Source organism: Streptomyces sp. NPDC058697 (genome assembly GCF_042715345.1).
Taxonomy (GTDB): domain Bacteria; phylum Actinomycetota; class Actinomycetes; order Streptomycetales; family Streptomycetaceae; genus Streptomyces; species Streptomyces liliifuscus.
This window is the reverse complement of the sequence record NZ_JBHXSU010000007.1, coordinates 108338-163479: the sequence shown is the minus strand read 5'-3', so window position 1 is coordinate 163479 and position 55142 is coordinate 108338. Positions and strand designations below refer to the sequence as shown.

53 protein-coding genes (2 of these 53 running past the window's edge) are annotated in these 55142 nt (G+C 70.5%); 26 read left to right on the top strand and 27 right to left on the bottom strand.

Features of this window, described 5'->3' with window-relative positions:
* Positions 1–512 carry the 3' portion of a hydroxymethylbilane synthase gene (gene hemC, locus ACFWXQ_RS19050; protein ID WP_383956896.1) on the top strand. It extends 424 nt beyond the left edge of the window, so 512 of the gene's 936 nt are visible here — the last part of the coding sequence; the start codon falls outside the window, past its left edge; the stop codon is at positions 510–512.
* A gap of 257 nt (positions 513–769) precedes the next feature.
* Here the strand turns inward: hemC and ACFWXQ_RS19045 are convergent, their stop codons facing one another.
* Complete coding sequence (locus ACFWXQ_RS19045; RefSeq protein ID WP_383956893.1) at positions 770–1072, bottom strand: muconolactone Delta-isomerase family protein; 303 nt, start codon at positions 1070–1072, stop codon at positions 770–772.
* A gap of 169 nt (positions 1073–1241) precedes the next feature.
* On the opposite strand from ACFWXQ_RS19045, the gene ACFWXQ_RS19040 reads away from it, so the two are divergent.
* The 3 genes from ACFWXQ_RS19040 (at position 1242) to ACFWXQ_RS19030 (ending at position 3515) form a co-directional block, all read left to right on the top strand.
* On the top strand, positions 1242–2165 hold the full coding sequence (locus tag ACFWXQ_RS19040; protein ID WP_383956890.1) for a LysR family transcriptional regulator: 924 nt from the start codon (positions 1242–1244) through the stop codon (positions 2163–2165).
* Positions 2166–2369: 204 nt separating this feature from the next.
* Complete coding sequence (locus ACFWXQ_RS19035; protein ID WP_383956887.1) at positions 2370–3083, top strand: SDR family NAD(P)-dependent oxidoreductase; 714 nt, start codon at positions 2370–2372, stop codon at positions 3081–3083.
* A gap of 60 nt (positions 3084–3143) precedes the next feature.
* Complete coding sequence (locus tag ACFWXQ_RS19030; RefSeq protein WP_383956884.1) at positions 3144–3515, top strand: SgcJ/EcaC family oxidoreductase; 372 nt, start codon at positions 3144–3146, stop codon at positions 3513–3515.
* 98 nt (positions 3516–3613) lie between these two features.
* Here ACFWXQ_RS19030 and ACFWXQ_RS19025 read toward each other — a convergent pair whose 3' ends face one another.
* The 4 genes from ACFWXQ_RS19025 to ACFWXQ_RS19010 all read right to left on the bottom strand — a co-directional run bounded on the left by ACFWXQ_RS19025 (position 3614) and on the right by ACFWXQ_RS19010 (position 7141).
* Positions 3614–4480, bottom strand: a complete 867-nt coding sequence (locus tag ACFWXQ_RS19025; protein WP_383953579.1) for an RNA polymerase sigma-70 factor — start codon at positions 4478–4480, stop codon at positions 3614–3616.
* Entirely contained in the window at positions 4477–5058 is a 582-nt protein-coding gene (locus ACFWXQ_RS19020) for a carboxymuconolactone decarboxylase family protein (RefSeq protein ID WP_383953577.1), read from the bottom strand. The genes ACFWXQ_RS19025 and ACFWXQ_RS19020 overlap by 4 nt, the downstream gene beginning before the upstream one ends.
* Before the next feature lie 99 nt (positions 5059–5157).
* Positions 5158–6135 carry an SMP-30/gluconolactonase/LRE family protein gene (locus ACFWXQ_RS19015; protein WP_383953575.1) on the bottom strand — a complete coding sequence of 326 codons (978 nt, stop codon included), beginning with the start codon at positions 6133–6135 and terminating at the stop codon, positions 5158–5160.
* A gap of 109 nt (positions 6136–6244) precedes the next feature.
* The gene (locus ACFWXQ_RS19010; protein WP_383953573.1) at positions 6245–7141 is read right to left on the bottom strand and encodes a helix-turn-helix domain-containing protein; all 897 of its coding nucleotides are present in this window, start codon (positions 7139–7141) and stop codon (positions 6245–6247) included.
* 112 nt (positions 7142–7253) lie between these two features.
* On the opposite strand from ACFWXQ_RS19010, the gene ACFWXQ_RS19005 reads away from it, so the two are divergent.
* Together ACFWXQ_RS19005 and ACFWXQ_RS19000 are read left to right on the top strand one after the other, a co-directional pair.
* Positions 7254–8684, top strand: coding sequence for a hypothetical protein (locus ACFWXQ_RS19005; RefSeq protein ID WP_383953571.1), 1431 nt, complete (start codon positions 7254–7256; stop codon positions 8682–8684).
* 99 nt (positions 8685–8783) lie between these two features.
* A complete protein-coding gene (locus ACFWXQ_RS19000) occupies positions 8784–9344 on the top strand; it encodes a GNAT family N-acetyltransferase (RefSeq protein WP_383953569.1) in 561 nt (186 codons plus the stop codon).
* A 105-nt stretch (positions 9345–9449) separates the two neighbouring features.
* On the opposite strand, the gene ACFWXQ_RS18995 is transcribed toward ACFWXQ_RS19000, so the two are convergent.
* From ACFWXQ_RS18995 to ACFWXQ_RS18985, 3 genes are all read right to left on the bottom strand, one after another.
* Positions 9450–10277 carry an SAM-dependent methyltransferase gene (locus ACFWXQ_RS18995; RefSeq protein WP_383953567.1) on the bottom strand — a complete coding sequence of 276 codons (828 nt, stop codon included), beginning with the start codon at positions 10275–10277 and terminating at the stop codon, positions 9450–9452.
* 84 nt (positions 10278–10361) lie between these two features.
* Complete coding sequence (locus ACFWXQ_RS18990; RefSeq protein WP_143642426.1) at positions 10362–10613, bottom strand: DUF397 domain-containing protein; 252 nt, start codon at positions 10611–10613, stop codon at positions 10362–10364.
* A complete protein-coding gene (locus ACFWXQ_RS18985; RefSeq protein WP_383953565.1) occupies positions 10610–11482 on the bottom strand; it encodes a helix-turn-helix domain-containing protein in 873 nt (290 codons plus the stop codon). Before ACFWXQ_RS18985 ends, ACFWXQ_RS18990 begins: the two co-directional genes overlap by 4 nt.
* Before the next feature lie 135 nt (positions 11483–11617).
* On the opposite strand from ACFWXQ_RS18985, the gene ACFWXQ_RS18980 reads away from it, so the two are divergent.
* From ACFWXQ_RS18980 to ACFWXQ_RS18970, 3 genes are all read left to right on the top strand, one after another.
* Complete coding sequence (locus ACFWXQ_RS18980) at positions 11618–12235, top strand: ATP-binding protein (RefSeq protein WP_383953563.1); 618 nt, start codon at positions 11618–11620, stop codon at positions 12233–12235.
* Between the two features lie 304 nt (positions 12236–12539).
* Complete coding sequence (locus ACFWXQ_RS18975) at positions 12540–14621, top strand: SpoIIE family protein phosphatase (protein ID WP_383953561.1); 2082 nt, start codon at positions 12540–12542, stop codon at positions 14619–14621.
* 13 nt (positions 14622–14634) lie between these two features.
* Positions 14635–15078, top strand: a complete 444-nt coding sequence (locus ACFWXQ_RS18970) for a hypothetical protein (RefSeq protein WP_383953559.1) — start codon at positions 14635–14637, stop codon at positions 15076–15078.
* A gap of 61 nt (positions 15079–15139) precedes the next feature.
* On the opposite strand, the gene ACFWXQ_RS18965 is transcribed toward ACFWXQ_RS18970, so the two are convergent.
* The gene (locus ACFWXQ_RS18965) at positions 15140–15499 is read right to left on the bottom strand and encodes a nuclear transport factor 2 family protein (protein WP_383953557.1); all 360 of its coding nucleotides are present in this window, start codon (positions 15497–15499) and stop codon (positions 15140–15142) included.
* 37 nt (positions 15500–15536) lie between these two features.
* Positions 15537–16322: an SDR family oxidoreductase gene (locus ACFWXQ_RS18960; RefSeq protein WP_383953555.1), complete on the bottom strand. Its 786-nt coding sequence runs from the start codon at positions 16320–16322 to the stop codon at positions 15537–15539.
* A gap of 81 nt (positions 16323–16403) precedes the next feature.
* On the opposite strand from ACFWXQ_RS18960, the gene ACFWXQ_RS18955 reads away from it, so the two are divergent.
* Positions 16404–16913 (top strand): winged helix-turn-helix transcriptional regulator, encoded by a 510-nt coding sequence (locus ACFWXQ_RS18955; protein WP_386268638.1) that lies wholly within the window; start codon positions 16404–16406, stop codon positions 16911–16913.
* A gap of 201 nt (positions 16914–17114) precedes the next feature.
* On the opposite strand, the gene ACFWXQ_RS18950 is transcribed toward ACFWXQ_RS18955, so the two are convergent.
* Both ACFWXQ_RS18950 and ACFWXQ_RS18945 read right to left on the bottom strand, forming a co-directional pair.
* Positions 17115–17897: an SDR family NAD(P)-dependent oxidoreductase gene (locus tag ACFWXQ_RS18950; RefSeq protein WP_383946777.1), complete on the bottom strand. Its 783-nt coding sequence runs from the start codon at positions 17895–17897 to the stop codon at positions 17115–17117.
* Positions 17898–17967: 70 nt separating this feature from the next.
* A complete protein-coding gene (locus tag ACFWXQ_RS18945) occupies positions 17968–19053 on the bottom strand; it encodes a sigma-70 family RNA polymerase sigma factor (protein WP_383946788.1) in 1086 nt (361 codons plus the stop codon).
* Positions 19054–19172: 119 nt separating this feature from the next.
* Here ACFWXQ_RS18945 and ligA point away from each other — a divergent pair, with 119 nt between their 5' ends.
* From ligA to ACFWXQ_RS18930, 3 genes are all read left to right on the top strand, one after another.
* Positions 19173–21290, top strand: a complete 2118-nt coding sequence (gene ligA / locus ACFWXQ_RS18940; RefSeq protein ID WP_383946774.1) for an NAD-dependent DNA ligase LigA — start codon at positions 19173–19175, stop codon at positions 21288–21290.
* Positions 21291–21407: 117 nt separating this feature from the next.
* Positions 21408–21866, top strand: coding sequence for a hypothetical protein (locus ACFWXQ_RS18935; protein WP_383946771.1), 459 nt, complete (start codon positions 21408–21410; stop codon positions 21864–21866).
* Between the two features lies 1 nt (position 21867).
* Positions 21868–22350, top strand: coding sequence for a pyridoxamine 5'-phosphate oxidase family protein (locus ACFWXQ_RS18930; protein WP_383946768.1), 483 nt, complete (start codon positions 21868–21870; stop codon positions 22348–22350).
* Between the two features lie 19 nt (positions 22351–22369).
* On the opposite strand, the gene ACFWXQ_RS18925 is transcribed toward ACFWXQ_RS18930, so the two are convergent.
* Positions 22370–23242: an endonuclease/exonuclease/phosphatase family protein gene (locus ACFWXQ_RS18925; protein ID WP_383946786.1), complete on the bottom strand. Its 873-nt coding sequence runs from the start codon at positions 23240–23242 to the stop codon at positions 22370–22372.
* Positions 23243–23673: 431 nt separating this feature from the next.
* On the opposite strand from ACFWXQ_RS18925, the gene ACFWXQ_RS18920 reads away from it, so the two are divergent.
* Positions 23674–23973 (top strand): zinc-ribbon domain-containing protein, encoded by a 300-nt coding sequence (locus ACFWXQ_RS18920; protein ID WP_383946766.1) that lies wholly within the window; start codon positions 23674–23676, stop codon positions 23971–23973.
* A gap of 77 nt (positions 23974–24050) precedes the next feature.
* On the opposite strand, the gene ACFWXQ_RS18915 is transcribed toward ACFWXQ_RS18920, so the two are convergent.
* Both ACFWXQ_RS18915 and ACFWXQ_RS18910 read right to left on the bottom strand, forming a co-directional pair.
* Positions 24051–24911 carry a DUF3592 domain-containing protein gene (locus ACFWXQ_RS18915; RefSeq protein WP_383946763.1) on the bottom strand — a complete coding sequence of 287 codons (861 nt, stop codon included), beginning with the start codon at positions 24909–24911 and terminating at the stop codon, positions 24051–24053.
* A 76-nt stretch (positions 24912–24987) separates the two neighbouring features.
* Positions 24988–26085: a hypothetical protein gene (locus ACFWXQ_RS18910; RefSeq protein WP_383946760.1), complete on the bottom strand. Its 1098-nt coding sequence runs from the start codon at positions 26083–26085 to the stop codon at positions 24988–24990.
* Positions 26086–26337: 252 nt separating this feature from the next.
* Here ACFWXQ_RS18910 and ACFWXQ_RS18905 point away from each other — a divergent pair, with 252 nt between their 5' ends.
* Together ACFWXQ_RS18905 and ACFWXQ_RS18900 are read left to right on the top strand one after the other, a co-directional pair.
* Complete coding sequence (locus ACFWXQ_RS18905; protein WP_383946757.1) at positions 26338–26892, top strand: RNA polymerase sigma factor; 555 nt, start codon at positions 26338–26340, stop codon at positions 26890–26892.
* A complete protein-coding gene (locus ACFWXQ_RS18900; RefSeq protein WP_383946754.1) occupies positions 26879–27619 on the top strand; it encodes a hypothetical protein in 741 nt (246 codons plus the stop codon). The genes ACFWXQ_RS18905 and ACFWXQ_RS18900 overlap by 14 nt, the downstream gene beginning before the upstream one ends.
* 107 nt (positions 27620–27726) lie before the next feature.
* Here ACFWXQ_RS18900 and ACFWXQ_RS18895 read toward each other — a convergent pair whose 3' ends face one another.
* The 5 genes from ACFWXQ_RS18895 to ACFWXQ_RS18875 all read right to left on the bottom strand — a co-directional run bounded on the left by ACFWXQ_RS18895 (position 27727) and on the right by ACFWXQ_RS18875 (position 35527).
* Positions 27727–29895, bottom strand: a complete 2169-nt coding sequence (locus ACFWXQ_RS18895; protein ID WP_383946751.1) for a beta-L-arabinofuranosidase domain-containing protein — start codon at positions 29893–29895, stop codon at positions 27727–27729.
* Between the two features lie 162 nt (positions 29896–30057).
* On the bottom strand, positions 30058–32052 hold the full coding sequence (locus ACFWXQ_RS18890; RefSeq protein WP_383946783.1) for a glycoside hydrolase family 127 protein: 1995 nt from the start codon (positions 32050–32052) through the stop codon (positions 30058–30060).
* A 162-nt stretch (positions 32053–32214) separates the two neighbouring features.
* Positions 32215–33036 (bottom strand): carbohydrate ABC transporter permease, encoded by an 822-nt coding sequence (locus tag ACFWXQ_RS18885; RefSeq protein ID WP_383946780.1) that lies wholly within the window; start codon positions 33034–33036, stop codon positions 32215–32217.
* A gap of 46 nt (positions 33037–33082) precedes the next feature.
* Positions 33083–34045, bottom strand: coding sequence for a carbohydrate ABC transporter permease (locus tag ACFWXQ_RS18880; protein ID WP_383946749.1), 963 nt, complete (start codon positions 34043–34045; stop codon positions 33083–33085).
* 159 nt (positions 34046–34204) lie between these two features.
* Entirely contained in the window at positions 34205–35527 is a 1323-nt protein-coding gene (locus tag ACFWXQ_RS18875) for an ABC transporter substrate-binding protein (RefSeq protein WP_383946746.1), read from the bottom strand.
* Between the two features lie 299 nt (positions 35528–35826).
* Between ACFWXQ_RS18875 and ACFWXQ_RS18870 the strand changes: the two genes are divergently transcribed.
* Positions 35827–36855, top strand: a complete 1029-nt coding sequence (locus tag ACFWXQ_RS18870; protein ID WP_383946743.1) for a LacI family DNA-binding transcriptional regulator — start codon at positions 35827–35829, stop codon at positions 36853–36855.
* 87 nt (positions 36856–36942) lie between these two features.
* Here the strand turns inward: ACFWXQ_RS18870 and ACFWXQ_RS18865 are convergent, their stop codons facing one another.
* Genes ACFWXQ_RS18865 through ACFWXQ_RS18855 form a run of 3 tightly spaced genes read right to left on the bottom strand, consistent with a single transcriptional unit; the run spans position 36943 to position 38929 of the window.
* Entirely contained in the window at positions 36943–37410 is a 468-nt protein-coding gene (locus ACFWXQ_RS18865) for a GNAT family N-acetyltransferase (protein ID WP_383946739.1), read from the bottom strand.
* On the bottom strand, positions 37407–37925 hold the full coding sequence (locus ACFWXQ_RS18860; protein ID WP_383946736.1) for a hypothetical protein: 519 nt from the start codon (positions 37923–37925) through the stop codon (positions 37407–37409). Before ACFWXQ_RS18860 ends, ACFWXQ_RS18865 begins: the two co-directional genes overlap by 4 nt.
* A 38-nt stretch (positions 37926–37963) precedes the next feature.
* Positions 37964–38929, bottom strand: a complete 966-nt coding sequence (locus ACFWXQ_RS18855; RefSeq protein WP_383946733.1) for an LLM class F420-dependent oxidoreductase — start codon at positions 38927–38929, stop codon at positions 37964–37966.
* Between the two features lie 78 nt (positions 38930–39007).
* Between ACFWXQ_RS18855 and ACFWXQ_RS18850 the strand changes: the two genes are divergently transcribed.
* From ACFWXQ_RS18850 to ACFWXQ_RS18830, 5 genes are all read left to right on the top strand, one after another.
* A complete protein-coding gene (locus ACFWXQ_RS18850; RefSeq protein ID WP_383946730.1) occupies positions 39008–40504 on the top strand; it encodes a metallophosphoesterase family protein in 1497 nt (498 codons plus the stop codon).
* Between the two features lie 133 nt (positions 40505–40637).
* Positions 40638–41003, top strand: a complete 366-nt coding sequence (locus tag ACFWXQ_RS18845) for a cupin domain-containing protein (RefSeq protein WP_383946727.1) — start codon at positions 40638–40640, stop codon at positions 41001–41003.
* A 205-nt stretch (positions 41004–41208) separates the two neighbouring features.
* On the top strand, positions 41209–43545 hold the full coding sequence (locus tag ACFWXQ_RS18840; RefSeq protein WP_383946724.1) for a tetratricopeptide repeat protein: 2337 nt from the start codon (positions 41209–41211) through the stop codon (positions 43543–43545).
* Entirely contained in the window at positions 43542–44777 is a 1236-nt protein-coding gene (locus ACFWXQ_RS18835; RefSeq protein WP_383946721.1) for a hypothetical protein, read from the top strand. The genes ACFWXQ_RS18840 and ACFWXQ_RS18835 overlap by 4 nt, the downstream gene beginning before the upstream one ends.
* A complete protein-coding gene (locus tag ACFWXQ_RS18830; protein WP_386268627.1) occupies positions 44774–46108 on the top strand; it encodes an alpha-glucoside ABC transporter substrate-binding protein in 1335 nt (444 codons plus the stop codon). The genes ACFWXQ_RS18835 and ACFWXQ_RS18830 overlap by 4 nt, the downstream gene beginning before the upstream one ends.
* A gap of 88 nt (positions 46109–46196) precedes the next feature.
* Here ACFWXQ_RS18830 and kstD read toward each other — a convergent pair whose 3' ends face one another.
* Entirely contained in the window at positions 46197–48014 is a 1818-nt protein-coding gene (gene kstD / locus ACFWXQ_RS18825; RefSeq protein WP_383953272.1) for a 3-oxosteroid 1-dehydrogenase, read from the bottom strand.
* Positions 48015–48393: 379 nt separating this feature from the next.
* Between kstD and ACFWXQ_RS18820 the strand changes: the two genes are divergently transcribed.
* The 3 genes from ACFWXQ_RS18820 to ACFWXQ_RS18810 all read left to right on the top strand — a co-directional run bounded on the left by ACFWXQ_RS18820 (position 48394) and on the right by ACFWXQ_RS18810 (position 51425).
* A complete protein-coding gene (locus tag ACFWXQ_RS18820) occupies positions 48394–49620 on the top strand; it encodes an NlpC/P60 family protein (protein WP_383953270.1) in 1227 nt (408 codons plus the stop codon).
* 182 nt (positions 49621–49802) lie between these two features.
* On the top strand, positions 49803–50489 hold the full coding sequence (locus ACFWXQ_RS18815; RefSeq protein WP_383953268.1) for a 2-phosphosulfolactate phosphatase: 687 nt from the start codon (positions 49803–49805) through the stop codon (positions 50487–50489).
* Positions 50490–50903: 414 nt separating this feature from the next.
* Positions 50904–51425, top strand: a complete 522-nt coding sequence (locus ACFWXQ_RS18810; protein ID WP_383953266.1) for a hypothetical protein — start codon at positions 50904–50906, stop codon at positions 51423–51425.
* A gap of 94 nt (positions 51426–51519) precedes the next feature.
* Here the strand turns inward: ACFWXQ_RS18810 and ACFWXQ_RS18805 are convergent, their stop codons facing one another.
* Both ACFWXQ_RS18805 and ACFWXQ_RS18800 read right to left on the bottom strand, forming a co-directional pair.
* Positions 51520–51780, bottom strand: a complete 261-nt coding sequence (locus tag ACFWXQ_RS18805) for a hypothetical protein (RefSeq protein WP_383953264.1) — start codon at positions 51778–51780, stop codon at positions 51520–51522.
* Positions 51781–52007: 227 nt separating this feature from the next.
* The gene (locus tag ACFWXQ_RS18800; RefSeq protein ID WP_200400853.1) at positions 52008–52658 is read right to left on the bottom strand and encodes a DUF4360 domain-containing protein; all 651 of its coding nucleotides are present in this window, start codon (positions 52656–52658) and stop codon (positions 52008–52010) included.
* 533 nt (positions 52659–53191) lie between these two features.
* Here ACFWXQ_RS18800 and ACFWXQ_RS18795 point away from each other — a divergent pair.
* Positions 53192–54841, top strand: coding sequence for an alkaline phosphatase D family protein (locus ACFWXQ_RS18795; RefSeq protein WP_386268621.1), 1650 nt, complete (start codon positions 53192–53194; stop codon positions 54839–54841).
* Positions 54842–54892: 51 nt separating this feature from the next.
* Here ACFWXQ_RS18795 and ACFWXQ_RS18790 read toward each other — a convergent pair whose 3' ends face one another.
* A protein-coding gene (locus ACFWXQ_RS18790; RefSeq protein ID WP_383953274.1) for a hypothetical protein crosses the window boundary here: on the bottom strand, positions 54893–55142 show its 3' portion. It continues 203 nt past the right edge of the window; only the last 250 of its 453 coding nucleotides appear in the window; the start codon falls outside the window, past its right edge — the gene reads right to left on this strand; it ends in the stop codon at positions 54893–54895.

Genomic DNA, 55142 nt, shown 5'->3' with positions numbered 1-55142 from the left:
ACCCGCATCTTCAGTGCGTGCCCTTCCGCGGCAACGCCAACCGGCGCCTGGCCAAGCTCGCGGCGGGTGAGGCGGACGCGCTGCTGCTCGCGGTCTCCGGCCTGGAGCGCATCGACCGCACCGACGTGATCAGCGAGATCCTCTCCCCCGAGACCATGATGCCGCCGATCGGCGCGGGCATCCTCGCCCTGCAGTGCCGCGAGGGCGACACGACGGTCATCGACACCGTCAGCGCACTCGGCGATCCGGACACCCACCGCGAAGCCACCGCGGAGCGCATGTTCCTGCACGTGCTCCAGGGCCACTGCAACTCCCCGATCGCCGGCTACGCCACGGCCGCACGAAACGGCGAACTCTCCCTGCGCGCCTGCGTTTTCACCCCGGACGGCAAGACCCAGCTCAACGCCCACGAGTGGGCCGGGCCTCTCGACCCCGCCACCCTCGGCACCTCCGTCGCGGTGGCCCTGCTGCGCCAGGGCGCCCGGGACCTGATCGACGGCATCGCCCACTGACGGCTCGGGTTCAGGTTCAGACTCAGGCTCAGGCTCAGAGCGATTCGCCGGGCGCCAGATAGCGGTAGCCGCTGTCGGTCGACTCGGCGAGCCAGGCATTGACGCTGTCCAGGCCGCGATCGTTGATCTGGGTGTACTTCGTGATCCGCATGGCGTCCCAACGTACGCCGCACGCCCGCTGGTTGCACGCTCCTGCCTCAGGCGGGTGCACGCTGGCGGTGGCCGCGAACGGGAGTCGTTGCGGGGGGGGTGAGCCGTCACGGCGTGGCGTCGGGGCCGCCCGGGTCGTTGGGGTGGGACTGGAGTGCGGTGACGGTGAAGGTCATCCACGGGCGGAGCGGCAGTGTGCCGAGCACCTTCGCGTGGAGTTCCTCCTCGTCGGAGGCCCGCCAGATGCCGATGCTGCGCAGTTCGCCGACCGGGCGCCAGAGCCGCGCCAGGTGGCCGGTGGCGGCGAGTTCCCGGGCATGGACGGCTTCGGCCGCGCGTCGCCGGTCGACCTCGTCCTGGCTGGTTCCCTCGGGGACGGTGGTCGTGATCTCGACCAGGAACTCTCGCATGACCCTGCTCCGCTCGATGAGGTGTCCGGCACTCGACGGGGTGTCCGACGGGAGCCGAGCGCCGCGACGGTGTCGCGTCCTGTGGTCGTCATCGTCCGCCTGCCACCAGGCCCGACGCCACGATCGGCTTCCTCGCTGCTGGTAGGTACAGCCTCCCACCGGACGTAGGATGGCGGGCGTGGAGTTGCGCCAACTGCGGTACTTCGTGGCGGTGGCCGAGGAGCTGAACTTCGGCCGGGCCGCCGAGCGGCTGCTCATCGCCGGCCCGTCCCTGTCCCAGCAGATCAAGGCACTCGAACGCGATCTCGGGGTGCGCCTCTTCGACCGTGACCGCCGTTCGGTGTCGCTCACCCCGGCCGGTTCCGCCCTGCTCCCCCACACCCGCGCCCTGCTGGAACGGGCCGACGACCTCCAGCACCGCGCCCGCCGCCTGTCCGGATCGGATCCGGTACGGCTCGGATACGTCAACTGGCTGCCGGCCGACCTGACCGCCCGCACCTCCGCCGTGGCCCAGCTGCACATCGACGCGTGGATCGCGCCCTCCCACACCCAGGCCGCCCGGGTCGCCGACGGCAGCCTGGATCTCGCCGTGTGCTGGGTGCGGTCCGAGGATGTGGAGCGGCACGGCCTGGAGGCCCGGCTCATCGGCGCCGACCGGCTCTACGCCGTCGCGGCCGGCGACGACACCGGCGAGGTGGCCGCCCGGGACACCGCTGTCCTCCTCGACGACGACACCACCTCGTGGTCCTCCTGGAACACCTACGCAGAGCAGCTGGCGCATGACACCGGGGCCCACGCGGTGCGCATCCTCGACGGCGGTATCACCGGCCCCGCCTTCTTCGACCACGTACGCCGCAGCGACCGCCCCGTCATCAACTCCCCCAAGGGGCAGACCACCCCGCTGCCGCCCGACCTCGTCCAGCGCCCGGTCGTCGCACCGGAGGTCTACTGGACCTGGTCCCTGGTCCGGCGAACCGGCGAGGTCCGCACCGCCGTTCTCGCCGTCGCCGACGCCCTCTGCGACGGAGTCGAAGACCTCGGCATCCACGGCCCGGCCGCCTGGCTGCCCGACGGCGACCCGCACAAGCTCTAGCCGACGCCGAGCGTCTCCCCGAGCATCATCCCGCCGGCCTGCGCTGGGAGCCCAGCCCTACCAGCTGGGAGGAAGCCGGTCCCGGCCATCCCCCCTCTGACCTTTGACTTCTCCCCCTGAGGCCGCCTACTTTCCAAATAGTCGACCGGTTGGCTAGTGGGAAATCGGTCGAGGAACTCGCACCTCACACCGGAGAAGGTCACCATGAACACGCAGCACCAGAAGGTCGCCGTCATCACCGGTGCATCGCAGGGCATCGGCGCCGGACTGGTCGACGCCTACCGCAAGCTCGGCTACGCCGTCGTCGCCACCTCACGCACCATCGCCCCCACCGACGACGCTGGCATCCTGACCGTCCAGGGCGACATCGCCGACCCCGCGACCGCCGAGCGCGTCATCGCCGCCGGCGTGGAGAGGTTCGGCCGCATCGACACCCTGGTCAACAACGCGGGTGTCTTCGTCGCCAAGCCCTTCACGGACTACACGCAGGACGACTACGCCACCGCGACGGGCGTGAACGTCACCGGCTTCTTCCGCATCACCCAGCTGGCTGTCGAGCAGATGCTCGCCCAGGGCGGCGGCCACATCGTCAACATCACCACCAGCCTGGTCGACAACGCCGACGCCAATGTGCCCTCCGTGCTGGCCTCGCTGACCAAGGGCGGCCTGCAGTCCGCCACCAAGTCCCTCGCCATCGAGTACGCCACCCGCGGCATCCGCACCAACGCCGTCGCCCCGGGCACCATCAAGACGCCCATGCACCCCGAGGAGACCCACGCGGTCCTCGCCGGCCTGCACCCGGTCGGCCGGATGGGCGAGCAGAGCGACATCGTCGACGCCGTGATCTACCTGGAGAACGCGCCGTTCGTCACCGGCGAGATCCTCCACGTCGACGGCGGCATGAGCGCCGGTCACTGACGGTCCCGTCGGTCCCAGCAGACCACCAGCCCCATCAGTTCCATCGGCAAGGAGAACCCGATGAACAGCACCACAGACACCGCATCGGTCCTGCGCGGCGTTCTCGACCGGTGGAAGGCCGCCGTCGACAGCCACGCGCCGCAGAAGGTCGCCGCCCTGTTCACCGAGGACGCGATCTTCCAGGGACTGCACCCCTACAGCGTGGGGCGCCAGGGCATCGCGGACTACTACGACTCCCAGCCCCTCGGTCTGACAGCGGCGTACCGGATCGTCGAGACGAGACGCCTCGCCGACGACCTCGTACTGGGTTATCTGAGCGTGGACTTCTCGTTCGCCGACCGGCCCACCATCACCGTCAGCCTCGGTGTGGTGGTCAAGCGCACGGAGGAGGACTGGTACATCAGCCACTACCAGGTCTCGCACCTCGACTAGTTGCCGTTCCCTCGTCGCCGTTCACCGAGGCGGTCGTGAGTGTTCCGGACGGTTGGGAACCGTCCGGAACACTCACGACCGCCGGGGGCAGCGGCGGCCTACCTGGCGAGTTCGGCCCGCACATCCAGCCGCGTCAGCTTCTGCGGGTTTCTCACCAGGTAGATCCGGGTGACCCGCCCGCCGTCCACCACGAGGCTCACCGCGGCCGGCTCGCCGTCGACCTCGACCCGGCCGGCGGGGGCGCCGTTGAGCCACACGGTCGTCGTCTCGAACGCGGTCACCGCCCGATCCGCTCGGGCGAGCAGCTTCGCCACCAGTTCGACGCCGTGGATCGGAGCCTGAACGGCGGCCACGATCCCGCCACCATCGGCGATCAGCACCACGTCCGGTGACATGACCTCCATCAGCTCCCGCAGTTGACCGGTGCGCAACGCGAGCAGGAAGCGCTCCACCACGGCCTGCTGCTCCGACCGGCTCACCTGTACCCGCGGCCTTCGAGCCGCCACATGTTCGCGGGCCCGCCGCCCGATCTGCCGCACCGTGGCCGCGGACTTCCCGACCACCTCGGCTATCTCGCCGTACGGCATCTCGAAGACCTCACGGAGTACGAACACCGCCCGCTCCGTCGGCCCGAGCGTTTCGAGGACGGTCAGCATCGCGATCGAGACGCTCTCCGCGAGTTCGACGTCCTCGGCGACATCGGGGCTGGTCAGCAGCGGCTCGGGGAGCCACTCGCCCACGTACTCCTCGCGGCTGCGCGCCACCGTCCGCAGCCGGTTGAGCGCCTGGCGTGTGACGACCCGGACGAGATACGCCCGCGCGTCACGCACCTGTGAACGGTCGACCTCGGCCCACCGCAGCCAGGACTCCTGCAGTACGTCCTCCGCGTCGGCCGCCGAGCCGAGCATCTCGTAGGCGACCGTGAACAGCAGGCTGCGATGGGCGAGGAAGGGATCCTCGGTCATATCGCCGTCGGCACCGCGCCGGGATTCTCCGAACGCGCTGCCAGCGGAATCCCGCACGCGTCGGAGAAGCCCTGCGACGTGATTCCGTGCGCGGTGTTGTTCCTGGTCGCCATGTTGGCGAAGCCGATGACCGCGGTGAGTTCGACCATCGCCGCCGGTCCGAGCCGGTCGAGCAGGCTCGCGTACAGCTCGTCGGTGACGGTCGTCGGTGTGCTCGTCATGGCCTCGGCGTACTCCAGTACGTCCCGCTCCAGCGGTGTGAAGACCTCCGACTCCCGCCAGCGCGGCACCTGGCTCGCCTTGGTCAGGTCCAGGTTCTTGTTCAGCGCCTGGAAGTAGTTGATGTCGAGGCACCAACTGCAGCCGACCTGTGCCGCGACCGCCATGTGCGCGAACGTCTTGAGCCCCTCGTCGGCCATGTCCCACTGGCTCAGCTTCGCTCCGATCTCCGTGGAGTCCTGAGCGACCTTGGGGTTGTGTGCCGTCACTTCGAAGGGTTCGGGCACGGCACCGAACTGCTTGATCGTGGTCTCCCTGAGCTCGGTGGGGAGCTCCGCCTTCGGAATGCGCAGTGTCACGATGTTCTCCTTGTCCGTCGGCCTGTTCGGCCTGTTCGGCCTGTTCGGCATGAAGACACCGCCGGGCCCGCGAATGTGACACCTCCATCGCTGCCTCGCTCAGTCGCCGCGACGGTTCAGGCGGGCGTGGAGCAGGTTGGGGTCGGTGGCGGTGAGGTAGGCGGCGCTGGGCACGTAGACGTCCTTGCCGCGGATCGCCACGGAGGTGGGGTTCTGCAGTCCGTCGGAGGAGTCCAGGACGGTGGTGTGCGCGCCGTCGTCGGCGATGCGCACGACCGTGCCGGGTCCGTTGAGCGCGGCCAGGATCTCGTTGCCCCGGCCGGTGAAGGCGAAGTCGTCGATGCCTTCAAGTCCGGTGGCCCTGACGGTCGGTGTGCCCGCACGGTGGCCGCCGCGGAGGGGAAGGCTCAGCACGGTGCCCTGGTCGAGGTTGGTCACCCACAGCGCGCCTTCGTGCACGCGTGCGCCATTGGCTCCGAGGAATCCCTGTGCGGCGAGCTCCGGTGCGGTCGACCAGGCCGTCGCCCGTCCGCCGTTCGCGGGGACTCGCCATACGGTGCCGAGGACCGAGTCCGTGATGTAGAAGGCCCGCGAGCGGGGATCGAAGGCAAGCCCGTTGGGCAGGCCGTCGGCGGGGAGTGCGGCGATGCGTTCCGGCGCCTTGCGCCCCGGCTTCAGCCGCCACAGGCCGGTCAGGTCCGCGGTGCCGGTTGCGTAGAGGACGTACAGGGTTCCGTCGTCGGTACGGACGAGCCCGGTGGTCAGCGGGAAGCCGAGCACCGGGGTGTGGACGCCGCCGTCGGAGGGAGCCGGCAGGGTTGCCAGGATCTGCGTGGCGCCGCCCCGGTGGATGCGCGCCACTTGGCGGGCGGCGGCGAAGGTGACGTCCACGGAGCCGTTCGGCTCGATGACGGCGTTCTCCGGCATCTGCCCCTGGGCCAGGTCGAAGTGGTTGACGATCCGGGCCTGGGACAGCGGCGCTGTGGCGGCCGCCGCCTCCGTCGCCGTGACGACCGTCACGAGGGAGAGGCCGGCGGCAGCGGCGGCGAGAACAGCGCTCTTGAGGTTCTTCTTCATGATTCCTTCAGGTTTTCGGGCATGACAAGGAAACGCAGTGACGAGAATGCTTCTGCGTAGGGCAATTGATGATTGATGCCGGATCAGAAAAGGGATGTCCGGCGGGAGGTCACCGCGGAGGTGGACCCGCTGTGGGGATCGGAATGTGCGGTGCGGGCAGGGAATGCGTGGTGCGGGAGAGAAGGGCGAGTGCGTGGGCGGAGGCCGAGCCGGGCGCCGCGGTGACCATGACGATCCGCTGGTCCGATTCGGCCTGGAGGGTCTGCTGGGTCACCTCGATCGAGCCCACCAACGGATGCCGCATGGTGTAGACCGCGACAGGGCAGGCGCGGACCCGGTGGTCGGCCCAGAGCGAGTCGAATTCATGGCTTTTCAGCAGGAGACGCCCGACGAGCGAGGCCATTTTCGGGTCGTCCGGATGACGGCCGGCCGCGAGGCGCAGCGTTCCGACCACATCGCGGGCCTTCTGCTGCCAGTCGGCGTACAGATCCCGCGTATGGCCGTCGCAGAAAATCAGCTCCGCCATGTTCGGCCGCTCCGCGGGCCGGTCCGGGCTTTCCGGGTCGAGGTGCCCCGCGAACAGCAGGTGCCCCGTCCGGTTCCAGGCCAGGATGTCGCAGCGGCGGCCGAGGACGACCACGGGCACATCGGTCAGGGCCGACACCAGCTGGCGGACCGACGCGGCCAGCTGCTCGGGCGGCACCCTGCGCGGCTTTACCGGGCGGCGCTGCGCCACGGCGAGATCGTGCAGGTGGAGACGGTCGGCGTCGTCCAGATCCAGGGCCCGGGCGATCGCGTCGAGGACCTCGGGTGAGGCGTTGGACGAGTGCCCCTGTTCGAGCCTGGTGTAGTACGAGGAGCTCACTCCGGCCAGGAGCGCCAGCTCCTCGCGGCGCAGGCCGGGCACCCGCCGTCGTTCCCCGTACGTGGGGAGCCCCACGTCGTCCGGCCGCACCTGGGACCGGCGTTTCTGCAGGAACTCCCCGAGGGGCCGCTTTCCGTTCATGACTCATAGTCTGGAGCGCCGCTTCAGGACCAACCATCCCCTGCCGAGGATAGGCAGGGGATGGTGAGGGGGATGTGAGGCAGGGGGCGGTGAGGGAGGAAGAGAACCGGCCATGGCGAGGATCGTCGTACTCGGTGCCGCGCTGGGCGGCCTTCAGACAGCGTTGCTCCTCGCGCAGGACGGCCACGAGGTGGCCGTCCTGGAACGCGATCCGCAGCCCCCGCCGCCCGACGCGGAACCCGCCTGGTCACGGTGGCCACGCCCCGGTATCGCCCAGCTGCGCCAGACACACCTCCCGCTGGCGTGGTGGCTCCAGCTGGCCGAGGCCCATCTTCCGGACCTGGTCCGGGAGATGACGGAGGCGGGGGCCGTACGGATGAACGTGCTGGCGCCCGAGCCGGGCTTCCGTGGTCCGCCGACGGCCGGGGACGAACGGTTCGACACCCTCGCCGCCCGGCGTTCCCTGCTCGAAGCGGCCGCGACGCGCGTCGCCGAGGGCGCGGGCATCCGCATCGATCGGGGCGCCGTCTGCCGGGGCCTGCGCAGTTCACCGGGCCCGCGGACCCCGTACGGTGGCACGTCCGGCGATCGCGTTCCTCTGGTCACCGGAGTGGAGACCGACGCGGGCGGTACGGCGGCCGATCTGGTGGTCGACTGCACCGGTCGCCGCTCCCAACTCCCCTCCTGGCTGCGGGCCATCGGCGTGCCGTGTCCGGTGGACGAGTCCGGCCGGCGCGGCTTCACCTACTACAGTCAGTACTTCCGGTCCGCCGACGGCGCGATGCCGACAGAGCGGTTTCCCCTGGTGGTGGAGCACGGATCGCTCGGCCTCCTGCGCATCCCGGCCGACCACGGCACCTACTCGGTCTGTCTCATCGGCCGCAGCGACGACGAGCAACTGCGGCGGGCGCTGCGGAACGAACGCGTCTGGTCCGCCGCCGTACGTCTGTTCCCCGGCGCGGACCGCTGGCTCGACGGGCGGCCCGTCACCGACGGCATCCAGATCATGGCCGGTCTCACGGACCGCAAACGGCCCCTGTACGACTCCCGACGGCCCCTCGTCGCCGGGCTGGTGGCCGTGGGGGACGCCTGGGCCATCACCACGCCCACCGTGGGACGCGGGCTGGCGATGAGCCTGCAGCACAGCCTGCTCCTGCGGGACGCCCTGCGACAGACGGGCAGCGCCCACCCCGTCGAACTCGTCACCCGGTTCGCCGAGGCGACCAGGGACGGCCTCGGACGGATCTACGAGCAGACCGCCGCCTACACCCGCCACCGCCTCGCCGAGATGGACGCGCACACGGCCGGGACCCGCTACCGGAACCCGGAATGGACTCGCGCCAGAGCACTCGCCCTGCTCGCCCAGCGCGACACGGACGCACTGCGCGCGGAACGAGCCGCGGCCCATCTCCTGCCCGGCGCCCACGAGTTGCTGCGCGCTCCGGCCCTCACCGACGCGGTCACCCGGCTCGTCCCCGAGGTGGAGCGACAGGTCCCACCCGGCCCCTCACGGGCCGATCTCCTCAAGACCATCGAAGGGTGAGGCTCCCTCTGCCCTTGCCCCTGTCCCAGGGCCGCGGGTCAGCCCCACGTTTCCAGAAATCCGGTGGCGGCCCGGTCCGGTGGCGGTGACCATCACGGCATGGGCATCTTCCTGGAGACCGACCGGCTCGTGTTGCGGCCGTTCACCGCCGCCGACGTCGACCGTCTGCTCGCGCTGGACGGCGACCCCGACGTCATGCGCTTCATCAACGGTGGCCGCCCGGTGAGCCGCGAGGAGATCCGGGCGAAGACCCTGCCGCGGCTCCTGCACGATCATCCGGGCCTTGGAACCCGCGGCTACTGGGCCGCCGAGGAGAAGGCCACCGGGCTGTTCCTGGGCTGGTTCGAGTTCCGGCCGCTGGAAGAGGAGAGCCCGGCCGTCGTCGAACTCGGCTATCGGCTCAACAAGGCCGCCTGGGGCCGCGGTTACGCCACCGAGGGATCGCGGGCCCTCATCGACAAGGGCTTCACCGACCTCGGGGTCGAGCGGGTCACCGCCAACACCATGACGGTCAACACGGGATCCCGGCGGGTGATGGAGAAGGCGGGCCTGTCCTTCGTCCGGACCTTCACCCAGGACTGGCCGGACGCGCTCGCGGGCTCCGAGCACGGCGAGGTCGAGTACGAACTCACCCGGACCGAGTGGCAGCGACAGCGGTAGCGTCCGTGGACCGCGGCGGCCCACCGGACTCGTCCGTCACACCACACCGTCACGGGCGAGCGTCACAGCGGCACCGGCTGCCCAGCCGGCGTCCACCCAGCCCGGCTACGGCTTGATACCCACTCCGGTCCACAGGCTGACCTCGGCGTCCGTCGGCCGGTGCTCCGTGGCAGCGTTGTCATCCTGCGCGTCGGGGCGCCAGCGGTGGCCGACGGTGATGCCGGGTTCGAGGAGGTCGAGGCCGTCGAAGAAGCGGGCCACGTCCTTCTGGGAACGGAACTGCACGGGGGTGCCGGCGCCCGTGTAGATCGCGGTGACCTTCTCCCAGGTGGTCGGGTCGAAGTCGGGCGTGCAGTGGCTCAGGGCCAGGGCGCTGCCGGAGGGCAGGGCGTCGAGCAGACGGCCGACGATCCCGTACGGGTCCTGGGCGTCGGTGACGAAGTGCATCAGGGCGTTCAGGGACAGCGCGACGGGTCGGCCAAGGTCCAGCACCTCGGCCAACTCGGGGGCGTTCAGGAGCGATTCGGGGTCGTTGGCGTCCGCCTCGATGTACGTGGTGCGGCCCTGGGGGGTGCTGCGCATCAGGCGTTCCGCGTACTTGAGGACGAGGGGGTCGTTGTCCGCGTAGACCACCCTGGCCTCGGGGACCACGCTCTGGGCGACCTGGTGGAGGTTCGGTTCGGTGGGGATGCCGGTGCCGATGTCGAGCCACTGCCGGATGCCGTGCTCCCGTGCGAGGACCCGGGTGGCGCGGTGCATGAAGGCCCGGTTCTCGCGGGCGCACACGAAGATGCCGGGGTAGGCCGCCGCGACCGTCTCCGCCGCCTGCTTGTCTATGTCGAAGTGGTCCTTGCCGCCCAGGTAGTAGTCGTACATACGGGCGGAGTGCGGCCTGCTGGTGTCGATGTCCCGCGCGGCCTGGGAGTTGCTCATTCTTGCCCCTTCAGTGGTGTACGTCGGCGTGCCGGGCGGGTCGTAGCCAGGGCCGACCCGGGTTCTGCCCGTTCGTGGTGTGGTTCAGCCGGCCGCCAGATGATCGGCGAGGCCCTTCTTGACGCCGGCGACGAACGCGGCGATCTCCTGCGGCGTGTAGATCAGCGCGGGACCTGCGGGATCGGTGGACTGCCGCAACGCCACGCGGCCGTCGGCGAGTTGCTTGGTCTCCACGCACTGCCCCCCGTTGGGGCCGCTCCACGGACGCTCCCAGCCCTGTTCGCCGAGTTCCGACGCGGGCATTCCGTTGTACACACTTCCGTCGGTGGTGGTCATGAGTACTCCTTGCGCATGCGGTTCAACAGGGCCTTGCTGTCCGCGGACGAGGTGAGCAAGGACATCCGGTTGTGCGCCTCCAGATGACCGGCGACGTCGGAGCGCTGGTCCAGGTACACGGAGGCGGAGAGAATCTCGCTGTAGACGATGTCCGGCAGTTCCCGCTCCTCGAACCGGAAGTAGGTGAAGGGGGCGCAGGCTCCTATGTGGGCTCCTGCGGTGAACGGCACGACGTCGACGCTCACATGCTCCAGTTCCGAGACCGCGAGGAGCCGCTCGATCTGCTCCCGCATCACCTCGGCACCGCCCACCATCCGGTGCAGTACGGTCTCCTCCATCACGACCCATAACGTGGGCGCGTCCGGTCTCTCCAGCAGGCCCTGCCGGCGCAGCCGCAGATCGACCCGCCGCCCCAGGTCCTCGTCGCTCTCGTTGGGGAAGCCCCCGCGCAGTACGGCACGCGCGTAGTCGTACGTCTGCAGCAGCCCGGTGACGTAGTGCGGCTCATAGGTGCGCAGCGTCTTGGCACCGGTCTCCAGGCTCACGTACGCGCTGAACCAGTCGGGCACCACATCGCGGTACGCGTGCCACCAGCCGGGCTCGTTGGCCCGCTCGGCCAGGGTGACGAACTCGTCGACCTCCTGCTGCGCGGCCCCGTAGGTCTGCAGCAGTTTCTCCACGTAGAGGGTCTTGAGCGCGACCTCCGCCTTCTCCAGCCTGCGGATGGTCAGCGGCTTCACGTGCAGGGCCTTCGCCGCGTCCTCCAGCGAAACTCCCGCACCCTGCCGCAGCTCCTGCAGCCGCTTGCCCAGGATCATGCGGAGAACGGTGGGTGCACTGGTGCCGACGCCCGAACGAGCTTCGCTCACGCCCTACCTCCTGAGGAACTGTCACCAGTACGAGTCTGACAGCGACTTGCTGATGGCACCAGACGGATACCGTCTTGCTGAAATTATCAGGGAGACGGTTGCAGCGTGAACTGAGCTACCAGCATAGTTAGTTCTGTGAGCGATCCCACCGAACGCGCGCGCATCGCCGTCAACACCCGCCACGCCCCGTGGAGTTGGCGCACCTCAGCGTTCGGACCGCAGGCCGCCGGAACACCCCGCCGGACGGAGCCGAAGGTCGTGATCCCCAACTCTCCCAGCGCTCCTCCCTGTTGGAAGGCAATCACCGTGTCCCCCCACACGACTCCCTCCCTTCGGCTCTTAGGCTCCACGAACACGGACACAGCACACTGGCTCGAACTCCCGGCGCACCGGACCAGCGTCAAGGTCGCCCGCAACACGCTGGGCGAGCGGCTCACCGCGTGGCGCCTGCCCTGCGAGGTGCGCGAGGACGCCGTACTGCTCCTGTCCGAGCTGGCCACGAACGCCGTACTGCACACGGTCAGTACGCGGATTCTGTGCGGCGTCGGGCTCATGGCGGACGGGGGCCTGCAGCTGGAGGTGCACGACGAGGACCGCACGGGCCGCCTCCTGCCCCGGTGCGATCCGGGCCCCGACGACGAGAACGGCCGCGGGCTGCTCCTCGTACAGCACATAGCCGACACCTGGGGAGTCGACCGCTCCACGCTCACCGGGGGTCACGCGGTCTGGGCGACCCTGACCGACGGCGTCTGAACCCACCCGAAGCGCGCGCCGAGGTCCGTACAGCCCGCGACCTCTCGCATGCGGTCAGTAACCGCTGTGACACCTGAGGCCCCTGATCACGCTGTCGGAGTGGTGGCCCGTGCCGAGGCGCGGTGCCCCGCGCCCGGATCTCCCTGCCATTTCCGTGACGTCTTCGCCGGACAACCACTGCTGTGTTGGGAGATGGTGAAGGCAGACGAGAACGGCACCGGAGGAAACGGTGGGCACGGTAGAACAGGGGACAGTCGGCACAGGGAACGGCGTGCCGCGTAAACGGGCGAAAGCGGTGCCTGCAATGAGCGCAGCCGGAATTCCCGTGTCCGACGACGACGAACGGGTCCGCGGGCCGTTACAGCCGAGCGCGCTGCTCGACGTGCTGGGCGTGGCCTCGGTGGTGCTGGACACCGAGGGACGCGTCGTGCTGTGGAGCCCGCAGGCCGAGGAACTGTTCGGTTACACGGCACGCGAGGCGCTGGGCGAGTACGCGGCCCGGCTGATGGTGCACGAGCAGCACGTCGACCTGGCCGTGAAGCTGTTCACCGACGTCATGGACACCGGCCACGGCTGGGCCGGCGGCTTTCCCGTCCGGCACAAGGACGGCAGCACGCGGCTCGTGGAGTTCCGGAACATGCGGCTCCTGGACGACCGCGGTGGGGTCTACGCGCTGGGTCTCGCCGCCGATCAGGCGACCGTGCACCGCCTCGAACGGGATGTCGCGCTCTCCGTCCAGATGGTCTCGCAGTCCCCGATCGGGCTGGCCGTCCTGGACAGGGACCTACGGTACGTGTCGGTCAACCCGGCCCTGGAGCGGATCAACGGCATCTCCGCCGCCGAGCACGTCGGCCGGACGATCCGCGAGGCCCTGCCGTTCCTGGACGCCGAGGCCATAGAGTCCGCGGCGCGCCGGGTCCTCGACACGGGCGTCCCGCTCGTCGAACAGTCCACGATCGGCCGGACCCCGGCCGATCCGGATGAGGATCATGCCTGGTCGGCCTCGTACTACCGGCTGGAGGACTCCCTGCAGACCGTGCTGGGGGTCGCCGTCTCGGTCGTCGACGTGACCGAGCGGCACCGCTCGGCGATCGAGGCGGAGACGGCGCGACGGCGTCTCACGGTCATCGCCGACGCCTCCGCCCGCATCGGCACCACGCTGGAGCTGGACCGCACCGCCTGTGAACTGGCCGACGTGGCCGTGCCGGAGCTCGCCGACATCGCGTCCGTAGACCTGCTGGAGGCGGTGGTGGAAGGCCGCCGCAGCGACCTCGGCCCCACGGAGCCCACCCTGATCCGTACTCTGGCCGTCCGGGCGGATCACGCGGCCACCGAGGCTCCCGACGGGGCCGCATCGCGCGGACAGGTCACCCGGTACGGTTCCGACCGCCTCGTCACCCAGTGCATACGTACGGGCAGCCCGGTCATGGTGTCGCAGGTGAAGGACGAGGACCTGCTCCGTATCGCCCAGGACCCCCGGGCGGCCGTGCTCCTGGGCCGGGCGGGCGTCCACTCGTACCTGGCGGTGCCGTTGGTCGCGCGCGGCGAGGTGCTCGGCGCCCTGGATCTCAAGCGGACGCGCAACCCGCTGCCCTTCAGCAACGACGACCTCGTGCTCGCCCGCGAACTGGCCTCCCGCGCGGCCGTGCAGATCGACAACGCCCGCTGGTACCAGAACGCCCGCAACACCGCCGTCGCCCTGCAGCGCAGTCTGCTGCCCAGCCACCCGCGCATGACCACCGGCCTGGAGGTCGCCTCCCGCTACCAGCCCGCCGGAGCGGCCGGTGAGGTGGGCGGCGACTGGTTCGACGTCCTCCCCCTGGACGGCGACAAGACCGCGCTCGTCGTCGGTGACGTGATGGGCAGCGGCGTCAACGCGGCCGCCACCATGGGCCGACTGCGCACCGCGACGAGCACCCTCGCCTCGCTCGACCTCGATCCCGCCCGCCTCCTCGAACAGCTCGACAAGACCACCGGGGGCCTGGACGAATCCATCGCCACCTGCGTGTACGCCGTCTACGACCCCCACAAGCATCAGTGCAGGATCGCCAACGCCGGGCACCTGCCGCCGGCCCGCATCCGCGCCGGCCACCCTCCCGAACTGCTCGACCTGCCCACCGGGGCACCGCTGGGCGTGGGCGGCGTCGCCTTCACCACGACCACCGTCGACCTCGACCCCGGTGACCAGCTCGTGTTCTACACCGACGGGCTTGTCGAAACGCGTCAGCACGACCTCGACGACCGCCTCAACACGCTCCTGGGCCTCCTCGACGACCCCACGCGGCCCCTGGAGGACGTCTGCGACCTCCTCCTGAGCACCCTGCACCACCCCGACAACCACGACGACGTGGCCCTGCTCATCGCCCGCGCCCGGCCACAGGCGTAGGGATCCCCCACCCATGACCAACCTCGCCCAGCTGCGCAGGACGGCGCTCTCGCTCCCTGAGTCGGCGGAGCGGAGCATCGCCCCCGGCACGAAGTCGTTCACCGTGCGCGACAAACGGTTCGCCGCGCTGAGCAAGGACGACTACGTGCAGCTCCACCTCCCCGCGGCGGACGCGGACGAGGTCCTTGCCGCGCACGCGCCCAAACGACTGGCGGCGCAGGCACAAGCCGCGGAGACGGCGGCTGCCGGTGAGGTCGGCGACCTGCCCAGGGCCATCGGAAATCCCGCCACCCGGGCGCTCTCCAACGCAGGCATCACGACGCTCGCCCAGGTCGCCGAATTGAGCGAGGCCGAGCTGCTGGCCATGCACGGAGTCGGCCCGAAGGCGGTTCGCCTTCTCGGCGAGGCACTCATGGCGACGGGGCACCGCCCGGCGGGACACCGCTCCAAGGGCTGACGCGGACGCGGCGGTTGCAGTCGGCCCGGCAAGGGACGGAGGGCGCGGCGAGTCTGCGGTCTCAGGGTTCGATGACGAGGCGCTCGACGAGGCCGCCGCGGAGCGTGAACCGGTAGTGCAGATCTACGGTGCCGCCGGGGAAGTCGCCTTCGAGGTGCTGAGTCGCGATGTAGTGGTCCGCGTCGGTCTGCCGGGCGGCGGTGAGCTGGACGGTGTAGGTGAATTCGGTGGCGGCTGCGTCCAGCCATCCCTCGATCGCTGCGGCGCCCTCGTACGTCTTGCCGTCGTCGACCACCGTGGCGTCTCCGGTGAACGCCGTGACCGCGGTGGCGGTGTCGTGGGAGCGGTGTGCCGTCAGATAGCGGGTGATCACCTCGGGCAGGGCGTCCAGGGCGATGGTCCGGGGCTGGTTGTCGTGCATGACGCTCCTCGGGGAGAGGGGGAGGGTGGTGGCGGAATCAGACGGTGGGGGTGGTGCCGCCGTCGATGACGTGCTCGGCGCCGACGATGGCCGAGGCGCGGTCGGAGACGAGGAAGGCGACGAGTTCGGCGACTTCCTCGGGCCGGTTGGGGCGGCCGAGCGGTATGCCGCCGAGCGAGTCCATGAGCCGGCCCAGCGCCGCTTCCTCGGTGATGCCTGCCTCGCGGGCGATCCGGACGACGAGGTCGTCGGCGGCGGACGTCTGGACGAAGCCGGGCGAGACGGAGTTGACGCGGACTCCCTGCGGGGCGACCTCGTTGGCCAGGCCCTTGCTGTAGGTGGTCAGGGCGGCCTTGGCTGCGGCGTAGGCCAGGGTTCCGTTCCACAGCGGCATGCGGCGCTGGATCGAGGTGACGTGCACGATCGCACCCTTGCCGCCGGCGATCATGTGCGGCAGAAGAGCACGGTCCAGACGGACGGCGGCCAGCAGGTTCGTGTTCAGCTCCCTGGTCCAGTCGTCCTCGCCGAGCGCCGCGAAGCCGCCGGCCGGTGCCTCGGAGCCGCCGAGGGTGTTGACGAGGATGTCGACGCCTCCCAGACGGGCGTCCACCTCCGCGACGACGTGGGCGGCGCCCTCCGCGGTGGACAGGTCGGCTCCGACGAAGGTCTTCTCCTCGACGTCGTCGGGGCGGCTGCGGGCGGTGACGAGCACGGTCGCACCGGCCTGGGCGAGGCGTCTGGCGATGGCGGCCCCGGTGCCTTTGGTGCCGCCGGTGACCAGGGCGCGCCGGTCTTCGAGGGATTCACTGAGGGGTGTGGGCATGGTGCGCCGCCACTTCCGGTATGACTGCTAAAATAGAAGCTATTAACTTCGACTTTAGCAGTAACTGAAGGGACGGTCGCCGTGGCAAGCCGGATCAGGCTCGAGGACCGGGAGTGCCCGCTGTCCACGACGGTGCAGCACGTCGGCGAGTGGTGGACCTTGCTGATCCTCCACGACGCCTTCGACGGCTACACCCGCTTCGACCAGTTCCAGGAGAGCCTCGGCATCTCCTCCAGCATGCTCACCACCCGGCTCAAAACCCTCGTGGAGGACGGGCTGCTGGAGCGCCGGCCCTACCAGACGAACCCCGTCCGCCACGAGTACGTCCTGACCGAACTCGGGCACTCCCTGCGACCGGTGATCGTCACCCTGGCCGCGTGGGGCAACTCCCGCCTCCCTGCGGCGGAGCGCAGCATGATCCTCGTCGACGCGCACAGCGGCCAGGAGGTCGAGCCTGTCGTGGTCGACGCCAGGACCGGCCGCCGGCTCGACGACAGCGCCGACTACGTCTTCGCGGCGGGTCCCGCGGCCAGCGATGCGATGCGCAGCCGCTACGTGATGCGGCCGGGGAGCGCGGCGGAGGAGACGTGAGGCGAGGGCGCGCGGCCGGGCTCTCGTGTGGGCGCGGCGGGCGGCCGGTGGGGGCCGATCGCGCAGTTCCCCGCGCCCCTGAAGGGCGCCGCCGAAGGGAGCAGCTCCACGCGCCCCAAAGGGGCGCGGGGAACTGCGCGGCCCGCCCCCACCGGCCGCCAAGTCCTCAGATGCCGGCAGCCGCCCCCCGCGCCGAACGCCTCAGCTCGTGAACATCGCGGTCCCGTTCACCCACGTTCCAGTGACCGCGCCGGCCCGCTCCGAGGCGAGGAACGTGGCCAGTTCCGCGACCTCCTGAAGCCGCGGTGACGCGGGCAGCATCCGCAGGCCGTCCAGCGTGTCGAGGATGCCCCGCAGTGCCTCGGGGCTCGCCATCGCCGGGTTCACGGCGCCGAGCTTCTCCGGTGTCAGGGTCTCCGGCACTCCGGCCACCCACAGCCCGAGCGCCCGTACGCCGTTGGGGCCGAGCTCCTGTGCCAGCGCGCGGATCAGTGTGTCGATCGCCGCGTCCGCGGGGCACGTACCGCCCATCATCGGACTGGCGTGCGAGGAGCCGCTGTTGAGGGCGAGGATCACTCCGGAGCCCTGCTCGGCCATGCGGCGGCCCGCGGCCCGGGCGGTGATGAAGTTGGTGGTGATGCCGGTGGTCACCGGGCCGGCGTAGTCGGCCACCGACATGTCCGTCAGGGGCGTGCCCTGCACGTCGTTGCGGGTGATGAGGTTGAAGGAGATGTCGACCGAGCCCGCCTCCGCCAGCACGGTGTCGGCGTGCTCCTCCACCGACCGCTCGTCGAGCGCGTCGACCACGGCCACGTGCGCCCGGCCGCCCGCCGTCTCGATCTCCTCGGCCACCGCCTCCAGCTTGGCGGCCGTCCGTCCGGCGAGGAAGACGCGGGCGCCCTCGCGGGCGAAGGTTCGGGCGACGGCACCGCCGATGCTCCCGCCGGCCCCGTAGATGATCGCGTTCTTGTCCTGCAGCAGCATGATGGCTCCTGGTCCGCAGCTGTCGTGATCCGAAGATGTCGGCCATACAGACGCACGGCGGCCGCGTCACTCATCGCTCCTGTTCGGAAATTTTCAGCGGCAGCCCGAAAGCCGGCAGCAGGTGCGGCTCGAACGTGGTGATCTCCGCGATCCGGCCGTCCTCGATCCGCAGGACGTCCAGGGTCTGGGCGCGGTAGACGGTCGTCCCCGGCCGCTGGACGTAACCGCCCACCGCCGGGAGCCCGTTGGCCCAGGTCGGCAGGTGCCGCCACCGGCCGAAGTACATCGGGGAGGCCGGGTCGAGAGTCTGGCCGACGAAGGCGAGAATCGCCTCGCGTCCGGCGAACCAGAACGGGTTCGGCGGCATGGTGAGCTTGGCGTCGGCGGTCAGCAGCTCCGCCATCGCGGCCAGATCGAGCCGCTCGGCCGCGTCCCGGTAGCGCTCGACCACCTCGAGCTCCTCCCGCGTCGGCGCGGCCGCGGGTGCCCACTCCGTACGCCGGCCCGCGGGGAGGTGCTCGCGCAGTGCCGGCCGGGCACGCTGCAGGGCACTGTTGACGGAGGCGGTGGACAGCTCCAGCAGCCCGGCGGTCTCCGTGGCCGGCAGACCCACCACATCGCGCAGGATCAGCACCGCCCGCTGCCTCGGCGGCAGATGCTGCAGCGCGGCGAGGAAGACCAGCTCGACCGTCTCCCGCGACAGCGCCTGCGACTCGGGGCCCGCCTCCTCGGCCGGAATGTCGGCGAGCAGCTCGTCGGGGTACGGCTGCAGCCACTCGATCCGTGTCGGCGGCTCGCCCTTGCCGTGCTCCATTCCGGGCAGCCGCTCGTACGGGTGCGGGGTGCGCTGGTGGCGGCGCAAGTGGTCCAGGCAGGTGTTGGTGGCGATGCGGTACAGCCAGGTACGTACGCTCGCCCGGCCCTCGTACGCCTCCCGGCTCCGCCAGGCTTTCAGGAACGTCTCCTGGACCAGGTCCTCGGCCTCGTCGTACGAGCCGGTCATGCGGTAGCAGTGCACCTGAAGTTCGCGGCGGTACGGCTCCAGGAGCTCGGCGAAGCCGGCGTCGGCGTCGGTCTGCTGCGGCACGACGGAGCCTTTCGGGCGGCGACTCGGGTCTGGTGCGCCGTCATTGTGCCAGCCGGGAGGCTCCGCAATGCGGGTCCGGCCGTGTGCCGTGCGCGCGCCACACACCGCAGGGCACCGACGCGGCTGAATGCATGGACGGGTACGCCGACACCGGGGCGTTGTCAGTGGTGGCAGGCAAGATGACGGGCATGACGACACCAGTTGCAGTGATCGTGGATGCCGCCGCCTACGCGCAGGCGGTCGAGGACGCGGTGAAGGCTTCGGCCGCCTACTACGCGGGCGGCACCTCGGTGCTGGACGACGACTCCTACGACCGGTTGGTGCGCGGGATCGCTGCGTGGGAGGCCGACCATCCCGACGAGGTGCTGCCCGATTCCCCGAGCGGGAAGGTCGCCGGGGGCGCGGTGGAGGGGGATGTGCCGCACACGGTGGCGATGCTGAGCCTGGACAACGTGTTCTCGTCCGAGGACTTCACCGCCTGGACCGCGTCGCTGGCCCGGCGCATCGGGCACGAGGCGGAGCAATTCAGTGTCGAGCCGAAGCTCGACGGTCTGGCGATCGCGGCCCGCTACACGCGCGGGCGCCTGGACCGGTTGATCACCCGGGGCGACGGCACGGCCGGGGAGGACGTGTCGCATGCGATCGGCACGATCGAGGGCCTGCCCCAGGAGCTGGCCGAGCCGGTGACCGTGGAGGTGCGCGGTGAAGTCCTGATGACGACCGCCCAGTTCGAGCACGCCAACGAGGTGCGCACCGCGCACGGCGGGCAGCCGTTCGCAAACCCGCGCGGCGCCTCGGCGGGCACTCTGCGGGCCAAGGAGCGTGCCTACACGGTGCCGATGACGTTCTTCGGCTACGGCCTGTTGCCTCTCGCCGACACCGAGGCGGAGCTCGCGGAGCGGCTGGGCGAGAGCGCGCACAGCGACCTCATGGTGCGGGCCGCCGAACTCGGCGTGAACACCACCGCGACCACTGCCGTGCCCGGTATCACCGCGGAGACGGCCGAGCAGGTACTGGACCGGGTGCGGGAGATCGCCACGCTGCGGGCCGAGTTGCCGTTCGGGATCGACGGCATCGTCATCAAGGCGGACCTGGCCGCCGACCAGCAGGCCGCCGGCTCCGGCTCGCGCGCCCCGCGCTGGGCGATCGCCTACAAGCTGCCCGCCGTGGAGAAGATCACCCGGCTGCTGGAGGTGGAGTGGAACGTCGGCCGCACCGGGATCATCGCCCCGCGCGCGGTGCTGGAGCCGGTGGAGATCGACGGCGCCACCATCACGTACGCCACCCTGCACAACCCGGCCGACATCACCCGCCGCGACCTGCGCCTGGGCGACCACGTGATGGTCCACCGAGCCGGTGACGTCATCCCCCGTATCGAGGCGCCCGTCGCCCATCTGCGCACCGGTGCCGAACAGCCCATCGTCTTCCCCAAGGTGTGCCCGCGCTGCGGGGCCGGTATCGACACCAGCGAGCAGCGGTGGCGCTGTGAGAACGGCCGCAACTGCCACTTGGTCGCCGCCCTCTCGTACGCCGCCGGCCGCGACCAGCTCGACATCGAGGGCCTGGGCCACACGCGCGTCGTGCAGCTCGTCGAGGCGGGCCTGGTCAAGGATCTCGCCGATCTGTTCTCCCTGACCCGCGACCAGTTGCTGGGTCTGGAGCGGATGGGCGAGACCAGCACCGACAACCTCCTCGCCGCGCTCGACACGGCGAAGGGGAGACCGCTGTCGCGGGTGCTGTGCGCGCTCGGGGTCCGCGGCACCGGCCGGTCCATGTCCCGGCGTATCGCCCGGTACTTCGCCACGATGGGCCTCATCCGCGCCGCCGACGCCGAAACGATGCAGCAGGTCGAGGGCATCGGCACCGAGAAGGCCCCGTCGATCGTCGCCGAACTGGCGGAACTGGCCCCGCTGATCGACAAGCTCGCCGCGGTCGGGGTGAACATGACCGAGCCGGGTGCCACACCGCCCCAGCCGGCCGCGGAGAGCGGCGAGGACGACAGCGAGGGGAGCGTCAGGGAGAAGGCCGAAGAGGGTGGCGCGAGCGAGGCGGCCGGTCCGCTCGCGGGGATGACGGTGGTGGTCACCGGTGCGATGACCGGGCCGCTGGAGAAGCTCAGCCGCAACCAGATGAACGAACTCATCGAACGCGCCGGTGGCCGCTCCTCCTCCAGCGTCTCCAAGAAGACCACTATGGTCGTCGCCGGTGAGGGCGCCGGATCCAAGCGTGCCAAGGCCGAATCCCTGGGCGTCCGGCTGGCCACGCCGGACGAGTTCGCCGTCCTCGTCGCCGACTTCGTCGACTGATCCCACCCCGAGCGATGGGCCCGATGAGTTTCTCCCGCCGAATTCGTCCTTACATCCGATGAGCGACGACGATCGACGAGCGATCGACGGCAGATCGACGAGAAGGAGATGTTCACCATGGACGGATCGGCACGGCAGGAAGCCTTGGAGAGGCTGGACGTTCTGGCCGGCGAGTGGGTGGTGGAAGCCGACTTTCCCGGCCTGGACACGCCTGCCGCGCGCAGCGTGTTCGAGTGGACCCTGGACCGACGGTTCCTGGTCCAGCGCACCGAGATCTCGCTGGCCGAGGCCCCGGACAGCATGGCGGTCATCGCGACCGACCCGGAGACAGGCGCGTACACACAGCACTACTTCGACTCACGGGGCGTCGCCCGGGTGTACGCGATGAGCTTCGACGGCGACGTCTGGCGGCTGCTGCGGGAGGCGCCGGACTTCTCGCCGCTGGACTTCCGGCAGCGGTTCACCGCACAGGTGAGTGACGACGGCACCACCATCCGTGGCAGCTGGGAGACCTCGCACGACGACTCGACCACCTGGGAGCACGACTTCACAGTCACCTACCGCAGGAGTCGTTGAGATGACAGTCAGCGGATCAGCGGCCGAGGTCGCACGCGGCATCGTCGACGCGAACAGGTACATGGTGCTCGCCACCGCCGACAACGCCGGAACGCCATGGAGTTCCCCGGTGTACTTCGCGCACCGGGGATACCGCGAGTTCTTCTGGGTCTCCTCGCCGCGGGCCACCCACTCCCGCAACATCGCGCTACGCCCCCAGGTCGGCATCGTGGTCTTCGACTCGTCGGTGGCGATCGGTACCGGACAGGGCGTGTACATGCCCGCCGTTGCCGGCTCGGTGGGCGCCGCGGACGCGGAGGACGCGCTGGCGGTCTTCTCCCGCAGGTCGGTCACGCATGGCGGCCGGGTGTGGACGGTCGAGGACGTCCAAGAGGCTCAAGGCGTCTCCGGTCTTGCCCTCTACCGCGCGGTTGCCGATGAGCATTCGATGCTCGCCAAGGACGGACAGCCCGATCATCGCGTGCCCGTCCAGCTCACTGGCTGATCGCTTGCGTGGGGCAGTTTCAGGGCTTGAACCTGATGCCGGCGGCGATCGGGAGGTGGTCGCTGCCGGTGGCGGGGAGGGTGCGGATGTCGGTGACCACCATCGAGCGGGTCATGACGTGGTCGATCCGGGAGACGGGGAGGGCCGCGGGCCAGCTGAAGGCGAAGTTTCGCCCTGCCGAGTCCATCCGCTCGGTGACCGGGTCCAGCCCGCGGTCGTCCACCGTGCTGTTGAGGTCGCCCAGCAGGATCACCTTGGCCAGCTTCTCGGCGGCGATGGCCTCACCCAGCAGGCCGGCGCTCTCGTCCCGCCAACCGGAACTGAGGCCGTTCCATCGGATGCGGACCGAGGGCAAGTGGGCGACGTACACCGCGATATCGCCCTGTGGCGTGCGTGCCGTGGTCCGCAGGCCGCGGTTCCAGCCCTCCGGGATCCCCTCCGGTTTGATGTCCACGGGCCGAACGTCCGACAGCGGATACTTCGACCAGAGTCCGACGGTTCCTTCGACCGCGTGGTGGGGGTAGTCCGCCGCCAGGGCCGTCTCGTAGTCCGACAGTGCGGAGGGCGTCAGCTCTTCCAGGGCGACGACATCCGGTGCGGCCTCGATCAGGGCACTCGCGGTGCCCTCGGGGTCGCTGTTCTCGTCACTGACGTTGTGCTGGACCGCCACGATGTCGTGCGCGCCACGGTCTTCCTCCGCCAGCGCCATCCCGCCGAAGAGGTTCCCCCAGACCGCCGCGGGCAACAGCAGGGCCACCAGCGCGACGGCCGAGCGGCGCAGCAGCGCCAGGACGAGCAACAACGGAACGGCCAGGCCGAGCCAGGGCAGAAACGTCTCCAGCAGGCTGCCAAACCGGCCCACCGCATTGGGCACAACGGAGTGGAACGCCATCAGCCCGGCCGTCAGCACGGCGAGCGAAGCGAGAACACGCCCGCGCGCACAGGCCGACCGGCCACCCGTGCCCTTGCCCCACCGCCGCCACTCGACGGCCCTCAGCCACCGCCGAACCGCCTCAGCCTTCGCCCCCGGCGCCACCCGGCTGTTCGCCTGCTCCCCCACGTCCCACCCATCCGCCCCGGCCCCGTCCCCACGCCACATCCATGAGCACGAGGTGCCCTGTACGACGCAGAGTCCGAAGATCAGGTTCCAGATGGCATGCACGGATCCTCAAGGCAGAGGCCCAAGCGCCCATCGGACCGTCAGCGAGAATATGGACGCCCTCCGCCGAACAGATCGACGTGCATGAGACTGTCCTGCGTGAGCGCGCCTCGTTGTTCGTCGGCGGTGTGTCGGCGGGCGTTGACCTGGGAGGAATCGACAGCATGATCATCTTTGGCACCAAGGGATATCTCTACCAGCTCGCCATACTGACGCTGGTGTGTGGGCAGTGCGGGAATCCCTCCGCGCACACGCTCAGGAAGCGCGTCACGAAGTTCACGCTGTTCTTCGTGCCGCTGTTCCCCTTCTCGACGAAGTACCAGACGCAGTGCACCTTCTGCGGTGCTGAGCAGAAGGTGACCAAGGAACAGGCGGAGCAGTTGCAGGCTCAGGCCGCAGGTGGCCAGGGCGGTCAGCCGTACGGTCAGCCGCAGCCGCCGCAGCAGCAGCCGTACCAGTCCTGAATCCGGCCGGGAGCGAGGGCGGGGGCAGGCCGTCGGCCTGGGCGAAAAGCGCCCAGGCCAGCGTCGATCGTCAGGCCTTACAGCAGCACCGCACCCACGACGACCGCCGCCACTCCGATGAGCAGCGCCACGACGCTGAGGGCCATGTCGAGTGAGCGGGAACGGTGTTCTGCCGTGAGGTTCGGGGTGAAGACGGCGGGGTCGTCGGGCGTGTAGTGGATCGTGACGTCCCGGCCGTACGAGTTCGGCGGGTCCGGCAGTTCGTCGGCGCAGTAGGCGATGACGGTTGTGCCCTCGTGGGTGGTGAAGGCGATGACCGGGGTGTGGCTGGTGGAGGTGTGGCCGTCGCTGTCGGTGCCGGTGTCCGTGAGCACGGCGATGACACGGCCCTGAACAGAGGGTTGAGAGGTCAGCGCGTCGATACGGCGGCTCTCCACGCGTGCGTTCTGAGGCATATGGAACACGCCGGACACGGTCCAGGGCACGCCGAAGCCGATCAGGGCCCACGGCCAGCTCCAGTCGATCGCGGCGAAGACCACGAGACCGACGTAGATCAGGAAGACCGCGAAGTTGGGCCACCCGAGCCCGCGCCGACCTGCCCAGAGGTCGCCGGCGAACTGGTAGGCGTGCGGTCTCCCGCGCGGATAGCGGACGCCGATCTCCCGGCCCGTCCAGGCCACCGAGATCCTCTCCCCGTGGTCACCGTCGTTCGTCACGGTGAACTCCTGGCCGGTGGACGGGTCCTGGAAGGAGACGACCACGGGTATCCCGTCGCGCTGCGAGCTTCCGCGCCTGGGCTCGCGCACCCGTTCGATCCGTCCCATGACCCGGACCGCCCGCTGCGCCGGGGTCATCCCGGCCAGCGACCGGCCGTACCCGACCAGCGCGACGGTGCCGAACGCCCCGCACCACAACGCCAGATAGCCCTGCAGACCCATGTGCCTTCCTGTTCCTCTTAGCTGTTCCTCTTCAGCTGTTCCTCTTCAGCGAGACGCGGCCGACGCGCGCCGTCCGTCAGTGCGCCGGGCTGCGCCGCACCACCTTGCCCTGCGCGTCAGCCTCCAGCGAGGCCGTTGCCACGGCGCCCGTCACACCGACCCTGATGGTGAGGGAGCCGGTGAGCCGATCGACGGTCACCTGCCAGGTCTGCGGTGAACCGACATCCAGCTCACTCCTCGCCTCCTCGACCAGGGCGGGGAAGCGGTCGTACGGCAGGGAATCCGGGTCGAACGTCGGGGCCTGCGAGCCGGTGGGCGCGTACTCGACCGACAGCAGCCGATCCTGTACGACGACGGTGAGCGCCTCGCGAGCGTCCGTGCCCTTGGTGAGCCGGCCGACGGCCTTGCGCAGCTCGCCCTTGTCGAGGAACGACTGGTTCGGGCCGAGGGTGACCGTGCCTGAGGCCGACGACTCCACCGTGGTCGACGAGGAGGAAGAGGAAGAGGAGGAAGAGGAGGAGACCGAGGGCTTGTCGGGGGCGCCCTCGTCGAACAGGTCGGCGCGGAACAGCAGGACCACACCGGCCGCGGCGAGCAGCAGGGCGACCAGCGTGACGAAGCCGACGGCACAGCCCTCGGAGGACTCGCTCACCAGGACCGGCCCCGGGGCCGAGTCGAGGCGGGCGCCGGCCATCCGCTCCTCCCACTCCGGCGTCGGCCACTTCACGATCCTCACCTGCCACGGCCGGTCCGGCGGGTACTGGACCACCACGACGACACCCGGCCGGTGGTCGGGCAGGTCCGCGAGGTTGATGTTCTGGGTGAAAGCGACGCGGTACGCCGGTCCGTCGTCCGGCGCGACCGTCAGATCGAACCGCACGGCCACGTCGCTCGTCGCCTCGCCCCCGACGGCCTCCAGAGTCTCGATCACCGCGAGCGCGGTGGACGGCGCGACCGCCGCCTCCCGGGCACGCCTCGGCACACCGGCGAGGAAGAAGAGCAGACCGTAGACAGCGGGCAGTCCCACACTCGCGACACACAACGGCACACTCTCGATGACACAGCCGACGACGAACGCGGCCAGCGACGCCCCGATCACGCCGCCCGTGAGGAAGCCCAGGGCGAGGGCGACGGGTTTGGTGCGGGTGGGTGGCGCGCTCGTGATGATCGTCATAGGAGTGACTGTGCCGGGTTCGGGTGACGACCGGTAGATCTCCAAGCTCTGTCTCCGGGGTTGAGGGCCTCTGTGTGTACACGTCTCGGCGGGTAAGTGCCTGCGGCACCGTGAACGGCTCCGGCGAGGTGAGGTGGACGGTGGGTTCCAGGCAGACGGAGACGACGACCGGTGAGAAGAACAGGGCCGTCATCATTTCAGGTAGGCGACGGAGAGCCGTAAGGCATCGGGGCGTGGTGGACATTGCTGGGCATGAACGCGGATGAGCGGAGTGAACGGCTGGAGCAGTTGTTCCGGCAGACCTTCCGCCGGGTCATGGCGTACTGCCTGCGCCGGGCGGGTGAGGCGGCGGCGCACGACGCGGTGGCCGAGGTGTACGCGGTAGCCTGGCGCAAGAGGCGGCAACTGCCCGTCGATGACGAGGAGGCGGTGCTCTGGCTGCTCGGCATCGCACGCCGGGTGCTGGCCAACCAGGCGCGCAGTCAACGGCGTTGGGCTCGGCTGTTGATGCGGGTCGCCGAACGGGCGGAGCACGATCCGCCGCCCGCCACCGACCCGTACGGCGCGGAGGACTCGGGCGACGGCCTCACAGCGGCCCTGGCACAGGCCTCGGACGCCGACCGGGAGTTGCTGCGCCTCGCGTACTGGGACGACCTGTCCCGCAACGACATCGCGACCGTGCTGGGCATCTCCGTCGGCGCCGTCGACACGCGCCTCCACCGGGCCAGACAGCGGCTGCGTCAGCGCCTCGCCACGGCAAGCCCGCACCAGGATCCGTCAAAGGAGAAGGACCATGCTGAGCGATGACGTGCTCGACCGAATGCTCCGCAACAGCGATCCGGATCCCGGCGACGCGGCCACGGACCCCAACTCGCTCACCGCGCAACGGATTCTCGCCCAGGTACGCCGGCGCACCCGGCAGAGGCGCAGGCGCACCCTGATCATGGCTCCGGTGGTGGCGCTGGTCGTGGCGGGCGCGACCGCGGGGACGTACGCCTGGGTGGCCGGCGACGGCAAGGGACACACTCTGGACTCGACGGGGCTGAACTGCGTCTCCTCCAGCCAGAGCGACGCCTCCATCGGCTTCGACCCCGGAACCGACGATCCGGTGGCCGCGTGCCGCAAGGCGTGGCCCGAGATGTTCGGCCAACCGGCACCCGACGCGCTCACCGCATGTGTCGACAGCTCTCTGCAGGGTTCCATCGAGGTCTACCCCGGCGGCAAGGACCAGTGCGCACGCCACCGTGCCGACCCCTATCTCGGGCCGACGCGGGAACAGCTCGGTCTCTCCCGCCTCCGTGCCGACCTCAAGGAACACTTCGCCGATCGCACCTGCATCCCCCACCCCGAGCTCCGGAAGGTGATCGGCGGGCTGTACGCCCGGTACGGCCTCGACGGCTGGGAGGCACGCCACTTCCAGACTGCTGACAAGGAACCGGAAGGCCCCTGCGCCGACATCAGCTTCATTGACGAACCGGAGCGCGTCATCTGGCTCGGGGACCACAAGGACGGCGACCCCATCAACTGGCCGTAGACCGCCCCACGTCCGTCCGTCCGGTACGGCGTACGGCCCGGAGTCCTGGGCCGAACGCCGTACGGGCGAGCGGGCGAGCGGGCCGAATCCCGGGACTCCCGATCGCGTCATTGCCTCAGGTTCGCCCCCACCGCGGCCGCCACGACGCGATCTCGTTCGGCGCGTGTGAACAGCCCGTCGGACAGCCAGGTTTCGGCGAGGGCGCGCACAGCCTCGACGAAGCGGGCGGAGGTCTCGAAGGGTGCCTGTGCCCAGAGCACATCGAGGAAGGCCAGACCGTCGACGCGAGCTCGATTGGGTACGCCCGAGTCCGCCGCCCCGAACACGACCACGGGTTCGGAACGCCTGAAGTAGGCGTGGTACCGGGTGTCGTCCCCGACGAAGAACGGCGCCAGGGTCAGACCGTGCGTGGTGAAGTGCATCGGCCGACCCTCGGGGCGGATCGCGTCGGCGAGGTCGCCCCGGAGTCTGAAGTCCTTGTAGAAGGCGAACACGCGGAAAGCCTGTTCCTGGCTCTGGGCGACCAGTAGCACCGGGCCGTGGAACACCGACTGGACGGTGGGGTCGTCCAGGGCTCTCTCGATGCGCAGACGGTACGGGGCGGAGACGCCGACCCGGTCACCGCGCCGCCAGTCTCTGCTCAGCGTGAGGTAGCTGCCGGGTTCGGCGACGACCCGCTTCCGCACGCCGTTGACCGTGACGGTGAAACCTCCCGTGGCCCAGGACGGCACCCTCAGTTTCAGGTCGAGCGGGCCGCCGCCCTCACGGAACGTCAGGGTGCGTACGCCCTCGGCCGGGTAGTCGCTCGTCTGCTCGATGACGAGGCCCCGCTCCGGCCACCGCAGCGTCGAGGCCAGATACAGGTTGACGTACAGCGCGCTGCCGTCGGCGGAGCGGAAGTACACCGAGTCCTGGTACTTGGTGTGGTTCTCCATTCCGGTGCCGCCACAGCAGGTACCCGTGTTGTCGTACTCGCGCACGACCCCCGGCCCCATTCCCACGAAGTAGGTGACGAGAGGGCTGGTCGTGCTGCGGGCGTCCCGGCGGGAGGCCAGGATGTGGTTGGTCAGGCCCCGCTCGTAGTAGTCCATGTAGGCGGGGTCCGGCTCGTGGAAGAACAACTGCCGGCTCAGTTTCAGCATGTTGTACGTCGCGCAGGTCTCGGCGTTCTTGCCGTCCAGCGTGGCCGCGATGGCGTTCCGGGCCCGGAACATCTCACCCTGGCCCGTACCACCCAGGCTGTATGTCCGGGGGCCCGCGACCATGCCCCAGAAGTTGCGGGCCGCGGCGGCGTACTTCTCCTCTCCCGTGTGGTCGAACAGCCGTAGATAGCCGGTGAATTGTGGGATGTGCTGGTTGGCGTGCCGGCCGTCGAGGAGGTCGCGGTCCTCGGCGCAGGCGTCCAGCAGAGAGGTGTTGTCGAAGCAGCGGGCTGCGACGAGGTGCTCCGCCCTGCCGGTGAGGGCGTACAGGTCCGTCATGACCTCGTTCATGCCGCCGTACTCGCCCGCGATGTAGATAGACCACATGCGCTCCAGCTGGGCCTTCGGCAGGCGCCCGAGCCGGCTGTGCACCCAGTCGCCCATCTTCGAGACGATCTCCAGGGCCTCGGCGTTGCCGGCCAGCGTGTGCGCGTCGAGGAGCCCACGCATGATCTTGTGACAGGTGTAGTACGGCGCCCAGATGGTGGGGTATGTCGTGTAGCTCTCCAGCAGGATGAACTGCGTCTCCGGGTACGCCGCCAGATAGCCGGGATGGCTCGGTCTCGGCGAGCCGCTCCGTGCCAGGGCCTCCTGGCATTCGCCGAGCGCGCCGACCAGATAGTCGAGCTTGGTCTTGAGGGCCGACTCCCGTGTGTCGGCGTACGCCTGGGCGACGAGGGTGAGGAAGTGGCCGCCGTAGTGGCCGCGCAGGTTGCCGTCGGAGGTCTCCCAGCCGCCGGGCGGCCGGGCCCCGCGGGTGTCGAGTCCGGCGTTGGCCCGGAAGACGGCCAGGATGCGGTCGGCCGGGTAGGTCCTGGCGTATTCGAGCATCAGGTCGCGCTTCTGCCGGAACACCCCATTGCCGAGGGCTACTTGATCCAGCGCGAAGGGGATGACGGACCAGGTCGACGGGGTGGGCACCGGAGCAACGGTAGCGGCCCGGGCGGCGATCGCGGGCGGGGTCGCATCCGCGGCGACATGCGCAAAGTTGGCCTCGTGCGTCAGCGGGGCGGCGGCGGCCGTCGCGGCTGCGAGCGTCAACAAGCGGCGGCGGGTGGGGGGTTGGGAGGGCATGCTCGGACTCCGGTCGTCGGTCGTCGGTCGTCGGTTGTCGGTTGTCGGTAGGGATGGGGCGACGGCGGGGACGGCGGCCGCTCGGTCACAGCGGGCGATCACGGCGGGGCGGTCCTGCTTCTCGGGGACCTCCGGTTGCGAGGCTCGACCCGGTCGCGAGGCTCAGTTCGGTTCTACGGATCGGTCCGATTCCACGGCACGGTGCGGTTCCAGGGCTCGGTCCGATTCCACGGTGGGCAGCCAGACGCGCATCGTCGAGGGGCCTCGGCCGGCCCAGGAGTGATAGGGCACCAGGACGATCCCCGTACGGTCGGCGTTCGCCGCGAGGGGGCGATCGAGTGGCTCGTACGGCCAGGCCGTGTCGGTCGCATCGGCGTGCGCGACGAGTTCACCGGCGACCACGACGGTGCGGCCCGCGTCATTCGGTCCGCCAGGTCCGCCCGGTCCGTCCGTCGGCTGGGCGGACGGGTCCACCCGTATCGCGTCGACCTCGCGTCCGTCCGGCAGGTCCACTGACTCGGCGCAGTACACCAGCGGCCCGCGCTCGACGGCCGCCGTGCCGCGTATCGCGTCGATGCGCGGATCGGCGCGGGTCCAGCGCGGGGCCACGGGCAGTTCGAGCCGGATCTCGTCACCCGGCCGGAAGACCCGGGTGACCTCGGCCGTGCCCGGGACGACGGATCGGCGTGACCCGTCCGGGGCGACCAGCCAGGTGGTGGCGCCCGCCGTCCACGCGGGGACGCGCAGCGACAGGGTCCAGGGCCGGTCCGAGGACCTGCTGATCCGTACGGTCACCTGCCCGCCGGACGGGTAGTCGGTACGGACCCGCAGTGCGACGCCGTGGCCACCTGCGAGGGTGGTGGTGATCTCCGAGTCGGCGTACTGGTGCAGCTGCACGCCATGGTCGTCCGCAGTCGCCAGATACCCGGGCAGTTGGGCCAGGATCCGCGCCACATTGGTCGGGCAGCAGGACACCGCGAACCAGGGTGCGCGCAGGCTCGACTCGGCGCGCGGGCTGTCGGTGTCCGTGGAGGGTGAGGTGCCCCGACGGCGCCGGTGCAGGGTGTTGGCGTAGAAGAAGGCCCTGCCGTCGTCGGACGGGGAGGTCGCGATCACGTTGAACAGCGTCCGCTCGGCCAGGTCCGCGAAGCGCGGTTCGCCGGTGGCGAGCAGCAGCCGCCAGCTGAGCATCACGGAGGCGACTCCGGCGCAGGTCTCCGAGTAGGCGCGGTCGGGCGGCAGCACGAAGTCGTCGCCGAAGGCCTCGTCGCGGTGGTGCGATCCCATGCCGCCGGTCAGATAGGTCCGCCGGGCGATCGTTGCCTCCCACTGCCGTACGACGGCCGCGAGCAGGGCTTCGTCCCCGGTCTCCACCGCCACGTCGACGGCGCCCGCCGCGAGGTAGAGGGCACGGACGGCGTGTCCGCGCAGCACTGTGGCGTCCAGTACGGGCATGTCGTCCTGGTAATAGGCGCGGCCGAACTCGGGATCGGCGAGGGTGCCGTGTCCGCGGCGGTCGACGAAGAGCGCGGCCTGGTCGAGGTAGCGCTGTTCCCCCGTCAGTCTGGCCAGCTCCACCAGGGCCATCTCGATCTCCGGGTGACCACAGACGCGCTCGATGCCGCCCCGGCCGAAGGTCGCGCACACGTGGTCGGCGGCGCGCCGGGCGATCTTCGCCAGCTCTCCCTCGCCCCGGGCGCGGGTCTGGGCCACGCCCGCCTGGACGAGGTAGCCGTAGCAGTACAGCTCGTGGCCCCATTCGAGGTCGCTGTAGCGGGGCTCCTGACCGGGGGCGCCGAATGCGGTGTTGAGGTAGCCGTCCGGTTCCTGGGCCGGTGCGATGACGTCGGTGAGCGCGGCGACCTCCGCGTCCAGCGAGGCGCCCGTGCCCTGCCCGGCGGCCTGCCAGGTCATGGCTTCGAGCAGCTTGTAGACGTCGGCGTCGGTGAACTCGCGGCCCCGCCGGTCCCGGTGGATCCGGCCCTCGGTGACGGCCCGGAAGTTGCCGGTCCAGCCGACGCGTTCCATCCAGTCGCGGCAGTGTCCGAGTGTGGCGGTCGCGTTGATGTGGCGGCGTCGGGCCCAGAAACCTCCGGTGATCCTGACCTCGTCGAGACCGAGTGGCCGCAGCCTGCCCCGGGTTGGCGCCACCGGCAGGACGGATGACTGTGCCGTTTTCTCCCTCACCAGTTCATGCCTTCGGTTCGTCCTTCCGGTTGTCCGTTCGGTTGTCCGTTCGGTTGTCCGTTCGGGTCAGGTCGGATCTGCTCAGGTCTGTACGGGTCGGTCGTACGGCGCTTCAGGGCACCTCAAGGCACCTCAGCCCTTGAGCGCGCCGGACATGAAGCCGCGTATGTAGTGCCGTTGCAGGAGCAGGAAGAGGAGCAGGCACGGCACGGCGAGGACCACCACTCCGGCCTCGGTGGCGCCGTAGTCGACGGCGCCCATGCTCTGCTGCCGCAGGTTCGCGACGGCCAGTGGCAGCGGCGCCTTCTCGCTGTCGGAGATGAGGATCAGCGGTGCGATGAAGTCGTTCCAGGCCGCGAGGAACGCGAAGAGCCCCACGGTGATCAGCCCCGGCCGCACCGCCGGCAGGAGGACGCGGCGCAGCGCACCGGCCGTGCCGCAGCCGTCGACGAGCGCCGACTCCTCCAGTTCGCGCGGCACCGCCTCGAACGAGATCCGCATCATGAAGGTGGCGAACGGCAGCTGGAACATGGCCAGTACGAGGCTCAGCCCGATCAGGGAGTTCTGCAGGTGGAGCCTGCCGAGCAGCACGTACAGGGGGATGAGGAGGGTGGCGTACGGGACCATGAGGATGGCCAGGGTGAGCAGGAACAGCAGGTTCTTGCCCGGGAAGTCGAAGCGGGCGAATGCGTAGCCGCCCAGCAGCGACACCCCGAGGGTCAGAGCGACGGTGAGCGCCGACACGACGGTGCTGTTGAGGAGATAGCGCCACAGGCCGGCGTCGTAGTCGAGCAGCGTCCGGTAGTTGCCGAGGCCGTACCCGGATTCCTGCGCGGTGCCCGGCTGTCCGCTGACCGAGGCCCAGGCGTTCCACACCAGCGGGAACAGGAAGATGACGGCCAGACCTCCGGCGACGACGTAGTAGGGCGTCCGGCCGAGGCCGCGGGTGAGCACGGTGGTGCCCCCTCTCATGAGGCTCATGAGGCTCATGAGCCGGTTGTCATGACTCGTCGGCGCGGCGCAGACCGCGGAACTGGAGGACGTTGAGCAGGAGCAGCACGGCCAGCACGATGATCGAGAGAGCGGCGGCGGTACCGAGGTTCAGGCGCTGGAAGGCCTCGCGGTAGATCAACTGGACGACGGTGACGGTGCTGTTGTCCGGTCCGCCCTTGGTCAGGATGAAGAACTGGTCGAAGGCGAGCAGCGACCCGGTCACGCAGAGCAGCAGGCACAGGGCGAGGGACGGGCGCAGCAGCGGCAGGGTGATGGAGCGGAAGATCTGGCCGCGGCTCGCACCGTCCATCCGGGCCGCCTCGTACACCTCGTGGGGGATGCGCTGGAGGCCCACCAGGAGGATCAGCATGTAGAAGCCCGCGAACTTCCAGACGATGAGGAACACCGTGGAGAGCAGCGCGGAGGTCGAGGTCCCGAGGAAGGACACCGGGTCGTCGACGAGATCGAGGCTTTCCAGGATGCTGCCGAGCGGGCCGGTGGTCGGGCTGTAGAGGCCCCAGAAGAGCAACGACGCGGAGGCGAGTCCCAGGGCGCTGGGCAGGAAGTAGACCGTGCGGAAGAATCCCGCGCCGGGGCGGAACTCCTGCACCAGCAGGGCCAGGAGGAGCGCCAGCGCGAGGAGTACGACCGTGACGATCACGGTGTAGAGGAGGGTGAAGCGGACCGCCGGCCAGAACAGGGTGCTGTCGGCGGCGTCGGTGTAGTTCTCGGGTGCGTTGACGCCCCGGTCTCCCGCGAGCAGCGGCCAGTCGCTCAGTGACATCTGTCCGACGAGCAGCAGCGGCAGCACGAAGAAGACCGTGACGAACACTGCCGTTGGGGCCGCGTAGGCGAGGCCCTGGGCCTTGCGGGACGTCCACCGGCGTGCGGGGGTGCGCCGGGAGTGGGTCCGGCCCATCGGCGGGCTCCGGTGCATGGGGGCCGTGCGGTCGGCCGCCTTCACCTGCATGACTCTCCTCTGCCTGGCACTGCCGTGTGACGTGGGAGTGGGGTGGGAGTGGGGTGGGGCCAGCCCGGGGCGAGGCCCAGGACCCCTTGCCCGTGAGCTGCGGGTGGGTGGGGGCTGGTCGCGCGGTTCCCCGCGCCCCTGAGGGGCACGGGTGTCCGTTCAGTCGGACAGGGAAGCGCTGACCGCCTCGTTGTCCTTGTCGATCTTTGACCCGTCGCCGAAGACCGCGTTGCGCATCAGCGTCAGCCAGGGGCCGTTGGGGTCGTTGAAGGTCTGGCCGAACTTCAGCGCGTACGGGGTGTGGCCGTCGGTCACGAGTTCGTTGATCGTCACGAGGCGTGGGTCCGCGTCGGAGTACTTGTTGGACGCGAGGTCGGTGCGGGCCACCACGTCCTTGTTGGCGGCGACGACGTCGACCTGTGCTTTGTCGCCCAGGGACCAGGCGAGGAAGTTCCAGGCCTGGTCGGCCGACTTGCTGGTGGCGGAGATTCCGATGGCGTCACCGCCGACGAAGGTGGACTTGCCTCCGTCGGGCCCGGGGATGGGCGCGACACCGAGGTCGAGGTCCTTGGGCATCAGGCCGAGGGTGGTCGACGGCATCGGCATGACGCCGACCTTGCCCTTCGGGAAGACGCCGGTCCAGGTCGTGCCCGTCTCGTCGCGCGCGCCGGGGGCCACGATGTCGTCGTCCACCCATCCGCGGTAGGTGTCGTAGACCTTCTTCGCGGTGTCGGAGGAGAGCTCGGCCTCGGTTCCCTCCTTGTTCAGCACCTCGTCGCCCGCGGCCCAGATGGAGGGCCACCAGGTGAAGACGCCGCAGCCGCCGCAGTTGCCGCCGAAGAAGGTGCCGTTGACGCCCTCGCCCAGAGCATCCACGGCTCGTGCCTGCTGGTCCCACTCGCTCAGACTGGTGGGCGGCTTCTCGGGGTCGAGCCTGGCCTGCTTGTAGAGCTCCTTGTTGTAGAAGAGCACCGACAGGTCGAGGGTGTGCGGCACGACGTACTTCTTGTCCTCGTACGTACCGGCCTTGATGTGCGACTGCGCCAGCTTGTCGGCGAAGGGCAGGGCGTCGACGCGTCCGGTGATGTCGGCGAAGAGGCCGCTGGAGGTGTAGTTCGGGACGAACACCACGTCGGAGGCGAAGAGGTCGGGCAGGTCCTTGGACCCGGCGGCGGCACCGACCTTGGCCTGGTAGTCGTCTGTGGGGATGACGGTCAGTTCGATCTCGTTCTTGTGGCTCGCGTTGTACGCCTTGACCAGGGCCTCGCTCTGCGGCCGGGTCGCCGCGCGCGTCCACATCGTCAGCTTGGCACCGTCGTCGGTGCCCGTGGCGTCCGCCGCCCCGCCCGCTCCCCCGCTGCCGCCGCCCGAGTCGCCCTCCCCCGATCCGCATGCGGTGACCAGGCTCGCGGCGGCGAGCAGTGCGACGGCACCGGTGACGAGGCGGCGTGTGTGTCCAAGCGGTCCGGCCGTGCTCCCCATGGTCGATCCCCCTCGTGTGCGGCGGGCCCAGGGCGGGCCGGCCGGTCGGGACGATGGATGTGGTGGCACTGAACTCTGCGAAGAACTCTGCGAAGGAAACAGAACCGAAAAGGTTTTCTGCGACGCTAGGACTCGACTGACCACTCGTCAATCCCCTTGCGGGCAATGGCTGATGGGGATTCCTCGAAGTCCGGCGAAGCACCGGCACCGAAACAGTTTCGCGTACTGTTTTCCGGGCGCCGTGCACCCTCGACAGCGTCGGCACGTGACGCGTGAGTCGCGAGACAGGAGCAACCCCCATGGCACAGGCCACCGGCCCCTCTCGTTCGCAGCCCGCCACGCTCAGCGACGTCGCCCGGCTGGCGGGCGTGTCCATAGCCACCGCGTCCAAGGCCCTCAACGGCCGCAGCCAGGTGCGTGCGGAGACGAGACAGCGGGTGATCGAGGCGGCCGAGCGGTTGTCGTTCCGGCCCAACCAGGTGGCCCGTGGTCTGCTGGCCGGGCGGACGGGCACCGTCGGTCTGCTCACCAGCGACCTGGAGGGCCGGTTCAGCATCCCGATCCTCATGGGCGCCGAGGACGCGTTCGGCGCGGGCGAGGTCGCCGTGTTCCTCTGCGACGCCCGTGGTGACACGATCCGCGAACAGCACCATGTCCGCGCGCTGCTCGACCGCAGGGTCGACGGCCTCATCGTGGTCGGCAGCCGTACCGACCCCCGTCCGTCACTGGGACGCGAACTGCCCGTCCCCGTCGTGTACGCGTACGCGCCGTCCGAGGATCCGGCGGATCCGTCCATCGTTCCCGACAGCGTGGGCGCCGGCCGGATCGCGGTGGAGCATCTGCTCGCCTGCGGTCGTACGCGGATCGCGCACATCACCGGCGATCCCGGCTACCTCGCCTCCCAGGAGCGGTCCGAGGGGGCCCTGGCCGCACTCGCCGACGCCGGCCTCACCCTGGTCGGCGAACCGCGGTTCGGGGTGTGGTCGGAGGGCTGGGGCCGGGCGGCCACCGCGATGCTGCTCGACCGGCACCCGGACGTGGACGCCGTCCTGTGCGGAAGCGATCAGATCGCGCGCGGTGTCATGGACGTACTGCGCGAACGCGGCCACCGTGTGCCGGAGGACGTGGCGGTCATGGGCTTCGACAACTGGCAGGTGCTGACGTCCGCCTCCCGGCCGCCCCTGACGAGCGTCGACATGAACCTGGAGCAGGTGGGCCGCGCGGCCGCGCACGCCCTGTTCACCGCGATCGCCGGGGCGCGGCGCTCTGGGGTCGAGACCCTGCCCTGCCGGGTGGTGATCAGGGGGTCGACGGCGCCCCTGGCCTGAGCGGGGAAGTAGCCGGCCCGCGGCGGCCGGGCCGACGCCTCGGCGGCTCGGCGGCTCGGTGACTCGGTGACTCGGTGGCCCAGCGACTCAGCCCGGCACCGCCAAGAAGTAGCGGAGCTTCTCCTTCGCTCGTGCGCCGAGGCGGTCGTAGAAGCGGATCGCGCCCTCGTTCCACGCGGGGGTCTGCCACTGCACCTCGACCAGACCCAGCTCCCGCGCCTCGGCCACCACGGCGTCCATCAGCGCGGCGCCGAGGCCGAGGCCCCGGTTGCCGTCGCGAAGGAAGAGGCAGTCCATGGTGAGGTACTCGCGGCCCTCCCAGGTGGAGAGTTCGGGCGCGCAGGTGGCGTATCCGACGACCTCGCCGTCGGGCAACTCCGCCACGAGGCATCTCAACCGCGGTGCCGGCGTGCCGAAGAGGAGGACCCCGAGCCGTTCGGCGAGGTCGGGGACGGGCGGTGCGGACTTCTCGTACGAGGCGTGCTCCGCGGCCAGTTCGGCGACACGCGGCAGGTCGGCGGGGCGTGCGTGCCTCACACGTGGAGCGCCCGTCATCGGACGTCTCCTGCCGTGGTGTCCGCACTCCACGCGGCCAGCCGGTCTGCTACGGGGCCTCTGCCGTCGAGGACTTGCCGCGTGAACGCGTCGCGCTCATGGGCCAGGACGGCGGCTTCCCAGACGCAGGGTGCGAGGCCGACCCGCCCCGGCCGCAGCAGTTCGGGCTTCCCGGCCGGACCGGAGAAGACAGCCAGGTCGGACATGTATCCCTCGATCCAGTTGCAGACGAGGACATAGTCCCCGTCGCCTCCCGCGTGCACGAGCAGGACGGCGAGCCCCAGCGACCCCCGGGCGCGCCCGAGCGCCAGATGCGCTCCGGCGATCCGCAGCGCCGCCGCCTCGTCCCGCTCCGTCACGACGCGCCCCGGCGCCTCGATCGCGTACACCTTCACCAGATGCCCACTGGCCTCGCGGATGCCCAACGCCCGTGTCCCGCGCGCGTGGTATCCGTCGGCCAGCGCGAGCAGCGCTTCCGCGTCGACCGCCGCCGGCAGTTCCTCACGATCACTCATCCGGCCATGATGCAGGGGGCGGGCCTCGTCCGTCTCCATCACGCGGACACCGGGTCCGCCAACGCCGTCAGCGTCCGCTCCCCCGCCGGGTCGCCCGCCGTGGCGGGGACCACGGCGATCTCGTCCAGGCCGGCGGCGGCGTACGCGTCGATACGGGTGCGGACGGTCGGGGCGTCTCCCACCAGGGCGAGTGTGTTAGCGGCCTCAGGTGGGAGGGCTGCGAGGAGGGTGTCCGTGGTCGCGTCGGAACGGGCGAGGTCGACCGCCTCGCCGAAGCCGGCCGCGGTGAACACGTCGCTGTATCCCGGGACGGTCAGATAGCCGACGATGCTCCGCAGGATCTGGCGGAAGGACTCGGGTTCGGGGTCGACGGCCACGGGCAGCCAGGCGGCCAGCCTGGGCGGTGTCCGGCCGGCGACCTCCGCGGCCGCGGTCAACTTGGCTCGTAGGGTGCGGACTTGCTCCGGGGAGACGACGTCGAGCAGCATGCGGTCGGCGTGGGCGGCGGCCACGGCGATCGCGCGGTCCCCGAACGCCGCCACGGTGAGCGGGCCTCCGGGCGGCCGCTGACGTCGGCGGAAAGTGCTCCCGGGCACGATCGCTTCGCCGGGCTCCCCGTGCATGAGACCGCGTACCGCCTCGGCGGACTGTGCCAGTGCGGCGGCGGGCCGGGTGCGGGGGCGGCCGTGGACGCCTTCGACCACCCGCTTGCTGGACGTCCCGAGCGCCACCCCGACCGTGCGGCCGATCACCGCGGCGGCGGACGCCGCGCCCCTGGCGATCGTCAGCGGGTCCCGTACGGAGACGGGGACCGGTCCGACGGTCAGCGTGACACGCTCCGTGGCGAGCCCGATCGCCGTGGCGAGTACGAACGCGTCCCAGGTGGGCCCCTCACCGGCCCACACCTCGCGGTACCCGAGCCGGTCGGCCACCGCGGCCACCCGCAACGGCTCGTCGACCGGGCTGTCGTCCTCTCGTGCCGCGGCAACCACGCTTATGTCCATACACAGCACGGTAGTTGCTGCCTGCCGCTCGACAGCCCCGACAGGATCTTCGGACGAGGGCGTTGTTACCGTGCACCGATGGCACACTCTTCACGCGACACCGCCGAGGGCGCCGGCTGGGGCACCGCGGAACGCGGCGACTACAAGCAGCTGATGCCGCACCGGAGCGCGAAGCTCTCCTGGCTCAACCCGAAGACGCTCTGGCCCGCCCGCAACGGCGTACTGGCCTCCTGGTTCGGCGATCCCACCGGCCGGACCCGCAGCCGCTGGGTGGAGCAGCGGACAGTCGCGGGGGCACCCGCCGACAAGGTGGTTCGTCGTGACGATCCGGACCACTTCTCCTTCATGGTCATCGGGGACACGGGAGAGGGCGACGACCCCCAATACGCCGTCGTCCCCGGCTTTCTGAAGGTCAGTCAGGACACCCGGTTCGCCGTGCTCGCCAGTGATGTGGTCTATCCGGTCGGCGCCGCCGACGACTACGGCACGAAGTTCCATCGCCCGTACAAGGACTACCAGGCACCCATCTACGCGATACCCGGCAACCACGACTGGTACGAGGATCTCCAGGGCTTCATGCGGGTCTTCTGCGAGGCCCCGCCTCTCGCGCCGGAAGCCACGCCCCGCCCGCTGACGCCCGCCTGGCTGCGGTCGCGGCTGTGGCACAAGCCGCGTGCCATCGACGAACAACGCCTCGCCGAGGCACGGCAGTTGCGCTCGGCGCCCGCCCAGCAGGCCGTCCAGCCCGGCCCGTACTGGGCCGTCGACGCCGGGCCGGTGCGCATCATAGGCATCGACACCGGTCTGCTGGGGACCGTCGACGCCGAGCAGGGCCGCTGGCTGCGTGAGGTGTCCAAGGGTGACATGCCGAAGATCCTCATCACTGGCTCCCCCTTGTACGTGGACGCCGAGCCCCACCCCTGCCAGATCGACGGCGGCGGAACCGTCGACGACATCGTGCGCGACCCGGACCATCACTACGTGGCCGCGATAGGCGGTGACATCCACAACTACCAGCGCTATCCGGTGACGGTGGACGGCCGCACCATCCAGTACGTGGTCGCCGGAGGCGGCGGAGCCTTCATGCACGCCACCCACACCGTCCCGCGTGTCTCAGTCGCCGGTGTCACCGAGGACGACTTCCGCTGCTACCCGCTGCGCGGCGACTCGCTCGCCTTCTACAGCAGGCTCTACGGACGCCGGCTGCGCATGCGGCGCTTCTTCACTCTCACCGAGGGCGAAGCCACCGCTGTCATCGCGAAGCGGCTGGGCATCCGCCCGACCCGCGCCCAGGTCTCGCCCGCCCGCGTCACCCTGCGTACCCGCCTGGTCGCGAGCCTGCTCGGCGCCGGCGGCCGTCCGGACCGTACCTCCCGCTTCCGCCTCCCCGTGCGCAAGGCGTACACGCAGCTGCTGTCCCCGGGCTCGGCGACGTACAGTCCGCCGTTCTTCAAGTGCTTCCTGCGCCTGGACGTCACTCCGGACTCGGTCCGGTTGCGCTGTTTCTCGGCGACGGGCAACCGGCAGCAGGAACTCGACCCGCCGGTCGAGGACGAGGTGACCATCCCCCTGTAGGGGCTTCCGTCCCCCGAATGGCGGAGCCGGGCGGACGGGCAGACGATGGAGACGAGGGGTTCGGCCAGGTCGTCGCGAGGCGGTGACCGACCTCCCGCCAATGCTGGGCAAGGCCAGATGGGAAGGAGCCGTCATGATCGAGGTCAAGGCGGTCGAAAAGCCGGACGAGCGGCGCGATTTCCCTCGTGGCCACCTCGAAGCGGTCCACCTCACCGGGCTCGACTTCGCCGTGGCGACGTTCGAACCGGGCTGGCGCTGGTCCGAGTCCGTGGCTCCGATCGCGGGCACCGAGAGCTGCCAGGTCCATCACAACGGTTACGTCGTCGAGGGCCGTATGCGGATTCGTATGGACGACGGCGGGGAGGCCGAGGTCGGCCCCGGCGACGTCTTCGTCTGCCCTCCCGGTCACGACGCCTGGGTCGTGGGGGACGTACCCGCGGTGCTGTACGACTTCGCCGGAGGCATGGCAACGGAGTACGCGAAGGCCAAGGAGGGCTGATCCGACGGGTCGGCGGGTGCCCTGCGCACTCATAGAGACCAACCGGCCCGAGGTCACGCACGGAATCCCCGACCCGAGACGGTCGGACGCCTGCTCGGACCCGAGACGGCCCGAGACGGTGAGAGGCCTTCTCAAATCACTTCCGCACATCATCTTCGCCTCGGCCCGGGGCCATTCAGGGCCCCCGCGTCTATTCTGAGGACGCATGGACGGGGCTGCGGGCAGAGGTGCGACCGGTGAACTGCCGGAATCCAGCGAGCCGTTCTTCATCGCGCCGCAGCAATCGGTGATCCTGCGGGCCGCGCGCGTCGAGCTGCCGGAGGAGAGTCCCGACCCCGTCCTGCTGCCCTCGATCACGCTGCTGGAGCGCGCCGCTTCCCGCGGGAGCGACCCGGAGGGACTTCCGCTGCCGCCTCCGCACATGCTCGCGGGGCAGTACCGGATGATCCGCCCCCTCGGCTACGGCGGCATGGGCGAGGTGTATCTCGCGCTCGACACCAAGGTCGACAACCGCGAGGTGGCGATCAAGGTGCTGCGCGGCGAGCAGGCGGCAGCCGCGGCGGAGGCCCTGGCCCAGGAACGGCGGGCGCTGGTCGACCTCAGCCACGACGACATCATCCGTGTCTACAACTACGGGCACCATCCCGAGATCGGGGACTTCCTCGTCCTCCAGTACGTGGACGGGCTCACCCTGGAGGAGGTGCGGGCGCGGGCGCAGGTGAACCCGGGGGAATTCGGCGACGGCCGCTTCCACGAGTTCGTACTCGCCTACGGGATAAGGCTCCTGGCCGCGCTCGGGTATCTGCACGGCGACTGGCCCGGCAAGGTCTACGGCGACCTCAAACCGGACAACGTCATGCACGACGGCACCACCACGAAAATCATCGACGTGGGAAGCGTGCGCATGGCCGGTCTGCCCGGCCACACCACAGAGGGATACCGCGCCCCGACCGCCGGCCGCAGCGGTGAATCCACCGGCCAGGACGACCTGTTCAGCCTGGGCGAGACCCTGCGGCGGCTGAGCGGCCTCGGCGGATCGCTGGACGATCTGGCGGAAGTCGGCCATCTGGACATGATCGGCGGGCTGGGCTCACCGGGCGGCGAGCCCGAAACCCCGCAGACGCGTCCGATGACGGCGCCCGCTCCCGTGGGGCTCGGTCTGGTGTCGCTCGCCCGGGTGCTGCACCGCGCGACCCGGAGCGAGCGGGCCGAGCGGTTCGCGACCGCACGGGAGATGGAGGAGCAACTGCGGGGAGTCTTCCGGGAGTTACGGTCGCTGCGGACCGGCCTGGAGACCTTCGAACCGTCGCCGCTCTTCCTCCAGTCGTCGTACGCGCTGGACGCGGCACTCGGATCCGCGCCGCCCCTCGCCCGGTGGGCCACGCCGAACGCTCCCGCCCCGTACGCGCCGCCGTCGCCCTCCGAGGCCGCGCAGCGGCTGCCCGTACCGCGGCCCGACCGGCACGACTACCACCACGCGCAGTTGAGCAGGCTGGCCGATGCCGCGCCGGAGGCGCTGCTGCAGCACACCGGGGACTGGCGCGACTCGCCGGAGGTGCATCTGCTGCGCTGCCGGCTGCGGTTGCGCGGTGCCGGGGGCGGGACGGCGGCCGCCGAGAGCGAACTGCGGTCCGCCGAGACGCTGATAGGAACCGAGCGCGCTCCGCACGATTGGCGGCTCGACTGGCATCGCGGGCTGCTCGCACTCGGCCGGGACCAAGTGGCCGCGGCCAGGCGGCACTTCGACGAGGTGTTCGCGGCGATCCCGGGCGAGTACGCGCCGAAACTCGCGCTCGGCTACTGCGCCGAGCGGCTCGGCCGGTGGCAGGAGGCGCTGACGTTCTACGAGGCCGTACGACTGCGCAATCCGTCCCTGGGCAGTGCGGCGTTCGGCGCGGTAAGGGCGCGCCTGGCGCTGGGTGGTGAGCGGGCGTGGGACGACGCGGTGCGGGCCCTGGACGTGGTGCCGCAGCATTCGCGGCACCGAACTGCCGCGCGTACGGCGGCCGTTCGCGTCGGTGTTGAGCACGTGCGGATCGCCGAGCGTTCCGACGAGGTGACCGAGCGGCTCCGCGAGGTGCTGGAGCGGCTGGCCCGGCTCTTCCACGCGCACGGGCTGACGGACGAGCAGGCCCGGGTCCGTATGACGACGGAGGTCTGGGAGGCCGTGCAGGGCGCGCTCGCCCGGGGTGCCGTCGACGCGGCGGGACTGGCCGCGCTGGCGGCGGGCGCCGACGAACGGCTCGGCCTCCCGTCCGACGGGCCCGGTCTGCGCAAGGCCCTCTCCCGCCTCTATCTCACCCTCGCCCACCAGGCCGCCCGTTCCGCCTCGCCAGAGGACGCGGCCGTCGCCGAAACGCTGCTGGACCGTGCCTACGAGGTCCGTCCGCTCGCCTTCCGACACCACAGGGACAGCCCATGGCTCGGAAAGAGAGTCACGACCTGGCTCCGGACGATCGCGCGTACGCCGACACCACCACCCCCACCGGCACCGCCCTCGGCGTCGGTACCGGGCAAGAACACCCGAACGGCTCACGAGTGAGTGAAGCCGCGCGCCCACAGCCCGCGGAGGACGATGCCGCGCCGCCCGCACGGGTCCCGCGTGCGCCTGCACGGGTCCCGCGTGCCGCGCGCGCGGCACGTCTCGTCGCGGCCGAACTCGCCCGCCGGGTCTGGCTCTACGTGTGGCCGTCGGCGACCGGCCGTCGAAACCGCGCCTACCTGCGGGAGCGGCTCGTCGCGCTGCCGCTGCTCGCCGTGGTGGCGTTCGGGACGCTCGGGTGGGCCTACTCGGGTGTGCGGGACGACTCCGCGTATGTACGGGACCGGCTGGCGCCCGCGCTGGTCGGTCTCGCGAACGCCAAGGCGTCGCTGTTCATCGCGCAGGGCGAGGCCGAGGAGAACCTCGCCGAAGGACGGGCCGCCGAGCTCAGCGGGCTCAGCGAGCGGTACCGGACGCGGGTGGCGCGGGCCACCCAGAGCCTCAACCAGGTCACGCGCAGCGGAGCCCTGACGGTGGCCGAGGAACAGGAACTGCGCGTGGTGTCCGCGCTGGTGGTGGACTACACGGGCTGGATAGGCCGGGCGCAGAACCACGTGGCCGACCCCGTGCTGCGGGACGCGGAGCTCACGTACGCGCGGAGCATGCTCTGTTCGACGCCGGTCGCGGTCGCGGACCGTCAGGACCGCTATCCGCCGTGCAGCCCCACGGTGGGTTCCGCCGCGACCTCGATCGTGGACCGGGTCGCCGGGCTCGAACGGCAGTTGCGGGAGCGGCTCGCGGACCGGGCCGCCTGGAGCGGGACCGTGCTCGTCGCCGCCGTGGTCTGCGGTCTCGCCCTCGTGCTGCTCGCCGCCGGGCTCTGGCGCACGGTGTCGTTCCTGCGGCGCCGTTTCCGGATCCGGCTCAGCGTTCCGCTGGCGGTCGCCGCCCTGCCGCTGCTCGCCGTGCCGCTCCTTACGACCGACGCGCTGCTCGCGCGGCACGCGCAGAAGGAGGCCGTCCCGGTGGCGGACACGCTCGCGAAACGGACCTCGCCCCGGACGGAGACGATCGCGGAGGAGCGCCCGTTCGACGGCCCGGACCCGCGGGCCATCGAGGTGCTGGAGGCGCGGATCGACGACGGGCTGTCGGACGGGCGGCTCGCCTTCCTGGACGGGGTCGCGCCCTTCGTGTTCCCCGCGGGCCTGGTCTGCGCGGTCGTCGCCGGCGGTGCTCTGCACTCGTACCGGCGCGAGTATCTCGTGGTCGCCCGCCCGGGAGCCGTGTCATGAGCCGACTCGCGAACCGAGGCGCGAACCGAGGCGCGAACCGACCTCTGAACCGTGCCGTCGGCCGTGTCCTGCGCGTCCTCCTCGCGGTCTGTCTGCTCACGCTCGTCCCCGGCTGCACGTCGGACACCCCCGACCCGCTCGTCGTGCTGGGCCCGTGGACCGGCGAGGAGGGCAAGGCCTTCGAGGCGGCGCTGAACCGGCTCGACGACGGGACCGGCAGGACGTACACGTACGAAGGCACCCGCTCGCTGCGCGAGACGCTCGTCTCGCAGCTGGAGGCGGATGCCCCGCCGGACGTGGCGATCCTCAACAGCATCGGCGAACTCACCGAGTACGCGCGCCGCGACGAGCTGAAGCCCCTGGTCGAGGAGACCGCCGAGCGCGCGTATCCGCCGTGGGCGCCGACGCTGCTGGTGGACGGCCGGCGCCGTACGTACTGGGTGCCGCTGAAGGTCGACCTGAAGAGCCTGGTGTGGAGCAAGGAGGGCACGTCCAGCGACGATCCCGCATGGTGTGTCGGGCTCGCCTCGCAGGCCACCTCGGGCTGGCCGGGCACCGACTGGATCGAGGACATCCTGCTCCACCAGGCGGGCCCGGCGGTCTACGAGGAGTGGGCCACCAGCAGGCTCAGCTGGCTCGATCCTGCGGTCCGGCAGGCCTGGACGACCTGGGCGGAGCTGCTCGGCGACCGCTCGCCGGAGTCGATCGAGCGGTCCCTGACCACGTCGTACGAGGGAGTGCCCGGACCTGGCGGGCCCCGCGGCCTGCTGGACTCCCCCGGCTTCGACTGCACGTACGAGCATCAGAGCGCCTTCATCCGGTACCTGTACGCGAGCGAGGACGTCCGGGTGGAGCCGTCGGCGCGGTTCCTGGGCGGGCGGGCCGAGTTCCGCGACGCGTACGAGGTCGCGGGCGACATGGCCGCCGTCTTCAGCGACGACCCGGCGGCCCAGGAGCTGGTGGAGCGGCTGTCGAGCCCGGCCGGGCGCAAGCGCTGGCAGTCGGAGGCGGACCCGGGAGTGCGTCCGTTGTTCCCGAACACGGCCGGTCTGCCGCCCGCGGTGCCCGCGAACCCCGTCGAGCAGGAGATCGACGACCTGCTCAACTCACGCGCCCGTACGCTCTGTTTCGACGCGTCGGACGTGATGCCGCCGGAGCTCAGGGATGCCTTCCACCGCGCGGTCCTGGAGTTCTTCCGGGATCCCTCGAAGCAGCATCTCGACTCGCTGCTGCGGCAGTTGGAGACCGTACGCGTCCAGGTGGACGAGGAGTCCGCCGACGGCCGCTCGTTCCGGCCGCCCGAGGTCATCTGCGCGAGCTCCGGCGGGTGAGCCGACCGAGTCTGTCCGGACGGGCTCACCCACCGGCGCTCGCACGGGGCGCGGTGACGCGACGGCCCCGTGGACCGTGTCCCGAGGTTCAGGCGCCGGCACCTGCCGCGATGTCCTGTGCCGCGATGTAGCCGAAGGTCATCGCCGGTCCGATCGTCGAGCCCGCGCCGGCATAGCTGTGGCCCATGACCGCCGCGCTGGCGTTTCCGGCGGCGTACAGGCCGGGGATGACGGATCCGTCCGGGCGCAGTACGCGGGCCCGGGCGTCGGTGCGCAGACCGCCCTTGGTGCCCAGATCACCCGGGACGATCTTGAAGGCGTAGTAGGGGGCCAGCCACAGAGGTGCCAGGCAGGAGTTCGGGAGGATCGCGGGGTCGGTGTAGTAGTGGTCGTAGACGCTGTCGCCGCGGTGGAAGTCGGTGTCCGTGCCGTTGCGGGCCAGGCCGTTGAAGCGGTTGACCGTGGCCCGCAGGGCGGCCGCGGGCACACCGATCCGTGCGGCGAGGGCGTCGAGCGTCCAGGCCTTGTGGGCGGCGCCGGACTCGTACCAGGCGTCGGGGAACGTGAACGTCGGTGCGATGTCCCGGAAGAGGTAGCGATTGCGGTAGTTCTGGTCGACGATCAGCCAGGCCGGAATGTCGGGGTCGGTCTCGTTGCGTTCGTACATGGTGTGCACGACATCGCTGTACGGGGCCGCCTCGTTGACGAACCGGGCTCCGGCGGCGTTGACGAGGAGCCCGCCGGGCAGGGTGCGTTCGGCGAGGCAGAAGTAGGGCTCGTCGGGCAGCGGGATCGCAGGCCCCCACCAGGCGTCGTCCATCAGGTCGAGCGCGGCACCGGCCCGGCGGCCCGCCTGGATTCCGTCGCCGGTGTTCTCCTTGGCACCGACGGTCCACTCGGTGCCGATGGGCTGTTGCTGGTACTGGGCACGCATGGCCGCGTTGTGCTCGAAGCCACCGGAGCCGACGATCACTCCGCGCCGGGCCCTGATGAGGCCCGGGGTGCCGTTCCTCGTGACGACCGCTCCAGCGGTGGTTCCGTTCTCCGTGTACAGGTCGGTGAGCGGGGTGTTCAGCCAGACCGGCACCTGTGCCGTCAGCAGTCCCGCGCGCAGACCGGCTGCCAGCGACTGGCCCATGGTGAGGGGCTTCTGGCCGAGGAGGGCCGCCCTGGTACCGCGGGCCAGGCATTCGGTGGCGACGGCGGCGCCCTTCACGCTGACCGCGGAGAGCGCGAGCCACTTGTAGTCGGCGCTGAAGACGACCATGCCGCTGGGGACCGTCAGGTACGGCGGGTTCAGCCGGGCGAGTTCGGCGCCGAGGATGTTCCCGTCGAGCTGGGCGGGCTCGATGGAACGGCCGTTGGACAGTCCGCCGGGCAGCTCGGGGTAGTAGTCGCTGTACCCCTCCATCCAGCGGAAGCGCAGCGGGCTGTTGGCCATGACGAAGGAGAGCATGGCCGGGCCCTTGCCGAGGAAGGCCTGTTGGCGCGCGGCGGAGACGTCGGGGCCGACGACCGCCGCGAGGTAGGCGGCGGCCTTCGCCGGGGTGTCGGGGACACCGGCGGCGAGGATCACCGAATTGTTGGGGATCCAGATGCCCGCGCCGGAGCGGGCGGCCGAACCGCCGAAGGTGGCCGCCTTCTCCACGACGACGCAGCTCAGTCCTTGTTTCGCGGCGGTCAGTGCGGCGGTCATCCCGGCGGCTCCGGACCCGATGACTACGACGTCGTACGTGCCGAGCAGGGGCAGTTCGGCCGCGTCGGCGGCACTCGGGAGGCCGGCCGCAAGGGCGAGCCCGCCCGCCGTCGCGGCACCGAGCACCCGCCGCCGCGACGGGCCGGGCTGTAAGGGCCCGGACGGTGAAGGGGCTTCGGTACGTCTCGCAGGATCCGCGGTTGTCGACATGGCAGCACTCCAACAGGGCGAAGGAAGACGACGACGTGCTGTGCCCCGGGAGGCAACTGGCCTGTGGGGTCCCGGTTCTGATGCGGAGTCAGGAATCTGGCGCGGGGGTCTTGTGAAGTCAAGAGGCACGCCGGTCCCGAGGCCGGCCCGGTCGCTGACGGGCCGCTTCGGCGGGGGCTCGCATCCTGACAGATGACAGGGACCGGCAGGCGGGTGGAGTCCGTACGTTCGCGGGAGACCACCGAGACCAGGGGGAGGGCGTGCCGTGACCAACAGTGTCCGCAGAATCCGAAGAACCGAGAGGGCAGGGTCCGGAAGAACGGGGTCCGGAAGAACGGGGTGGGGCGAGCGGTCATGGGGTCGGCGGGTACGCCTGCTCGTGGCCGCGCTCGTGACGGTGGTGAGCCTCGGCCTGCCGGCCGTCTCGGCCACTCCGGCGGCCGCCGCCCCGGGGTGCGCACCGCTCCAGTCCGGTGCGAGTGCGGCGGCAGAGGCGGCCGTCGAGGTCGCGTGCCGGTACGTCGGCAAGCAGTACGCCTGGGGTGGCGGTCACGCACAGGGCGTGCCCGGTCCGAGCCAGGGCCAGGTCGACCGTACGGACCCGGCGTCATACGCGGACCCGGAGCTGTGGAGCTTCGACTGCATCGGTCTGGTGCGCTGGGCCTGGTACAAGGCGACCGGCCGGGACCTCATCACCGAGCGCACGACGCAGGCGACCTTCGCGGCGCCCGGGTACGCGCACACGAAGTTCCTGAAATCGCAGGGGTCGGGCGTCCTGCTCCCCGGCGACATCATGTACTTCGGCCCCACGGGCTTCGGCCCGACGCACGTCGCGATCTATCTCGGCAACGGCAAGATGGTCGAGGCACCGCAGTCGGGCGCGCAGATCCAGGTCAACAACATCAGCGCCCGCTGGGAGCGCTACCAGGGCGCGTTCCGGCCGCACGCCGACGTCACGCCGATGGTCTGGTCCTGGGACGGCCGCGGCTCGTACCACAAGACCTGGGGCCAGCCCAATCTGCGGCAGGACTCGAACACGAGCAGCCGCATCAACTTCACCAACGGCAACGGCATCTCCGTACAGACTCGGGTGCTGTGCCAGCGGGTGGGCGAGCGGGCCACGGTCGACGGCATGGTGAACAACGTCTGGTCGTTCCTGCCGGACTACCACAGCTGGATCAGCAACCTGTTCGTACAGGGGCCTGCCGTGCTCAGGGATGTGCCGTCCTGCGGTGACTTCCCGGAGATCGGCGGCACACTGGCCGGCGCGGAGAACAACACGTCCTGCGGCGACGGTACGGAGCCCAACTCCACGGGCGCCTGGACCGCCAAGTCGACCACCGTCTTCGGCCGCACCGTGGAGCTGCGCTACAACGGCACCACCCAGTGTGCCTGGGGTCGCATCATCGGCGGCGCGCCCGGCGACGAGATCTGGGTCGACCGCAGTGCCGACGGGGGCGCGACCTGGTCCCCGATGCTCGGCTTCACCACCATCACCTCGGGCAACGACGCGTACACCACCCAGTGGAACGACGCCGGCCTCGTCATGCGAGCCTGCGGCACCAACGGCCCGGGCGGTGCGATCGCGTGCACCGGCTGGTTCTGACCCACTGCGCTGCCCCGCCGTTCTGACTCACCGTTCTGACCCACCGACAGACAGGCCGGCCGGCTCCGGGAGTGGCCCCTTCCACTCCTGGAACCGGCCGGCCGCTCCGCGCGGGCGGCCGGCGATAGGACGCGTACCACTCCCCGGGTGCTTCGGGTCGGGCATGCGCGATCATGGTCGGAATGGACACTCGTTTTCTTGGCATCGCCGATGTGGTCGAAACCCCGTCCGTGGCGGTTGTGGTCGACGTCATGCGTGCGTACACCGTGGCTGCCTGGGCCTTTGCCCGGGGCGCGGAAAAGATCGTTCTTGCCGAGTCGTTGGACGAAGCCCTGGCGCTCAAGGCCCGTCACCCGGACTGGTTGGCTCTCAAGGACGGTCCGCCCGCGCCCGGGTTCGACATGGTCAACTCCCCTGGCCTGCTGCGGTCGATCGACCTTGGCGGACGGACCGTTGTGCAGAAGACCACGGCAGGGACGGTCGGCGCCCTGGCCGTGAAGGAGGCGCAACTGGTGCTGTGCGCCGGCTTCGTGGTGGCGGAGGCAACGGCTCGGCTCTTGCGTGCGCGCGGGGGTGACAGTGTCACGTTCGTGGTCACCGGCGAGGACGGGCAGGCCGATGAAGATCTGGCGTGTGCTCAGTACATCGCCCGGAGGGCCACCGAGCCCGGGACGGATGCTGCGCAGTTCATCCGCCGTGCCGCCGAGTCACGCGCCGCCGCCGAACTGACGGAGGGGGTGCGCCGAGGAGCCCACCCCGACGACGTCGCGCTCTGTCTTGAGCTCGACCGGTTCCCCTTCGCCATGGTGGCGACCTTGGAAGACTCACTCATGGTCCTGCGTGGGCGGGCGGTCCCGGCCGTGGGGTAGCGCATCGGTCAGCCGTCGTCGTCACGCTCATCGACCGGGCCGAGGAACTCCCCGGCGCCGTAGTTCAGGCTGCGCGCGGTTCTCACCAGCGGCGCCAACGGGTCTCTGCGAGGAAGCCGGAAGCCGGGGAGTCTGAAGCGGCGAAGGAGACTTCGGCGGCAGGTTCGCGCCAGCAGGGCCGGCCAGGAGACTGCGGCCATCGCGACGACGCTCACACCCACACATAAGGACCGAACTCGCGTCCGAGGTTCGGGTGTTCTACGGACAAACGCCACGGCGCGCCACCCCTTCCACTGGATAGATATATCTACGAATATGACTCTGGGCATCGCCTCGGGAATTTCACACGGAGCCGCGCCCGCGGAGGGGGTATCACTGTCCGCTCACACGGACCAGCGGTCGAAGAGGAGAGACATGAGAAGCGCTCCCCACCAACAAGCCGTGGAGTGGCTCGCAGCAGCCGCGGTGGACCCCCGGGCCTGCAAGCGCGAATGGGAGCACGGGGCGAGCGGCGCCGCGCTGCTGCCGGCAGGCCGGTTCTGGGACGTCCTCAGCGTGCCGGAGGAGATCGGCCTGTTCGCCCTGGACGCCCTCCTGCGCCTCCCGCTGCCGATGCCCGGCCCCACGCTCGCCGATTTCGGCGCCCACCGGGTCGGGTTCTTCCTCCCCCCGGACCCGGAGAGCTACTGGGTGGGGCAGGACATCCGCTACTCCGGGAAGGGCTCCTGGATCGCGGTGCCCTCGCCCCGCCGGACGAGCGGCACGCTGCGCTGGCTGGTTCCGCCGGACGGCCAGGGCGCCCTGCATCTCCCGACCGCCCTGGAAGTGGCGCTCCATCAGGCCGCCGAGATGCTCTCCGCCCTGGTGAACGGGGAACGGTCACGCCCCGTCGGCAACGCGGTGCGTCCCGGGCCGGGCCGCGATCGACTCGGCTGAGACAACAGGGACGGCAGGAGCGGCCGAGCCGCCAGACACGCCCGAGACGCCCGAGACGCCCGAGCCAGCCAAGCCGGTGGCCGGGCAGAGCCCATCAGCAACCACTCGACCCCGGACCGTCGCTTCGGCGCCGCCCGGGACCGGGAAGGCGAACGTCGGTGACGCGCAGGGCGGTGAAGCCGGGCCGACGCGCCTCGTGCCGCCTCGGCACCACGCGTCCGCGGGCCTGCCAGTCGGCGACCAGCGCCGCGTAGATCGGCGGGTCCGTCCAGTGGGCGCCGGCGAGTTCGACGGACGGCCGGCCCTGACTCTCGCGGCCCAGGAAGGGCCCCGTTGTGGCGAATGTGCTGTCCATGTCCGTGCAACGGGGCGCGTGCGCCGGTGGTACGCCCTCACCCGCCAGGGGCACCGGATCGAGCGAGCACACACCCCTCGTTCGGGGCCATGTTTTCATCGGACCAGACGATGTATTCGGACCAGACGATGTATCCGGTCTGCGGCCACGAACCCCGAAGGGGTCGTACGCGCGGATGCCGCGCCTTGGCCGACTCCGGTGCGGTGGAGCCGGCCAAGGCGGTCGGGTCAGGAGCTGGGGCACTCCTTCCAGGCCAGGTGATAGATCGTGCTGATGTCACCGTCGGTCGAGTCCATGGTCATGAAGCTGGTACTGCCGGGAGCGGACGTGCCCGCGTTCACGCGCAGTTCGGTGTTGATGTTGAAGTTCCGCTGCACACCGCAGGGCGCCCAGACCAGCTGCGCCCACTCCGTCGTGTCCGTGGCCTGCCAGTTGTCGTCGTAGGGGCCCCTGAAGGGATGGGTGATGGAGGCCGTGTTCGGCGAGCCCTGGAAGTAGTACGACGCCTTCTCCGTGCTGGTCGCCCCCGCCTTCAGTGAGGCGAAGCCGCGGTAGTCCGCACTGGCGATGGCGTACGTGAAGCCGCCCGGCACGGCGACGGTCAGGTTGAGCTGGCAGTTCTTTCGGAACGCGGTGGGATCGGAGTTGCCGCCCACCTGGGCGAGGTAGTCGCTGTAGGTCACCGTGAACGCGGTGTTGTCCGGGGACACGGCAATGGCGGCGGTGCCCTGGGGACAGCCGGAGCCGTTCACCGTGGCGACCTTGATGACGATCTTGTCCGGGGGCGGGTCGACGATCCCGGTGGACGGGTTGTGCGCGGGAAGCGCGGTGGCGAAGAGAGCGGCGACAGCGCCGCTCAGAAGCATCGCACCAGCCATGGTGCTCCAATCCGTTGCGTCGGTGTTCCGGCGGCGGGCAGACGTGCCCAGCCGCGAATTGGGGGGTGCGGCCTTCGCGTACGCGAAGAACCGTCGCAGACCAGGTGCGTTGGATCAGACATGGATCAGGCATGGATCGGACATCGAGCACAGTCGTTCAACGGTCATGTACATGCCAAACACATGACCGTGTGAGCCCGGCCCTGTGAAGGGGCTGTGAAGACCGGAGCGGTCGCATCGTATGTACGTCCGGCGGGGGCAGCCAGGGCGAACTCCGGCCATTCCTCGTTGTGTTCCAAGCCACGGGTCCCGAACTTCGCCCTTCTTCGGCCGTAATACCTCGGGCGAACCCGGTCGGCGGCCCGCATTCCACATCGCTCCAGTGGGCCCGTTGCGCGCCTCGACCGTTACGCCGCCTGCGCTCGGGAGGCCGCGCCTGCCGGGTTCATGATCTTCATCTGATTAGCATTCACAAGCCCCGCAGCACCCGTTGCCGGGGCTTCCCTGTGACATCACCGTGAGGGGATAGAGCCATGCCCCCGGGCCGCCAGAGACCGTCGTCGCAGCAGCACGCCCCCGAACTGCGTGCGGCCGCGCGCCATCTCGCACGCCGCCGCTTCCTGACCGTCACCGCGGCGGCCGCCGCGCTCGCCTTCGGCACACAGCTGCCCGCCAGGGGCGCGGCGAGCGCCACCGAACTCGACGCGGCGAGGATCACCGACGACCCCTTCACGCTCGGCGTCGCCTCCGGTGACCCGTGGCCCGGTTCCGTACTGCTGTGGACGCGGCTCGCGCCCGAGCCGTACGAGGCCGACGGCGGTCTGGGCCGGCAGCGTGTCGTCGTCGAATGGGAGGTGGCCGACGACGAGCGGTTCGCCGCGATCGTCCGGCGCGGGACCGCCATCGCCCACCCCGAGGTCCACCACACCCTGCACGTCGAGGTGGACGGGCTCGACGCCGGTCGCGTGTACTACTACCGCTTCCGGACGGGCACCTGGATCAGCCCGACGGGCCGCACCCGCACCGCTCCCGCCACGGCAGGCCCGGCCTCCGCGCTCACCTTCGCCGCCGTGTCCTGCCAGGCGTACCACGAGGGGTACTTCACCGCTCACCGGCATCTCGCGGGCGACGACGTCGACGTGGTCTTCCACCTCGGCGACTACCTCTACGAGTACGCGGTCGACGCCGCCGGCGGAGCCCGTAAGTACACCGACCGTGTCCTGCCCGACCTCTTCAACCGGGAGACCGTGACGCTGGAGGACTACCGCCTGCGCTACGCCCTCTACCGCAGCGACCCGGACCTGCGGGCCGTTCATGCCATGCACCCGTTCATCGTCACCTGGGACGACCACGAGACCGAGAACAACTACGCGGCCGACACCGACGAGAACGGCACCCCACCGGCCGCGTTCCTGCTGCGGCGCGCCGCCGCCTACCGGGCCCACTGGGAGAACCAGCCGCTGCGCGCCTCCCAACTGCCCAACGGGCCCGACGCCCAGCTCTACCGGCGTCTGCGCTGGGGCACGCTGGCGCAGTTCGACGTCCTCGACACCCGCCAGTACCGCTCCGACCAGGCCTACGGCGACCGGCCGCACATCCCCGGCCCGGAGTCGGACGACCCGGCACGCACCATCACCGGCGCCGCCCAGGAACGCTGGCTGCTCGACGGATGGCGCACCTCCGACGCCGTGTGGAACGTGATGCCGCAACAGGTCTGCTTCTCCCAGCGGAAGCTGGACCTCAGCCCGGTCGCCAAGGTGTCCATGGACGCCTGGGACGGCTACCGGGCCTCGCGCGACCGGGTCCTTGCCGGGGCGAGGGCGGCGGGAATCGACAACCTCATGGTGCTCACCGGTGACGTCCACGTCGGGTACGCCTTCGACATCAAGGACGACTTCGACAACCCCTCGTCCAGGACTCTGGGCACGGAGATCGTCACCCCGTCCATCGCAAGCGGGATGGACGGCATCGCGAGACCCACGAACTGGGCCACCTATCTGTCCGCCAACCCCCACCTGAAGTTCTACAACGGACAGCGCGGTTACGTCAGGGTGCGGTTGACACCACAGGCGGCGCGGGCGGACTTCAAGACCGTGTCCGCCGTCACCACGCCCGGGGCTCCGATCACGACGGCCGCGTCCTTCGTCACCGAAGCGGGCAATCAGGGGCTCAAGCCCGTCTGAGCCCGTACGCGTGCCCATGCGCGTAAGGCCTGTGCCTGCGACCGGCGGCCCTCATGACTCGGCCCGGCGGCGGACCGCCGCGAGCAGCCGCCGCACGACCACCGCGTGCCCTCCCGTCCCGAGGACGAGCAACCGGTAGAGGCCGCCTGCCGGGCCGGGAAAGGTGGCCCGGGTCTCGGCGGTCAGCCGTGACCGGCCCGGACCCGCGGATTCCAGGCGAAAGATCAGCGCGTACGACGAGAAGCGGTGGCGCCCACCGAGGACCAGCTCCCGCCCCGGGACCGCGGTGGCCACCCGGAAC

Excerpts from the sequence above, each read along its gene's own strand:
- ACFWXQ_RS18805 (WP_383953264.1), bottom strand. The coding sequence starts at position 51,780 with ATGGACAGCACATTCGCCACAACGGGGCCCTTCCTGGGCCGCGAGAGT.
- ACFWXQ_RS18930 (WP_383946768.1), top strand. The coding sequence starts at position 21,868 with ATGACAGTCAGCGGATCAGCGGCCGAGGTCGCACGCGGCATCGTCGAC.
- ACFWXQ_RS18810 (WP_383953266.1), top strand. The coding sequence starts at position 50,904 with ATGAGAAGCGCTCCCCACCAACAAGCCGTGGAGTGGCTCGCAGCAGCC.
- ACFWXQ_RS18970 (WP_383953559.1), top strand. The coding sequence starts at position 14,635 with ATGACCAACCTCGCCCAGCTGCGCAGGACGGCGCTCTCGCTCCCTGAG.
- ACFWXQ_RS18870 (WP_383946743.1), top strand. The coding sequence starts at position 35,827 with ATGGCACAGGCCACCGGCCCCTCTCGTTCGCAGCCCGCCACGCTCAGC.
- ACFWXQ_RS18995 (WP_383953567.1), bottom strand. The coding sequence starts at position 10,277 with ATGAGCAACTCCCAGGCCGCGCGGGACATCGACACCAGCAGGCCGCAC.
- ACFWXQ_RS18875 (WP_383946746.1), bottom strand. The coding sequence starts at position 35,527 with ATGGGGAGCACGGCCGGACCGCTTGGACACACACGCCGCCTCGTCACC.
- ACFWXQ_RS18815 (WP_383953268.1), top strand. The coding sequence starts at position 49,803 with ATGGACACTCGTTTTCTTGGCATCGCCGATGTGGTCGAAACCCCGTCC.
- ACFWXQ_RS19030 (WP_383956884.1), top strand. The coding sequence starts at position 3,144 with ATGAACAGCACCACAGACACCGCATCGGTCCTGCGCGGCGTTCTCGAC.
- ACFWXQ_RS19000 (WP_383953569.1), top strand. The coding sequence starts at position 8,784 with ATGGGCATCTTCCTGGAGACCGACCGGCTCGTGTTGCGGCCGTTCACC.
- ACFWXQ_RS18855 (WP_383946733.1), bottom strand. The coding sequence starts at position 38,929 with ATGGACATAAGCGTGGTTGCCGCGGCACGAGAGGACGACAGCCCGGTC.
- ACFWXQ_RS18920 (WP_383946766.1), top strand. The coding sequence starts at position 23,674 with ATGATCATCTTTGGCACCAAGGGATATCTCTACCAGCTCGCCATACTG.
- ACFWXQ_RS18850 (WP_383946730.1), top strand. The coding sequence starts at position 39,008 with ATGGCACACTCTTCACGCGACACCGCCGAGGGCGCCGGCTGGGGCACC.
- ACFWXQ_RS19045 (WP_383956893.1), bottom strand. The coding sequence starts at position 1,072 with ATGCGAGAGTTCCTGGTCGAGATCACGACCACCGTCCCCGAGGGAACC.
- ACFWXQ_RS18795 (WP_386268621.1), top strand. The coding sequence starts at position 53,192 with ATGCCCCCGGGCCGCCAGAGACCGTCGTCGCAGCAGCACGCCCCCGAA.
- ligA (WP_383946774.1), top strand. The coding sequence starts at position 19,173 with ATGACGACACCAGTTGCAGTGATCGTGGATGCCGCCGCCTACGCGCAG.
- ACFWXQ_RS18975 (WP_383953561.1), top strand. The coding sequence starts at position 12,540 with ATGAGCGCAGCCGGAATTCCCGTGTCCGACGACGACGAACGGGTCCGC.
- ACFWXQ_RS18925 (WP_383946786.1), bottom strand. The coding sequence starts at position 23,242 with ATGGCGTTCCACTCCGTTGTGCCCAATGCGGTGGGCCGGTTTGGCAGC.
- ACFWXQ_RS19040 (WP_383956890.1), top strand. The coding sequence starts at position 1,242 with ATGGCGGGCGTGGAGTTGCGCCAACTGCGGTACTTCGTGGCGGTGGCC.
- ACFWXQ_RS18990 (WP_143642426.1), bottom strand. The coding sequence starts at position 10,613 with ATGACCACCACCGACGGAAGTGTGTACAACGGAATGCCCGCGTCGGAA.
- ACFWXQ_RS18915 (WP_383946763.1), bottom strand. The coding sequence starts at position 24,911 with ATGGGTCTGCAGGGCTATCTGGCGTTGTGGTGCGGGGCGTTCGGCACC.
- ACFWXQ_RS19025 (WP_383953579.1), bottom strand. The coding sequence starts at position 4,480 with ATGACCGAGGATCCCTTCCTCGCCCATCGCAGCCTGCTGTTCACGGTC.
- ACFWXQ_RS18895 (WP_383946751.1), bottom strand. The coding sequence starts at position 29,895 with ATGCCCTCCCAACCCCCCACCCGCCGCCGCTTGTTGACGCTCGCAGCC.
- ACFWXQ_RS19035 (WP_383956887.1), top strand. The coding sequence starts at position 2,370 with ATGAACACGCAGCACCAGAAGGTCGCCGTCATCACCGGTGCATCGCAG.
- ACFWXQ_RS18880 (WP_383946749.1), bottom strand. The coding sequence starts at position 34,045 with ATGCAGGTGAAGGCGGCCGACCGCACGGCCCCCATGCACCGGAGCCCG.
- ACFWXQ_RS18905 (WP_383946757.1), top strand. The coding sequence starts at position 26,338 with ATGAACGCGGATGAGCGGAGTGAACGGCTGGAGCAGTTGTTCCGGCAG.
- ACFWXQ_RS18845 (WP_383946727.1), top strand. The coding sequence starts at position 40,638 with ATGATCGAGGTCAAGGCGGTCGAAAAGCCGGACGAGCGGCGCGATTTC.
- ACFWXQ_RS18910 (WP_383946760.1), bottom strand. The coding sequence starts at position 26,085 with ATGACGATCATCACGAGCGCGCCACCCACCCGCACCAAACCCGTCGCC.
- ACFWXQ_RS18860 (WP_383946736.1), bottom strand. The coding sequence starts at position 37,925 with ATGAGTGATCGTGAGGAACTGCCGGCGGCGGTCGACGCGGAAGCGCTG.
- ACFWXQ_RS18840 (WP_383946724.1), top strand. The coding sequence starts at position 41,209 with ATGGACGGGGCTGCGGGCAGAGGTGCGACCGGTGAACTGCCGGAATCC.
- ACFWXQ_RS19010 (WP_383953573.1), bottom strand. The coding sequence starts at position 7,141 with ATGAACGGAAAGCGGCCCCTCGGGGAGTTCCTGCAGAAACGCCGGTCC.
- ACFWXQ_RS18960 (WP_383953555.1), bottom strand. The coding sequence starts at position 16,322 with ATGCCCACACCCCTCAGTGAATCCCTCGAAGACCGGCGCGCCCTGGTC.
- ACFWXQ_RS19005 (WP_383953571.1), top strand. The coding sequence starts at position 7,254 with ATGGCGAGGATCGTCGTACTCGGTGCCGCGCTGGGCGGCCTTCAGACA.
- ACFWXQ_RS18965 (WP_383953557.1), bottom strand. The coding sequence starts at position 15,499 with ATGCACGACAACCAGCCCCGGACCATCGCCCTGGACGCCCTGCCCGAG.
- ACFWXQ_RS18830 (WP_386268627.1), top strand. The coding sequence starts at position 44,774 with ATGAGCCGACTCGCGAACCGAGGCGCGAACCGAGGCGCGAACCGACCT.
- ACFWXQ_RS19015 (WP_383953575.1), bottom strand. The coding sequence starts at position 6,135 with ATGAAGAAGAACCTCAAGAGCGCTGTTCTCGCCGCCGCTGCCGCCGGC.
- kstD (WP_383953272.1), bottom strand. The coding sequence starts at position 48,014 with ATGTCGACAACCGCGGATCCTGCGAGACGTACCGAAGCCCCTTCACCG.
- ACFWXQ_RS18800 (WP_200400853.1), bottom strand. The coding sequence starts at position 52,658 with ATGGCTGGTGCGATGCTTCTGAGCGGCGCTGTCGCCGCTCTCTTCGCC.
- ACFWXQ_RS18935 (WP_383946771.1), top strand. The coding sequence starts at position 21,408 with ATGGACGGATCGGCACGGCAGGAAGCCTTGGAGAGGCTGGACGTTCTG.
- ACFWXQ_RS18865 (WP_383946739.1), bottom strand. The coding sequence starts at position 37,410 with ATGACGGGCGCTCCACGTGTGAGGCACGCACGCCCCGCCGACCTGCCG.
- ACFWXQ_RS18950 (WP_383946777.1), bottom strand. The coding sequence starts at position 17,897 with ATGCTGCTGCAGGACAAGAACGCGATCATCTACGGGGCCGGCGGGAGC.
- ACFWXQ_RS18900 (WP_383946754.1), top strand. The coding sequence starts at position 26,879 with ATGCTGAGCGATGACGTGCTCGACCGAATGCTCCGCAACAGCGATCCG.